The organism is Enterococcus sp. DIV1420a (assembly GCF_051712165.1).
GTDB lineage: Bacteria > Bacillota > Bacilli > Lactobacillales > Enterococcaceae > Enterococcus > Enterococcus faecalis.
This window is the reverse complement of sequence record NZ_JBIOOI010000001.1, coordinates 2,160,685-2,218,355: the sequence shown is the minus strand read 5'-3', so window position 1 is coordinate 2,218,355 and position 57,671 is coordinate 2,160,685. Positions and strand designations below refer to the sequence as shown.

The 57,671-nt window shown below is 37.3% G+C and carries 50 protein-coding genes, 3 tRNA genes and 1 riboswitch (2 of these 54 only partly in view); of the genes, 6 read left to right on the top strand and 47 right to left on the bottom strand.

Translation table 11 applies throughout. From position 1 onward, the window contains the following. From IGI80_RS11070 to IGI80_RS11010, 13 genes are all read right to left on the bottom strand, one after another. Window positions 1–1,089: the 5' portion of a T7SS effector LXG polymorphic toxin gene (locus IGI80_RS11070; RefSeq protein WP_438723388.1), read on the bottom strand. 456 nt of this gene lie to the left of the window's left edge; the window shows 1,089 of its 1,545 coding nt (coding positions 1–1,089); its start codon is at window positions 1,087–1,089; the stop codon falls past the left edge of the window. 15 nt (window positions 1,090–1,104) lie between these two features. Further along, entirely contained in the window at window positions 1,105–1,749 is a 645-nt protein-coding gene (locus IGI80_RS11065) for a DUF4176 domain-containing protein (protein ID WP_002357788.1), read from the bottom strand. A gap of 13 nt (window positions 1,750–1,762) precedes the next feature. Next, window positions 1,763–2,047 carry a hypothetical protein gene (locus IGI80_RS11060; protein ID WP_002365572.1) on the bottom strand — a complete coding sequence of 95 codons (285 nt, stop codon included), beginning with the start codon at window positions 2,045–2,047 and terminating at the stop codon, window positions 1,763–1,765. A gap of 7 nt (window positions 2,048–2,054) precedes the next feature. After that, window positions 2,055–2,501: a YwqH-like family protein gene (locus IGI80_RS11055; protein ID WP_002361714.1), complete on the bottom strand. Its 447-nt coding sequence runs from the start codon at window positions 2,499–2,501 to the stop codon at window positions 2,055–2,057. 12 nt (window positions 2,502–2,513) lie between these two features. Beyond that, window positions 2,514–3,386, bottom strand: coding sequence for a DUF6232 family protein (locus IGI80_RS11050; protein WP_002391335.1), 873 nt, complete (start codon window positions 3,384–3,386; stop codon window positions 2,514–2,516). 14 nt (window positions 3,387–3,400) lie between these two features. Continuing rightward, window positions 3,401–7,849 (bottom strand): type VII secretion protein EssC, encoded by a 4,449-nt coding sequence (gene essC / locus IGI80_RS11045; protein ID WP_002365570.1) that lies wholly within the window; start codon window positions 7,847–7,849, stop codon window positions 3,401–3,403. Further along, window positions 7,830–9,002 (bottom strand): type VII secretion protein EssB, encoded by a 1,173-nt coding sequence (gene essB / locus IGI80_RS11040; protein ID WP_002385952.1) that lies wholly within the window; start codon window positions 9,000–9,002, stop codon window positions 7,830–7,832. The genes essC and essB overlap by 20 nt, the downstream gene beginning before the upstream one ends. Then, entirely contained in the window at window positions 8,999–9,268 is a 270-nt protein-coding gene (locus IGI80_RS11035) for an EsaB/YukD family protein (protein ID WP_002357795.1), read from the bottom strand. Before IGI80_RS11035 ends, essB begins: the two co-directional genes overlap by 4 nt. 14 nt (window positions 9,269–9,282) lie before the next feature. Beyond that, complete coding sequence (locus IGI80_RS11030; RefSeq protein ID WP_002357796.1) at window positions 9,283–9,780, bottom strand: hypothetical protein; 498 nt, start codon at window positions 9,778–9,780, stop codon at window positions 9,283–9,285. Window positions 9,781–9,782: 2 nt separating this feature from the next. Further along, entirely contained in the window at window positions 9,783–13,259 is a 3,477-nt protein-coding gene (gene esaA, locus IGI80_RS11025) for a type VII secretion protein EsaA (RefSeq protein ID WP_438723387.1), read from the bottom strand. A gap of 27 nt (window positions 13,260–13,286) precedes the next feature. Beyond that, window positions 13,287–13,580, bottom strand: a complete 294-nt coding sequence (locus IGI80_RS11020; RefSeq protein ID WP_002357798.1) for a WXG100 family type VII secretion target — start codon at window positions 13,578–13,580, stop codon at window positions 13,287–13,289. 403 nt (window positions 13,581–13,983) lie between these two features. Next, window positions 13,984–14,691 (bottom strand): GntR family transcriptional regulator, encoded by a 708-nt coding sequence (locus tag IGI80_RS11015; RefSeq protein ID WP_002357800.1) that lies wholly within the window; start codon window positions 14,689–14,691, stop codon window positions 13,984–13,986. A 206-nt stretch (window positions 14,692–14,897) separates the two neighbouring features. Beyond that, the gene (locus IGI80_RS11010) at window positions 14,898–19,145 is read right to left on the bottom strand and encodes an acyl-CoA dehydratase activase-related protein (RefSeq protein WP_438723453.1); all 4,248 of its coding nucleotides are present in this window, start codon (window positions 19,143–19,145) and stop codon (window positions 14,898–14,900) included. 175 nt (window positions 19,146–19,320) lie between these two features. Between IGI80_RS11010 and IGI80_RS11005 the strand changes: the two genes are divergently transcribed. Continuing rightward, window positions 19,321–19,932, top strand: a complete 612-nt coding sequence (locus IGI80_RS11005; protein ID WP_002357803.1) for a TetR/AcrR family transcriptional regulator — start codon at window positions 19,321–19,323, stop codon at window positions 19,930–19,932. 55 nt (window positions 19,933–19,987) lie between these two features. Here the strand turns inward: IGI80_RS11005 and IGI80_RS11000 are convergent, their stop codons facing one another. The 8 genes from IGI80_RS11000 to IGI80_RS10965 all read right to left on the bottom strand — a co-directional run bounded on the left by IGI80_RS11000 (window position 19,988) and on the right by IGI80_RS10965 (window position 26,510). Then, the gene (locus IGI80_RS11000) at window positions 19,988–20,167 is read right to left on the bottom strand and encodes a hypothetical protein (RefSeq protein ID WP_002357804.1); all 180 of its coding nucleotides are present in this window, start codon (window positions 20,165–20,167) and stop codon (window positions 19,988–19,990) included. 154 nt (window positions 20,168–20,321) lie between these two features. Continuing rightward, a tRNA-Gln gene (locus IGI80_RS10995) sits at window positions 20,322–20,393 on the bottom strand. A 9-nt stretch (window positions 20,394–20,402) separates the two neighbouring features. After that, window positions 20,403–20,483, bottom strand: a tRNA-Tyr gene (locus tag IGI80_RS10990). Between the two features lie 96 nt (window positions 20,484–20,579). Continuing rightward, window positions 20,580–20,813, bottom strand: a complete 234-nt coding sequence (locus IGI80_RS10985; RefSeq protein WP_002357806.1) for a DUF2969 domain-containing protein — start codon at window positions 20,811–20,813, stop codon at window positions 20,580–20,582. 146 nt (window positions 20,814–20,959) lie between these two features. Then, a complete protein-coding gene (locus IGI80_RS10980) occupies window positions 20,960–22,429 on the bottom strand; it encodes a flotillin family protein (protein WP_002357808.1) in 1,470 nt (489 codons plus the stop codon). Between the two features lie 16 nt (window positions 22,430–22,445). Beyond that, window positions 22,446–22,979: a hypothetical protein gene (locus IGI80_RS10975; protein WP_002380225.1), complete on the bottom strand. Its 534-nt coding sequence runs from the start codon at window positions 22,977–22,979 to the stop codon at window positions 22,446–22,448. A 183-nt stretch (window positions 22,980–23,162) separates the two neighbouring features. After that, window positions 23,163–25,799 (bottom strand): FtsX-like permease family protein, encoded by a 2,637-nt coding sequence (locus IGI80_RS10970; RefSeq protein WP_438723385.1) that lies wholly within the window; start codon window positions 25,797–25,799, stop codon window positions 23,163–23,165. Window positions 25,800–25,808: 9 nt separating this feature from the next. Beyond that, a complete protein-coding gene (locus IGI80_RS10965) occupies window positions 25,809–26,510 on the bottom strand; it encodes an ABC transporter ATP-binding protein (protein ID WP_002363831.1) in 702 nt (233 codons plus the stop codon). Between the two features lie 160 nt (window positions 26,511–26,670). Here IGI80_RS10965 and IGI80_RS10960 point away from each other — a divergent pair, with 160 nt between their 5' ends. Next, window positions 26,671–27,330 carry a DNA/RNA non-specific endonuclease gene (locus tag IGI80_RS10960; RefSeq protein WP_002357812.1) on the top strand — a complete coding sequence of 220 codons (660 nt, stop codon included), beginning with the start codon at window positions 26,671–26,673 and terminating at the stop codon, window positions 27,328–27,330. 13 nt (window positions 27,331–27,343) lie between these two features. Then, window positions 27,344–27,730: a hypothetical protein gene (locus IGI80_RS10955; protein WP_002357813.1), complete on the top strand. Its 387-nt coding sequence runs from the start codon at window positions 27,344–27,346 to the stop codon at window positions 27,728–27,730. 42 nt (window positions 27,731–27,772) lie between these two features. Here the strand turns inward: IGI80_RS10955 and nagA are convergent, their stop codons facing one another. Beyond that, entirely contained in the window at window positions 27,773–28,921 is a 1,149-nt protein-coding gene (gene nagA / locus IGI80_RS10950; RefSeq protein ID WP_002357814.1) for an N-acetylglucosamine-6-phosphate deacetylase, read from the bottom strand. Between the two features lie 100 nt (window positions 28,922–29,021). Next, complete coding sequence (locus IGI80_RS10945; RefSeq protein WP_002381942.1) at window positions 29,022–29,849, bottom strand: helix-turn-helix domain-containing protein; 828 nt, start codon at window positions 29,847–29,849, stop codon at window positions 29,022–29,024. A 177-nt stretch (window positions 29,850–30,026) separates the two neighbouring features. Between IGI80_RS10945 and IGI80_RS10940 the strand changes: the two genes are divergently transcribed. Beyond that, the gene (locus IGI80_RS10940; protein ID WP_002357816.1) at window positions 30,027–30,203 is read left to right on the top strand and encodes a hypothetical protein; all 177 of its coding nucleotides are present in this window, start codon (window positions 30,027–30,029) and stop codon (window positions 30,201–30,203) included. Window positions 30,204–30,268: 65 nt separating this feature from the next. On the opposite strand, the gene IGI80_RS10935 is transcribed toward IGI80_RS10940, so the two are convergent. From IGI80_RS10935 to mgtA, 12 genes are all read right to left on the bottom strand, one after another. After that, window positions 30,269–31,486: a pyridoxal phosphate-dependent aminotransferase gene (locus IGI80_RS10935; protein WP_002357817.1), complete on the bottom strand. Its 1,218-nt coding sequence runs from the start codon at window positions 31,484–31,486 to the stop codon at window positions 30,269–30,271. 246 nt (window positions 31,487–31,732) lie between these two features. Continuing rightward, window positions 31,733–31,816: transfer RNA gene (locus IGI80_RS10930), tRNA-Leu, on the bottom strand. 68 nt (window positions 31,817–31,884) lie between these two features. After that, window positions 31,885–32,346 carry a SprT family protein gene (locus IGI80_RS10925; protein WP_048941529.1) on the bottom strand — a complete coding sequence of 154 codons (462 nt, stop codon included), beginning with the start codon at window positions 32,344–32,346 and terminating at the stop codon, window positions 31,885–31,887. 26 nt (window positions 32,347–32,372) lie between these two features. Next, window positions 32,373–34,565, bottom strand: coding sequence for a Tex family protein (locus IGI80_RS10920; RefSeq protein ID WP_010828742.1), 2,193 nt, complete (start codon window positions 34,563–34,565; stop codon window positions 32,373–32,375). Window positions 34,566–34,662: 97 nt separating this feature from the next. After that, the gene (locus IGI80_RS10915; RefSeq protein WP_192177248.1) at window positions 34,663–35,397 is read right to left on the bottom strand and encodes a metallophosphoesterase family protein; all 735 of its coding nucleotides are present in this window, start codon (window positions 35,395–35,397) and stop codon (window positions 34,663–34,665) included. Window positions 35,398–35,635: 238 nt separating this feature from the next. After that, the gene (gene dnaJ, locus IGI80_RS10910) at window positions 35,636–36,805 is read right to left on the bottom strand and encodes a molecular chaperone DnaJ (RefSeq protein WP_002357822.1); all 1,170 of its coding nucleotides are present in this window, start codon (window positions 36,803–36,805) and stop codon (window positions 35,636–35,638) included. 54 nt (window positions 36,806–36,859) lie between these two features. Further along, on the bottom strand, window positions 36,860–36,982 hold the full coding sequence (locus tag IGI80_RS10905; protein WP_002357824.1) for a hypothetical protein: 123 nt from the start codon (window positions 36,980–36,982) through the stop codon (window positions 36,860–36,862). A gap of 114 nt (window positions 36,983–37,096) precedes the next feature. Then, complete coding sequence (dnaK, locus tag IGI80_RS10900; protein WP_002357825.1) at window positions 37,097–38,926, bottom strand: molecular chaperone DnaK; 1,830 nt, start codon at window positions 38,924–38,926, stop codon at window positions 37,097–37,099. A 59-nt stretch (window positions 38,927–38,985) separates the two neighbouring features. Beyond that, a complete protein-coding gene (grpE, locus tag IGI80_RS10895; RefSeq protein ID WP_002357827.1) occupies window positions 38,986–39,525 on the bottom strand; it encodes a nucleotide exchange factor GrpE in 540 nt (179 codons plus the stop codon). 54 nt (window positions 39,526–39,579) lie between these two features. Next, window positions 39,580–40,623, bottom strand: a complete 1,044-nt coding sequence (hrcA, locus tag IGI80_RS10890; RefSeq protein WP_002357828.1) for a heat-inducible transcriptional repressor HrcA — start codon at window positions 40,621–40,623, stop codon at window positions 39,580–39,582. 225 nt (window positions 40,624–40,848) lie between these two features. Continuing rightward, window positions 40,849–41,997 carry a radical SAM family heme chaperone HemW gene (gene hemW, locus IGI80_RS10885; RefSeq protein WP_438723452.1) on the bottom strand — a complete coding sequence of 383 codons (1,149 nt, stop codon included), beginning with the start codon at window positions 41,995–41,997 and terminating at the stop codon, window positions 40,849–40,851. A 244-nt stretch (window positions 41,998–42,241) separates the two neighbouring features. Next, entirely contained in the window at window positions 42,242–44,899 is a 2,658-nt protein-coding gene (gene mgtA / locus IGI80_RS10880; RefSeq protein WP_033598252.1) for a magnesium-translocating P-type ATPase, read from the bottom strand. Window positions 44,900–45,012: 113 nt separating this feature from the next. Beyond that, window positions 45,013–45,183, bottom strand: a riboswitch (M-box (ykoK) riboswitch). A gap of 252 nt (window positions 45,184–45,435) precedes the next feature. On the opposite strand from mgtA, the gene IGI80_RS10875 reads away from it, so the two are divergent. Both IGI80_RS10875 and IGI80_RS10870 read left to right on the top strand, forming a co-directional pair. Continuing rightward, window positions 45,436–46,311: a LysR family transcriptional regulator gene (locus IGI80_RS10875; RefSeq protein WP_002382245.1), complete on the top strand. Its 876-nt coding sequence runs from the start codon at window positions 45,436–45,438 to the stop codon at window positions 46,309–46,311. A 23-nt stretch (window positions 46,312–46,334) separates the two neighbouring features. After that, window positions 46,335–47,222: a LysR family transcriptional regulator gene (locus IGI80_RS10870; protein ID WP_002357832.1), complete on the top strand. Its 888-nt coding sequence runs from the start codon at window positions 46,335–46,337 to the stop codon at window positions 47,220–47,222. Window positions 47,223–47,283: 61 nt separating this feature from the next. Here the strand turns inward: IGI80_RS10870 and IGI80_RS10865 are convergent, their stop codons facing one another. From IGI80_RS10865 to IGI80_RS10810, 12 genes are all read right to left on the bottom strand, one after another. Then, complete coding sequence (locus tag IGI80_RS10865) at window positions 47,284–48,432, bottom strand: FtsW/RodA/SpoVE family cell cycle protein (protein WP_002357833.1); 1,149 nt, start codon at window positions 48,430–48,432, stop codon at window positions 47,284–47,286. Next, window positions 48,398–49,573 carry an FtsW/RodA/SpoVE family cell cycle protein gene (locus tag IGI80_RS10860; RefSeq protein WP_002357834.1) on the bottom strand — a complete coding sequence of 392 codons (1,176 nt, stop codon included), beginning with the start codon at window positions 49,571–49,573 and terminating at the stop codon, window positions 48,398–48,400. Before IGI80_RS10860 ends, IGI80_RS10865 begins: the two co-directional genes overlap by 35 nt. A gap of 158 nt (window positions 49,574–49,731) precedes the next feature. Next, window positions 49,732–49,992 (bottom strand): DUF2087 domain-containing protein, encoded by a 261-nt coding sequence (locus IGI80_RS10855; protein WP_002360471.1) that lies wholly within the window; start codon window positions 49,990–49,992, stop codon window positions 49,732–49,734. A gap of 24 nt (window positions 49,993–50,016) precedes the next feature. Continuing rightward, window positions 50,017–50,358: a DUF1048 domain-containing protein gene (locus IGI80_RS10850; protein WP_002361700.1), complete on the bottom strand. Its 342-nt coding sequence runs from the start codon at window positions 50,356–50,358 to the stop codon at window positions 50,017–50,019. A 3-nt stretch (window positions 50,359–50,361) separates the two neighbouring features. Next, on the bottom strand, window positions 50,362–50,685 hold the full coding sequence (locus IGI80_RS10845; RefSeq protein ID WP_002357837.1) for a PadR family transcriptional regulator: 324 nt from the start codon (window positions 50,683–50,685) through the stop codon (window positions 50,362–50,364). Between the two features lie 391 nt (window positions 50,686–51,076). Continuing rightward, a complete protein-coding gene (locus tag IGI80_RS10840) occupies window positions 51,077–51,673 on the bottom strand; it encodes a GNAT family N-acetyltransferase (protein ID WP_438723382.1) in 597 nt (198 codons plus the stop codon). Then, window positions 51,673–52,623: a riboflavin biosynthesis protein RibF gene (gene ribF, locus IGI80_RS10835; protein ID WP_002363808.1), complete on the bottom strand. Its 951-nt coding sequence runs from the start codon at window positions 52,621–52,623 to the stop codon at window positions 51,673–51,675. The genes IGI80_RS10840 and ribF overlap by 1 nt, the downstream gene beginning before the upstream one ends. Before the next feature lie 25 nt (window positions 52,624–52,648). Beyond that, the gene (gene truB, locus IGI80_RS10830; protein ID WP_002360476.1) at window positions 52,649–53,569 is read right to left on the bottom strand and encodes a tRNA pseudouridine(55) synthase TruB; all 921 of its coding nucleotides are present in this window, start codon (window positions 53,567–53,569) and stop codon (window positions 52,649–52,651) included. 153 nt (window positions 53,570–53,722) lie between these two features. Then, window positions 53,723–54,847: an SH3 domain-containing protein gene (locus tag IGI80_RS10825; protein ID WP_438723381.1), complete on the bottom strand. Its 1,125-nt coding sequence runs from the start codon at window positions 54,845–54,847 to the stop codon at window positions 53,723–53,725. Between the two features lie 118 nt (window positions 54,848–54,965). After that, window positions 54,966–55,361, bottom strand: a complete 396-nt coding sequence (locus IGI80_RS10820; RefSeq protein WP_002357842.1) for a phage holin family protein — start codon at window positions 55,359–55,361, stop codon at window positions 54,966–54,968. A gap of 23 nt (window positions 55,362–55,384) precedes the next feature. After that, entirely contained in the window at window positions 55,385–57,154 is a 1,770-nt protein-coding gene (locus IGI80_RS10815) for a hypothetical protein (protein ID WP_438723380.1), read from the bottom strand. Window positions 57,155–57,186: 32 nt separating this feature from the next. Further along, window positions 57,187–57,671, bottom strand: partial view of a phage tail protein gene (locus IGI80_RS10810; protein WP_425134609.1) — the 3' end only. Its footprint extends 973 nt past the window's final position; only the last 485 of its 1,458 coding nucleotides appear in the window; the start codon falls outside the window, past its right edge — the gene reads right to left on this strand; the stop codon is at window positions 57,187–57,189.

The window sequence follows — 57,671 nt, the reverse complement described above, 5'->3', positions numbered from 1 at the left end:
TGCGACCCCTTTAATACTTGCTTTACTAAAAGCTTCACCAGATTCTCTTAGAATAGACTTCTTATCTACTAAATCTAATTTGCCTAATAATTTATCTCCTAGTTTAGTAAATTCCTTTGCGGTCCCCGATGCAGTGATACTTAATGACCGATGACCTTTTGGCACATAATCATCAATATCTGCTAATTGATCTAATTTTTTTAGCCAGCCTTTTGCTCGTCTCATTACCAATTTTCCATTTGGCAGACGTTTGATACGACTAGAAATGTATAATTTTTTCATATGGTTTATATATTTTTTTCCTGAAACAACGCCTTTTGCTATCGCATGATTAATTAATTTATCTAGTTCGTCTAACTTTTCTTCTGTTAAATTACCATCCATAGCCATTAAAATTGGATGGTCTTTTTCAAAAGCAAGTCTATCTTTTTCTTCTTCCTGGACTTTTTTATGCGCTTCTTTTATTTCATTTTTAAATGTCTTATCCGTAAATATTGCCAATGATTTGGGATTGGTATAGCTTAATCCTCCGACGTTCGTGATTTGGCTGGATTGTTGGGCTAGTTTGTCTTTGACAGCACTGCCTGCTTTGCGTCCGTTAAAAGTGTCCATGCCTTTCAGCGTTTCCGTCAAAATTTTCTTAGCCTCTTCCATTTTTTTATTAAATTGATTGGATGGCGCGGAAATAGGGACGATATGTGCTACAGAACTGTAGATGTTGCTAATTTTCTTATCTAATTTCGCAAAATTTGATAACGGTGTTGAAAATTTTCCTTTTGCTTCATTTAAGGCGTCTGTATCAATGATGGCTGAGTCACTATTTTCCTTCACACTAGCTTTAAAATCACTAATTGTTTTTTCCATTTCTTGTGCTATTGTATGTAAAAGATCATAATAATTGGTTAGCATCGGTAGTTGGTAATTACCAATTTCACCATTAATAGCTGTTTTGACTTTTCCAGATAAAGCATCGCTTCCTTGGACTGTTTTCCAATCGCTTTTGGCACGATTGATTTCTGCTTGTAGTTTATTTCTGGAAGAAGTAATTTTGTTTTTAGCTTCCATCACTTCACGCATATTAATTTTCATTTGCCCACCTCCTCATTAGACATACGTACACGAATATTTTTCATCTTGCGCCAATTGTTTTCTCAAAACTTCAAAAGTAAACTTTTCCTCGTACGCATTAGTAGGCCCTTCTGAAATAACTCGTTTTACCATGACCGAGTTAAAATAAATTGGCTCCACCTCTGCTTGTAATCCAAATGGCCATAAAGTTCCTACGTAATCAATCATCATTTGCGTTTCTGGAATGGTTAATTTTCTCCCTTGAACAGAAACAAATAAACCTAATTCATCTGTAGTAAAAAGCGCTTTAACATCTTCGGTTAATAATTCTTCATCTAATTCGACAATGGTTCCAATTGGATAGATTTCTGTAAAAATTGTATCAACGAAACCCATAAATCGTTTAAATTGTGGCACGGTCAATACAACTTGTTTTTTTAACCAAGCAAAAGTGACTCTTTCCTTTTCGTAATCAAAACTAATATGAATAATCGCGCCAATTCTTGGTTTATGTTCATAACTTGTGGTTTGATTGAGGAAACTTTGATAAATATTTTGAGCTAATTGGGGTTGACCGCCCAAAATTAAACCGAGTTCGTTTATGGTGTCCTTTGTTATTTCTCCAGTCAGGTTACTACTTTCTATAGTAGCCACCCACAACTCCTTTTGTTGTTGATTCATTTTTCTTCACTCCTTATTGACTAATTTTCATAGTAGCAGCTCCCGCTTTATCATCATTGGCTTTATTTTTTCCGGCAGCAATCATTTTATTGGTGCTTCCTTTTGCAAATTCTTTGTAACTTTCTAGAGAAGAATTGATTTGCTCTATCATTGTTTTGAATTCTGTAAAAGGTCGAGCATTTGTTTGAGAAAAAGATACAGTTTTCATTTTGCCCATTCTTGAAATTGTGCTGTTTGCTTTATTGACAGATTGCATCCATTCCGATAAATTTACACCGCTTTTCATTATTTTTTTCACTCCTTTATTAAGAATCCAAACTCATTGCTATTGATAATAGTGCCGAAATTTGTGAATTTAATGAACTGATTGTCATGGCTTCACGTTGCGCTTCTTCTTGTAAGTTAGACAATTTCCGTTGAAACGTTTGTAAATTTTCTTGATTTTTTGTGGCATATTTTGATAAATCACTATCTACTTTTCTAACTTTTTCATTATACTTATTCCGTCGTGTGCCTTTAAAATTACTTCCAGAAATACTCTTTAACTGACTAGAAACGGTTGATTTCAATTGATGAATACTAAGAATCTCTCGACTTAATTCACGAATTGCTTTTTCTAATTCTCGAATTTTCTGATCAATTTGATTTTTGTTGGCTTGTGCCGTGTTGACCTGACTACTTAAATGACTGGCTTCAGCACGCTTTCCGGCTGCCAGTGCTCTTTTTTGCGCTTTTATTGCTTCATCACTCATGAGGTTCCTCCTTTACCGAATCCCTAAAATCGTTGAAATCACTTGAGCCAATACACCACTAGCGGTATTTAAAAATAGATTAGACGTAAAAATTTTCCGATTCATTTTAATGATTGTCTCAAATTGTTTTGCGTCTTTTTCTTCAACAGCTTTTAGCACTTGCCTGTTGACTTGTTTTGTTTCGTCTTCATTTTTCAATGAAGTGATGACTGCTTTAAAATTAGCTTCAAGTACCGGCCAATCATAAACAGGTTGTTCATTTTTTTGATGATTCTGGTTGCCAAATGTCGAATGATGAATAGTACTATCTGTGATATCCCCAACAGTAGTTGACGAATGTTCTTCATGATTATTCGAATGCATTGTATTGCCTTGTTGAATCCCTGTGTTTAGGTTGGCCTGGTTGCCATGAATCACATGGTGATTTCCTTGAATAATTTTTTGTTCCGCAATATTGATTTCTGAATACATATTTTTGTGATTGAATGCTGCTTCAACTGCATTACGGACTTTGTTTAAAAATTCAGCATCTTGAAAATAAAGGGAGTAATTATCTCCAGAATTTAGTTGAAAGATTAAATATTCTTTATTACTTTGATGTCTTTGATAAACCATATAGATATACAATCCTGTCAATCCCATAATAATTAAACTAATCCAACGTAATCCTTCAAACCGAATAGTTCCAAAAGCTAAAACAAAAATGCTTATCGCCATCACAGGAATTCTCATCCGCTTAGTTCCAGCATATATTCTGGAAATGTTACTTAATTGTAAAGTTAGATGATCAAACCTTAAAATGTTATCTTTGATAATAAAATGATTTGTTTCAATTTCTTCTTCGCTCTTTTTCATATCAATTAATTTTGACAATTCATTATTCATAATTCCACTCCTTTTTATTCACTTACTAACTTCACCCGCATTGCTGTTCGACCTTCAAAGAAATGAGATTCATCCAATTCCACGGCAGGTTCATTATAATCACTTTTCGTTTTAACAAAGCTTTGGTCTGCGAGTCTGGTACCAACCATACCCGCTGGGATATTAGCACGTAATAATTTATCGGCATCATTAAAACTGTTTTCCAATAATTTTTGATTGGTTTGGAAAATAAAATACATCGCGACTTGGCTACCTTTTTTCAGTAGGATATTTAGGTTTTCAGCACTAATAAAGGATTTTTCGACAAATTGTTGCGCTTCGGGAATATAAATCAACATCGGTTCATACTCACTAATCATTTGTCGTTGTTCAATTTCCTGTAATAATTCATTGACAAAGCTTCCATATTCAGTTCCTGCGATCACTGTATCAAAGCTATCTGCATAACCGCCAAAACGGTCACTATGGTTAAAGATAATCCGTTCGGCACGCCCTCTAAAATGCTTCATGTCTTCGATAATCACTTTTTCAACAGATTCATTTTGTTGTGGTGTATCATCACCAATCACAAAATAACCATGTTCCGTTGGTTTGAAGCCCACTATGTTAGTCGTTTCTTTATCAAAGGCAATAGGGAACTCCATATTTTCCAGCATTTGTTGAGCGTGTGGATGATTGTATAGATTCGCCATAGCGATTGTTTTCGGTAACATTGGAATTGGTAGTGGTCGTTCACCGCCCCATTTTTGGTTCATCTTTTCAATTTCTTGTTCTAAACGGTTTAAACGAGCGATATCATTTTCCCCTTCTGTTGGTAGATAGATTTGAATTTCTTGCGGCTGTTCCAATTTCACTTGTGCACGTCCCATAATTTCTTGTGGAATCAAAGCTTCTCGTCCAACAACATCACGAATCGCATCTTCTTCTACTAAATACAAACCGATATGTGTTGGGATATTACTTGTCATACTCATTTTAAAGCTATTTGTTCTTAAGACCGTAATAATGGTATACAAGCCAACACTTGCTCCTTCTCGTAGCAATTGATTTAAAACAGATTCAATTGGATCTTCTAATGGGCTTTCTTTGACTGCATCAAACCCATCTACAATCGTAACAATCACTGGTAATTTCTGTCCTGATTTTTCTTCGTATTGATTTAAACTAGCAACACCGTATTCAGTAAAGGCATCTTTACGCTCTTGAATTTCTTTACGAATTCGTTTTAAGAATTTAACCAATTTTTCCTCTTCTTCCAAACGGACTAAATCAGCAACGTGTGGTAATTTTTTCAATGGTAACAACCCATTTGTACCAAAATCAAACAAATTAAATTGAACTTGTTCTGGTGTATTTTTACGAGCAAGGTTCATTACTAGGGTTTGCAAAGCTGTTGATTTACCGAACCCCGGTGAACCATATAAGGCAGTATGATTTAATTCGTGCAAATCGAAATTGAAATTGACTTGTTCTTGTTTTGCTGGAATATCCATAAAACCAAAAGGAACAGAAAGTTCTCGTTGTTCTTGCCATTGCGTTTTAAAAAGTGGTGAAACAATTTCTGTTGCTAATGGAGGTAACCAAGGTTTCTCTGGTAAAGTTGCTTGACTTTCTTCCGCATGCTTGGCAATTTCTTCAACAATTGCGTCTAATTGTGTTAACTCTTCCTCCGTTTTAATAGAAACCTCTTCTTCTTCGGAAAGGTCGGCAGTTAATAATTCGTATTGTCCTAATTGATTAATTGACCAAATCCTTTCATCCACTTTTTCTTCCTTGGTAGCGAATGGATCATAGTTAGCACCACTCCAAGCAGATTGGAATAATTCGTAAATTTCATTATTCCCTACTTGCAAATAAGCACGACCCGGTTGAGTAATACTAGCAGCATCTGGGGTTTTAATAATCTCATTGGAATCATTGGCGTCAGCAACTTTTAATGCCAGCTTAAACCGTGAGTTTGACCAGATTTGGTCATCCACTACGCCGCTTGGTTTTTGTGTCGCTAAAATTAAATGTACACCTAACGAACGACCAATCCGTGCAGTAGAGACAAGTTCTGCCATAAAATCTGGTTCATTGGCTTTTAATTCAGCAAATTCATCACTGATTAAAAATAAATGGGGTAAGGGCTCACTTGGATAGTTTTTCTTTTCTTCTGGGTCAGTAATTTCTTTTCCTTGTTTATATAATTTCGTATAACCATTGATGTGGTTAACCCCGTATTCTCCAAATTTTCGTTGTCGTTTTTGTAATTCTGCACGAATACTTTGTAATGCTCTAGCTGAACTAGCTCCATCTAAGTTAGTGATCGAACCCAACAAATGAGGTAATTTTGCAAATAAGTTAGCCATTCCGCCTCCTTTAAAATCAATAGGTAAAAAACCTACATCTTCTGGAGCAAAATTAACAGCTAATGACAACATATAACTTTGAACGATTTCAGACTTACCAGAGCCAGTCGTTCCTGCGACAAGTCCATGCGGTCCATGGGCACGTTCATGTAAGTTCAAGTAAACAATGTCATCTTTGCCACGAACGCCAAGAGGAACTGCTAAAGACTTAGAAGTATCGGCTTTTTGCCAACGGTCTGTTACATTTAAATCCTTTATTTCCTTTACATCATATAATTCTAAAAAGTCAATTGCTTCAGGAATAGCATTCTTCTCCACTTCCACATGCTGCAAATTCGCCAAGCGCTGAATCGCATAAGCAAGCGGATAAGCAGTCGGTAAATGATTAGGAACGAAGTTTTGGTTCACATATTTATTATTTTGATTAATTAAAGTCGCCGCTTCACTACTTTGATACTCAATCAGTGTAGTTGTCGTTTCTGGTAACATATTTAAAGCATCTTTTCCCCAAATAACTGTCACACCATATTGACTCATATCTTCAGCTAAAAATTCATTTAAGCCATGCCCTGACAACCAGCTTTCTTCTAAAATCGACAGAATGTACTGTGGTTGAAAGTGAACTTTTTCATTGCCGGCTTCGCGCACTTGTTGACGACGTTTCGTAATCATTTGATAGAAAGAATTTAAAACCATATCCCTTGTTTGAGGATCATGAACAATCCCACGCAAATTCAGACTGCGGATTTTGACGTGTGGCAACCAACGCCAAGAATGCCAATCTTTCTGATAATCTTCCTCTGGTACTAAAGTAACAAACTCTACGTCACGATAGGAATGTAAAACAGACACTTGAAATAACAACGTTTGAATGGCTGTCCTTAAAACAGCAGGTGTTCCCGCCAATCCTAAGGTTTGTCCCATTAGTGGTACAACAATCGGCGCCTTTTCTAATTGTTTATATGGCCATACTAATTGTTCTTCAGCTTCTTGACTTAGTGAATCATCTTCCGTTGACTGATAATTTGTCGTAAAACTTGAAGAAATTTCACCAACCCCTAAGCGAACTGTCAAAAAATCTTCATTAGTCATCATGCGTTCATATATCCGCGCATGATACTCTTTTGTCATTAAGGCTAATTCGTTCATGGCAGGATTCATATATTCCAGGGCCTCTTTTTGTTCTTGTTGCAGTATACTTAAACGAGCTTTCTCTTGTATTAAATATTGTTCGTAGCTATTTGTCCGTTCGATATTCTTTTGCTTTGTTTCTTTTTTATTGGTGAAATAACTAGAGACTGAAAAACCAGCCGTCAATAAACTCGCTCCGCCCATACTAAGCATCATAATTGGATTTCCCCCACTTAAAAAGCTTGTTGCGCCACTCAAAACGACCATTCCTAAAGGTGGGACAATCGTCCGTAACAGTTCATTTTTCCCTTCTGTTTGCTTGGCTTTTGGGGCAGCAATTTCTATTTGTTTTTTTGGCTCCTTCAAGTGAATCCGTGGACTTCGTCGAAATGACGGGAAATCGACAGGATATTCTGGAATAACCTCCTCTTCTACAATTTGCCAAGGATTCAGGGAATATGTAGCTCCTAGACTTGTTAACTTTAATTGTTTTTCCCGAACTTCAATGATTAAGCCATTGACAACTAATTGATCACCGACTGCAAAAGCATAGCTTCCTTTTTCAACTAAATAATGATTGTAGTAAATCGTATCTTCTCCGGGATAAATCGTTGCTGTATATTCCCCAGTTTCTGGTGTTAGTGTAATATTGATGATGGCATCTGTTTCTAATGAAATCGCAGCATTTTTGGCAGAGGCAATTAAAAAATCTTTCTGTGGTTTATTGGTGGTGACAGTAATCAATTCTTCGTGGGGAAAAACAGAAAAATTTTCAGCAGAATCAAAGGTTTCACCATTACAGAATAATTCTTCATTTTCGTAAAAAAATAATTGTTGATTGATTGAAACACTTGGGTTTTTAGCCGTAATTTGACGGTGAAGAAGTTGGGGACCAAAATAAAAAATGTCAAAATAAATCATGCTAGATGTATGAATTTGATCATTCACAGAGACCAATTTTTTACTGATTTTCGTTGTCATCCGTTTTTCCTCCCAAGATTTTCATGTATTTATCAATTGCTTCTTCATATTTTGTTAACAATGCTTGTTTTTTCTCGCCGTTCATTTTGTTATTGGCTTTGGTTGCATCATATAATTTTGTATAGGCATGTAATATATATTGGTTATCGCCTAAATTTTGGGCAATATCTAATGATTTTTCAAAGTCTCCTTTGCCAATATAAATCCAATAAAGTAAGGTATTTTCACTAGATTTTTGAGATAAATTATTTAAAATTGCTGTTTTTTGTTCATTTGATAAATTATCTAGTTGGACAGAACTAACAGCAGCAACATACTTAGCTCCTATCGGCAATTCTTCTGGTGTATCTTCTTTTAATGTTTTCGTAACACTTGCATAGTCATTAGAAATATACTGCGCTTCTGCCAAACTCACTCGCTCTTGGGCTGGTAATTTTTTTAAGACATAAATCCCTGTTGTAGTTGCAAAAAGTAGCGTTAAAGCCAATAACACTAAGCTGGCCCATTTAAAGGTTAAATAACTTTTTTTACTCACTAATTTGGTTTCTGCTTCGCGCTTGGCTTTTTGACGAATGATTTGTTCACCAATGATTTGCTCAATTTCATTGATTGTTTTCGCCTCTTGTAATTGTTTAGATAGCGTATCTTTCAGGGTGCCATTCCCTTGAATCAATTGTTCATACTCATACTTTGGATGTAAGATTGCTAAAATCAGCGCTCGATATTGTTTAAAAAATTCTCTTTCATCTGCTGAATAAGGCACAATGACCTGCATAAAACCACGATGAGCAATTAATAATTCTTCTCCCAAGATATAGATGTTTTCTGGATGAATAAAGGGTTGGACCGGCGTACCTAAGAAATCAACCAAATAATGAACTCTTTGCGCTAACAATAATCGCTCATATTGATCCATTTTTTTTATCGCTTGTAAAATGGATTGCATATATTGATCCTTATGGTATTGAATCACTAACGCTTCTTCCGTTGCTTGTATTATTTTTCCCGATAAAAATCCACGACTTGATTTTAAAAATTGTTGAAACTGTTCTAGTCTTTCTAACTGATATTGATTTGCTTGTAATGTCACTTGAACATATTCTTTTGTTGCTTCTAACGTGATTGTCTCTGAAATATCCTTTAACTCGCTCATCCATGTGTCTCCTTTACAATTTCTTTTACTACTAGTTGGTCGCCATTCCCTAATGGATAATCTGCAATTAATTGATTGTCAGCTAAATGAATTGGTTTATTCAAAACAACCAATTCAAATGATGCTGGCAAACGGTTTGGCAACATCTCAAACGATTCGAGTAACAATTCTTTTAAACGTGCAACTGATACCTGATTAGGGATTTGCAAATCAATAATTTGATTCGACACATGTAAGCCGATACCAATCGATGTTCTTTTGTTCATGTTTCTTTCACTCCTTAATTTCCGCTTTGCGCACGATGATATGAAAAACGGTTTCCTAGAAAAACACCAACGAATAAAATAACTATACTTCCTAAAAAAATACCACTGTACAACCAAAAGTTTATGGATATTTCTCGTTGAACCTCAAGAGATTCAACGCTTTCAGGAGAAGTGACCGTTGCCGTCTCTTTGAACAGAAAAGGCCTTACCTTTTTATCAACTGCTAATGTTTTTGCATTCTGTTCTGTCCTAAATACATCATTTTTTGCTTCGTTGACAACCCTCGCTTTACTTTGATTGACTTCTTTTTCTCTCTCTGCTTTTATCGGCAAAAACAAATCTGGAATAATGAAATTCACTTCTACGTTTTTTTTCTGCTGATTATCTTGGTAGATCACTTGATTATTTATTTTTAAAGCGCCTACTTCTTCTGCTTTTGTTTTTGTTGATGACAATGACAAATAGAGCATATTAACACTTAAAACAATCACTATTTTTATTAATTTTCTCATGGCTATTCCTCCGGTCGTACAAATAAATTAAGGACAACACCTAAAACAAGTAAAACGATTAAAATAAGGTAACTAACCCAACTAATTTGTACGCCATTTACTAAAGCAGTAAAGCCATTTTGGATATTTTGAAGCGGCGATAAACGATAGAGCCAATTGCTTAATGAGCCTACCTTTGTTGCAATGCCTAATAAAGGTGTCAACATGAAAAATAACCCCAGCATAGCTCCATAAACATATAAAGTAAGTTTTTTAAATTGGCGTAAACAAGCACAAACCAAAAGTGCACCGCTAGCAAATACTAAGAAACTATAGTTAAACCAAGCGAATCGATTTATTTGAGATACATTGAACACCAGTAGAAGTGAAAAGACACTCCCAAACAAAATAACCGTAATCAAGAGTAATAACAGATTTGGTATATTTTGCCAAACTCTGGTTGGTTCAACCAACGCATCCGCTACAGTAACTGTTCTTTTCTTCATAAAGCCTTGGAAAGTTAGCGCAATAACGAATGTTAAAATACTAACAATCAAGGTAGCGTAATAGGGAATTAAAGAGACTTGTCGGGTTTCGCCAAAGATCCCTTCTCCTTGAATTGGGCTCGCAAGGAAACTAAATACCCGTGGATTATCAGCACCGCCGTCTCTTGTATTAGCCAATACTTTTTCAAATGTTTTGGCATACTCTTCATTTTCTTTGGTTGTTTTCTTTGACTCATCAATTGAATCATTTAAGTTTGCTAAGATATTTTGCGCATGATCTTGAACTTTGGTTGTTGAGGCTTTCAATTCTTTGATAGTCTGGGCAACATCTTTGACTTTGGCTGCTGAATCAGCTGTTGTTAGACTAGTTTCTTTCGTTGTTTGCATTAACGTTTGCATCATTTTAACTAAATTTTCTGTTTCTACATCTAAAGTGCTGGTTTGACTTTCTTCTGGATGTGGATTTCTTTCATCAATTACAGAAGTAGCTCCCACTTTTCCAGCTTCTTGCCAAGTAGCATATGTCGCATTGACTTGTTTTGTTGCTTCATCAAACCATGTATTTAATTTCTCCGCTTCTCGTAATAATTTTTCAGGGACCGTCATTAAATTTAATGTTCCGTAAAGTGTTGTAGGTCGTCCGTCTGTATTTTGATCTGTCTCAGTACCAATTAATTGTTTTAATTGATTAATTTGTTCATCTGTTTCTCGATATAATTGATTTCCTGTTTTTTTATATTCGTCTAATAATTTATCTGTAATCATCATGGTTTGCTCGTTTTCAGTGATATTGTCGTACATCCAGTAAATGGATGTCTCACCTGCTAACTCTTCAATTGTTTTATCCTGATTTTCAGGAGCGGTTAACATTGCTGCATACTCTTGAATAGATAGACTTTGATTAGGCGTACCATATAAAGTCACAATTTGTTGTGATACAGTATCTAAAAGTTGAAATTGCTTCATGATTTCAGGAATATCGGTTACTAATGGTTGGTCCATTGCAATATACACAGCGAACGAACGTGCATTTTGAAGCTCATTATTTACCCACCAAGAATAATCAATCTGATTAAATGCTGTTTTTTGTTGTTCTGGTGTCAGTTGCCAAGACATTGGTAAGTCAATCGTTAAGGAAAGTTTTTCTGGAAGCGAGAGCAAATCATTTACTGGCTCAGTTACTTTTTCAGATTCATCTTCGGATTCTTCTGCCAACTCTTCTTGCGTATTTTCTTCGTCCACTTCATCATTCTCAGGAATCTCAGCTTGTATTTTGACTGGTTTGGTAATTGTTAGCTGTGTTGGGGTAATTGCTGAAATATCAATGCTGTAACCTGTACCTGCTAACTGCTGATTCAAAGATGTTTTAATTGTTTGAACTTTTGAATCATCTAAAAGAAATGACAATTCGCCATTTTGTGTATTGGTTTGTCGTAATGAAATAACCGACTCTTGATTTGTCGCTAGTGAAAAAGTTACTTTTTCTTGTGGAATCGCTATAGTATCTTCATGAAGTTGTTTAGGTTCCAAATACATAAAGCGGCTTGAATTGGTGAAATCAAGTTCATGTTGTTCTGCATATCGCTGAATAATTTGTAACTCATCACGGAAAAGATTGCCTTGTTCAACTGAAATCCTATTATTCATTTCTAATTCACTAACGAGTCTTTCTAAACTTACAAAAGAAATTTCACTTAGTGATTCTTCCAATCTTTCCTGATAATTTTTATCTAAGTTAGGTATATTTTCTTTTTCGTTCGTAATTAACTGAATAATCGCTTGCTTAATTTGAGTGTCTGTTGCTATCTCAGGTGTTGCTTCAAGATCATTATAATATGTAGCCGCAATTTGCTTTTTTAACGCAGTTAATTGTTCTACTTGCATATGTAGTTCTGCGATTTCTTTTTGTAGTTCGCCAATGCGATTACTTTGTGTTTCTTGAAATAATTTAGATTCTGATAAAAAGTCAGCATAAATCCCTGAGCTTCCTTGTTCACTTGGTGTGTAGAAGGAGCTAAACTGATTGATTACCATTCCATTTAGTTGATCGAATTGTTGTTTGTATACTGTCGTGTCACTTTCCCATTGATTAGTCAATTCTTGTTTTTGTCTCTCAAACTGTTCATTAAATTGTGCAATTGATTTTTTTATTTTTTCATTTGCTTCTTTCGAATACTCGTCCACTGATTTTTTCGTATCTTCCGTTGTCTTACTAGTTGATTCTAAGCTCCGACTGTTGCTTTCTAATAAGGTTTGTACTGATTTTACAAACGCTTCTTGCTCGTTTGTAAATAATTTATTGTCCTCATCTAAAATACTAGCCGTACTTAATACTGTCGTATAATTCATGGGAATTTCTTTAAATGGTTGCTGAATTGTTTCTTCTAATTGATTTTGATACAGCAACTGCGTATCAGTAATTTGGTTAACGTTTTGTTGTGCGATAACTAAATTTCCAACAATACTGGAAAAATACATCTGAATTACGCGTTGGTTAAAATCTTTCAAAATAGTATTTACTTTGTCTTGAATTGCTTGATTGGTCAATTCATTTTGTCCGTCTCGCACTTGGTATTCAACAGAAGCCTGCTCTGGACTAACAGCTTGTAGTGACAATAATTTCTCCGAAAAATCTTGCGGAATAATAATTTGAGCATCGAATTGTCCATTTTCAACCCCAGATGTTGCGATATTCCGAGTCGTTGTTTCCCATCGATTAGCTGTATCTTTGTTAATTAATGTGACAAAATCAGAACCTAATGCATAACGTTTTCCTTCAAAACTTGCGCCTTTATCTTCATTAACTAATGCGTACTGCATCTTTGTTGTCTGATCTTTGCTACTTCGAGTCACGTTCTCATCTTTAAACCCTAAATGAATGAAAAAAAGTAATAACAAGAAAGTTGCTCCAATTGCTAAGGCAAAAGGGATACCTTTTTTTATTTTCCCTTCCATTATCTTCTCTCCTTTAGAAAAAGCGCTAGTGCAATTCATTGCGCTAGCGCTTCAATCTTTGATCAATTAAAAGCCAAATGATCCTGCATCTTGACGGTCACGTTCTGCGACAGTGTCTGCATATTTGTTTAATTGTTGATTAATACTAATCAATAATTCTTCCATCTGTTTGACATTACCTTCCAATTGATTGTACTGTTCCAGATACGCTTGAAATGCTTGCCCTTTCCATTGTTGTGAAATTTGTTGGTTCATTGAATTCACTTTACGAATTGCATCTTGAATTTGAGACGATGCTTGCGAATATACTTTCGCTTGTGATTTCAGTTGTTCTGGTGTTACAGCAATTGATCCTGCCATAAGTAATCCCTCCACATTTTTTATAGTTTTATTACCTGTTACAAATATTATAACTATATATAAAAAATATAGTCAACAACTATTTAAAAATATACGTATTCGCATAAAAATAATTATAACAATAAAATAAACAAATAAAAACTCTTAAAAACAACATTACAAAACCATCCAAATCAATATTTATCAAAATAAAAACAAAAATAACTGATAAATAAAAATTATTTAAAAAATATTTAAAAAATAAATAAATTCCATTAAATCGTTATTTTTTAACGTCAGATAAATTAATAAGTAAATATACATTTTATTAAAAAAACAATTTATTTCTTTAGCAAAAAAAATTAAAAGATAGGAAAACTTATCAATGTGATAAGTTTTCCTATCTTTTATTCATTCTTTTTCTCTACTTCTCTAAATAAAACTCAAATCGACTTCCTGCATACTGCGTACGAACATATTCAAAAGGTAGTCCGTTTTCAAAATAGGATACTTGGCGCACACGCAGAATCGCATCGCCTCGTTTAATCTCTAAATATTCTGCGATCTGTTCCGATGCTTGAACAGCAGAGATTGTTTGGTTAGAATGGCCAATTTTGTGGCCAGATTTGGCTTCAAGTGTTTTATAAAAGGAGTTCGTGATTTCAGATTTGCCATATTGCGAGACCAATGAATAAGGAATGCTCGCCACCTCAAAACAAATCGGAATGTCATCCGCAAACCGAATTCTTTCCATTCGTAAAATTGAATCTTCTGGACCTAGTTGTAATTTTTCCATCTCACTAGAACTAGGTTTCGCTACAAAATAAGACACCGTCCGACTAGAAGGAACGCGATTTTGAGACAAGGTAATTTCTGTAAAACTAGTGGTACCTGTCATTGTTTCTTGAACTTTCTTACGTGCTACATATGTTCCTGAACCAATTTTTCGTTCTAAAATCCCTTCGTCTGCTAAAGTCTGAATGGCTTGGCGTAAGGTCATTCGACTAACATCAAATTTCAAGGCTAATTCTCGCTCAGAGGGCAAACGATCCCCGATACTCCAGACACCTTTTTCAATATCTTCTTTGATTTTATCGTGAATTTGAATATAAATTGGTATATTTTGAACCATTTACGCTTCCTCCTCTTCATTCATCTCCTCTTCTATTATAACTGGTATAGACCGTGTAAACAACCAAAAAATGATAAATAAAAGAGGAATTGGAATTTTTATCAAAGTTGGTCTAGTTGCATGCTTTCTTTTTATAACAAAAACATTTGGCTTAGTCAGTAAAAAGTGACCAAGTCAAATGTTTTTAAACGAATTGCTATTAGTTATTATCTTTTTACATTTTCTTCTTTCAACAACTTGTTCGCTGTGGCCATCATCAAACGGATTCGGTTCAACTGATTGACCAAAGATACCCCTGGATCATAATCCACCGCCGCAATATTTGCTTGCGGATATTGACGTCGTAGCTCTTTCACGACCCCTTTTCCAACAATATGGTTTGGTAAACATCCAAACGGCTGCATACAAACGATGTTATTCACCTCGTGTTTTAAGAGCTCAATCATTTCAGCTGTTAAAAACCAACCTTCACCCGTATGATTGCCAATTGATAAAATTTTACTTGCATCTGCTGCCATATCATAAATGGAATGAATGCCATCAAAACGGACCGACTTTCTCAATGCCTTATCCATTGGTTTTTCTACCAATTCAATGATTTTTATCGCAAATTCTGCTAAACGTTTGCTTTGTTTTGACATGCCCATATTTTCGTATTTCCAAATTTGATTGTACAAAGAATAGTTCATAAAGCCAACAATATCTGGCACAACTGCTTCAGCACCTTCTTCTTCTAGCAAACGCACAATATCATTATTCGCTGTCGGCGAATATTTCACTAAAATTTCCCCGACCACACCGACTTTTGGTTTTTTTATCTCTTGTAAAGGAATTTCATCAAACGTCCGAATAATTTTTTTCATGAAGTGATTAAATTGTGTCAGCGAACCATTCCGGACATTGGCTTCCACTCTTTTTAGCCAATCTTGGTGCAGTTGATCCACCATTCCTTTTTCTGTTTCATAAGGTCTTGTTCGATAAACTACTCGTTCGAATAAGTCACCATATAAAAAGGCAACTACTAAGCGCTTGATCATTGGCAACGTAAATTTAAATCCTGGATTGGATTCGACTCCTTTATTGGCCATCGAAACTGAAACTACAGGAACTTGAGAAAAACCAGCATCATTTAAGGCTTTTCGTAATAATGGAATGTAATTCGTTGCGCGACAACCGCCCCCTGTTTGCGTCATTAAGACACTGACATTATCCAAATCATATTGACCACTTTCCAAAGCTTCAACTAGTTGTCCGATGGAAATAATTGCTGGGTAACACGCATCATTATTGACATATTTTAACCCGACATTCACAGCTTCTTTGTCTTGCGCAGGCAAACAGACGACATGATAGCCAGAAGCTTGTAATGCTACATCGACTAATCCAGATTGATGAATCGGGCTAAGCATTGGTAACAGTAAAGTATGTGTTTTTTTCATTTGTTTTGTAAACACAATTTTCTCCGGCTCTTCCATTTGCATATGCGGAACAAACTGTTGCTTCTCCCGCTCATTGACAGCCGCTTTCAAGGAGCGCAACCGAATACGAATTGCGCCCAAATTCGCACCTTCATCGATTTTGAGGACTGTATAAATTTTGCCAGACCGATCCATGATTTCTTCTACTTGATCGGTTGTCACAGCATCTAAGCCGCAACCAAAGGAATTCAGTTGGACAAGTTCTAAATTTTTCGTCTTAGCCACTACTTTAGCCGCCGCATATAAGCGAGAATGATAGACCCATTGATTCACCACACGTAAATTCTGCACGTCTCCAAGATGCGAGATACTGTCTTCTGTCAAGACATGGAATCCTTCCTGTGTAATGACTTCGGCAATGCCGTGATTAATCTCTGGATCCAAGTGATACGGTCGCCCCGATAAGACAATCCCTCTCTGGCCTTTTTCAGTTAACATGGCTAACGTTTCTTCGCCTTTTTCTTGAATTTCTTTTTTAAAAGCTGCTAATTCTTGATAAGCATGATGCAGCGCTGTTTGAATTTCTTCTAAGGAAATCCCTAAATCAGCAAAATTTTCAGCTAAAACTTTGGCAACTGCTGCTTCATTCGCTAAATTAAGATAGGGATTTCGATAATCTACTTGGCCCTCTCTGATGGCATCCACATTATTTCGAATGACATCTGGGTAGCTTTGCACAATTGGACAATTAAAATGATTATCTACTTCCACTGTTTCTTGCTGTTCAAAAACGACACCAGGATAAAAGATAATTGGCACTTGCGCATCAATTAATGCTTGAATATGTCCATGTGCCATTTTCGCTGGGTAACAAACCGTATCACTGGGAATCGTTTCAAGGCCTTGTTCATAGATTTGTTTATTAGAACGTGGCGATAATTCGACCCGAAAGCCCAAGTCAGTAAAAAATGTATGCCACAAAGGATAATTTTCATACATGTTTAGGACTCTAGGGATACCCACGCGCCCACGAAACGCTTTATTTTCCCGCAAAGGTCGGTACTTAAATAACTTGCGGTACTTATAATCAACCAAATTCACTTTGCGTTCTTCTCGTTTAATTTTAATTCGTGCACCACGTTCACAGCGATTTCCCGTAATAAATTGGCGCCCATCTGAAAACACTGTGACCGTTAACTGACAATTGTTTTCACACAAGCCGCAATGAGTAAATTCCTTTTCAGAGGTAAATGCCGCTAACTCTTCTAAAGAAAGAAGCGTGGTTTCTTCCCCAATTTCATAAGCGTCCAAAGCAATCAGCGCTGCCCCATAAGCCCCCATCAAACCAGCAATAGAAGGACGAACCACTTCACGACCGCTAATTTTTTCAAAAGCTCTCAAGACCGCTTCATTGTAAAATGTTCCTCCCTGGCAGACAATCTTTTCTCCCAACTCTTCAGGTCGGCGAACCTTAATGACTTTATAAATGGCATTTTTGATGACTGAATAAGATAGTCCAGCAGAAATATCGCCGACAGAGGCCCCTTCTTTTTGAACTTGTTTCACTTTTGAGTTCATAAAAACAGTACACCGAGAACCTAAATCAACAGGCGCTTGCGATTCTAAAGCCGCCAAAGCAAAATCCTTCACATTATATTTTAAAGATTGCGCAAAGGTTTCGATAAAGGAACCGCACCCAGAAGAACAAGCTTCATTTAATTGTATCGAGGAAAGCACGCCATTTTTAATGGTCATCGCTTTCATATCTTGTCCTCCGATATCCAAAATAAAATCCACACCTGGCTGAAAATGGTTGGCTGCTTTGTAATGGGCCATCGTTTCAACTTCACCAATATCGACTTTTAACGCATTTTTTATTAGCTGTTCTCCATATCCTGTAACAGCCGCTTTTCCGATAAAAACTTCTTCAGGCAGTTGTTGATAAAGTGATTTCAGTACTGTCATGGTGGTTTCTAAAGGTTGCCCTTGGTTATTACCATAAAAAGAAAACAACAAATGGCCATCTTCATCAATCAATGTGACTTTTGTCGTTGTAGAGCCTGCATCAATCCCTAAAAAGGTCACGCCAGTATGTTGAGATAAAGGTTTCTCCTTTGCTTGGGCTTGCGCGTGTCTTTCTCGAAAATCTGCTAAATCTTCTGCGCTGTTAAATAACGGTGGTAACGTGTCGCTCGGCTGTAAATCAGTAGCCTGGCTGTTCACTAAGCGCTGAATTAATTCTTCCAATGTACATTCGGCTGCATCTTCTGAATAAAGTGCTGCTCCCATTGCTACAAACAGTTGCGGTTGTTCTGGAAAAATAACATCTTCTGGCTGAATTGCTAAGGTTTCAACAAACCGTTTTCTCAATTCTGACATGAAAAATAAAGGTCCCCCTAAAAACGCTACTTTACCTTTAATTTTGCGACCAGCAGCTAACCCGGCGATTGTTTGATTAACTACCGCTTGAAAAATACTCGCCGCAATATCTTCTTTCGCTGCTCCTTCATTGATTAAAGGTTGAACATCCGTTTTGGCAAAAACCCCACAGCGGGAAGCAATCGGATAAATAGTTTGATAATTCTTCGCCAATTCATTCACTCCATTGGCATCTGTTTTAAGTAAAACAGCCATTTGATCGATGAAGGCGCCTGTCCCACCTGCACAACTACCATTCATTCGTTGCTCTAAAGCACCATCAAAAAAAGTGATTTTTGCATCTTCTCCGCCAAGTTCAATAGCAACATCCGTTTCTGGGATTATTGTTTCAACAGTTCGTGTACACGCGATAACTTCTTGAACAAAGGGAATCCCTAATACCTCAGCCAGCCCCATACCACCAGAGCCAGTTATGCTCATTGTCACAGGTTGGTCTGCACCGATCCTTGATAGTCCTTCTTTTAAAATGCGTTCCGTTGCTGCTTTGACATCTGAAAAATGGCGTTCATATTTTGTAAAAATAGGCTGATTTTGTTTATTTAAAAATACTAATTTTACTGTCGTTGACCCAACATCAATCCCTGCTCTCATAACCATCAATTAAAATACCCCTTCATTTCCCAACAGTTTGTTGATTATTATACAAACTGTTTGTTATAATAGATATACCTATTTTAGAAAGGTTCTAAATGATTTGCAACAAGCAATTTACCCTATTTTGTGAGATAAACAACAAAGTTTCCGCGAATGTTGACTATCTCGAAAGGAATTTATGATGGCAAAGAAAACAGACCTTAGAGTACAACGAACCAGAAAAATGATTATTGAAGCTTTTTTTAAACTTGTAGAAACGAAAGGCTACGAAGCGGTGACGATTCAGGATATTGCTGATGAAGCTATGATTAATCGTGCGACTTTTTATGCTCATTTTAAAGACAAACAGCATTTATATGATGCAATCTTCACCTTTACGCTTAGTGCTTTTACCGCTATTCTTGATTCGCAACAACTGGTTAATGGCAACCGTGTCCGCGTGAAGCACATTGAAGAACTTCTGACGCAACTCTATATTAATATTCAAGAGAACAAATCTTTCTTCTTAACTATCATGGACAATAATTTCAACGAACACTTTCGAAAACGCTTAGCTGAAATTATCGAAGAAAAATATGCGACGATTTTTTCGCAGTTGCGTATTACCGAAAATGATATTGACGTACCGATAGATTTTGTTATTGAATACATGACCTCTATCTTCATCGGTACCCTTCATTGGTGGATTACTAGCGAGACGGATATGACACCCAACCACTTAGCCCAATTAGTTATCAAATTAGTTGGTAATGGTCATTTAACTGTCTTAGGCATCGAATTAGAAAAATAAAAACACCGGAGTAGACAATAATGTTGTCTGCTCCGGTGTTTCTGTTAAAGACGAGTTAGTTTTTTGAACGCCATTTGATATTGTGGGCTGTATTTCTTGAAGAAGTGACTTTAACACCACTTTTGATGTTGCCTTTTTTACGAGGAATTAAGTCAACTTTGACATCATACTTACCATCGCGTGCTAAATCGTAAACATTTTCAACCATTTCTGTAATTTTTTCTTTAAAGTTCATTCTTATCAACTCCAGACTATTCTTTCTTAATACTTTAGCATATTCTTATATAAATGAAAACTTTTCTAGCCTGTACATGAGGAAAATCTTACCTCATTTTTGTTATATAATTATACAAAAAAAGAACATCTCTCTACCAGAAATGTTCTGAAAACTGGGGTAGCTGGATTCGAACCAACGCATGACGGAGTCAAAGTCCGTTGCCTTACCGCTTGGCTATACCCCAAAAAGAAAATGGAGGAAAGTGGATTCGAACCACTGAACCCTAAGGAACGGATTTACAGTCCGTCGCGTTTAGCCACTTCGCTATTCCTCCAAAAAGTCATTGTCGCTGTAACGACCTGACTTAGTTATAATACAATCTTTTCCAGAAAAAAGCAACCCTTTTTTTAAAAAAATTGTTATTTATTTTTTATTCACTTAAATTCCATTGACGAATAATTGTTTCAAAGGCTTCGTCCAGATTTTTTGCTGTACCTTCTTGCTTACCATCAATTTCAATGATGAATTTTTTATCATTTTGCGGAATGACACGACCGATTTCTTTTTTACCAATAAATAATTTGTTCATTAAAACATTTGCTCCATTGTATTGGGCTTTTTCTTCTTCAACACGTACTTCAATATCTTTATTCTTTTTTGACATCTCTATCCCTCCAAGAACTCTATGTTATCAGAATCTTTGAAACAAAACAAGCACTCGCTATTTCTCTGTCAGCTTGTTCGTTTATCGTTTCAATGCAGCATTAAGGAGTAACGAAATGCGATTCGCTACTCCTTAAAGGCTGATTTCTATTCTTTTTCTGAACCTTCTGTTGCATGATAGTTCACGCTATTTGAGGTACCTTTTTTAGAAAAGTTTTCAATTAGCTCTTTCACGTCGAGGCCCGTTGTTTCTTTTAGTGTTTCTTGTGTACCAGCCAACAAGTTTGTTGCATAATTGGTAATACGGTTGGCGCCAGAATTTTCGCCACCTGCGCCTGTATCTACCACTGAAATCTTGTCGATGTTGCCCAGTGGTTGTGCTGCTTCTTTCATTAATTGTGGCAACATTTCCATCACCATACTTAACACAGCTGCTTCACCATATTCTTTGAAGGCATCAGCAATCTTTTGTTTGGCTTCGGCTTCCGCTGCACCACGAGCTAAAATAGCTTCGGCTTGCGCTTGACCTGTTAAACGCGTTTTATTGGCTTCCGCTTCGGCTAATGCTTCAACTTTGAAGCGTTCTGCTTCAGCTTCTGCTACTTCGCGTGCTTTTTGAGCAAGAGCTTCTTGTTCGCGTGCGTAACGATCTGCATCGGCTTTTTTCTTCACTTCTGAGTCGTATTGTTTTTCACGACGCGTAATTTCTTTTTCTTCTAACTCAATTTGTTTTTGACGTTCAACGACTTTGACTTCCATTTCTTGTTCCACCACATGTTGTTGTGCACGCGCACTTTCCAAGTTATAGGCTTGGTCTGCTTTGGCTTTGGCAATATCTTGTTCTTGTTTGTATAACGCTAATTTCAATTCTTTTTCTTTTGAAGCTTCTGCAATTTCTGTTTGACGTTGCAATTCCGCTTGTTGTGATTCTTTTTCAGCTTCCGCTTTTTTGATACGAGTTTCTTTCAAGGCTTCTGCTTCAGCAATATCTGCATCACGTTTAACTTGAGCGATTCTTGGTTTCCCTAATGAATCCAAGTATCCATTTTTATCACGAACTTCTTTAATTGTGAACGACACAATAACTAAGCCCATTTTAGCTAAGTCAACACTGGCAACTTCTTGTACACTTTGGCTAAATTTATCACGATTTTGGTAAATTTCTTCCACTGTCATTGAACCTAAAATCGAACGTAAATGTCCTTCTAATACTTCACGTGCTTCATTTTCTAATTCTTCCGTTGTTTTTCCTAAAAATTGTTCCGCTGCTGTCGCAATTTCTTCAACTGACGAACCAATTTTAATGATTGATGTCCCATCACACATCACAGGAACCCCTTGTTCTGTGTACACTTCTGGTGTGGAAACATCTAATTTACTTGAAAGCAAACTAATTCGATTTGAACGTTGGAACACTGGTAAGACAAACGCACCACCGCCACGAACGATTTTAATTTTGTTGCCACCTTCGTCTACATGAACATTTTTAGAGCCTAGATAGCTCCCGCTGATAATTAACGCTTCATCAGGTTTGGCTGTCTGATATTTAGAAACAAACACAATTAATAACATTAATAATACTAAAACTGCAATAATAATCGGTAACAAAATCCCCATTTTCTTCTCTCCTACTCTATATTTTTAGACTGCCTTCGTAAGGAATGACATAACAAACCCGTTCTTTCAATTCAATAATCAATACCTCACTACCTCTTGGCGCAGCCACTTCTTGTGGCACATAAAATGCTGCTGGTCGACTTAACGAACCTGTGACACTCTTCAATTGAATCTCGCCCATTCCCCGGACAGGAATTGGGGTAATCACAGTAGCAACACGACCCTCCATGTCTTTTTCCGAAATAGAAATTGTGGCCTCCGAATTTTTCAAAGGGACCAACACATAAAAATTTAGGAAGAAAACAATAATGGTTGAAAGAATACCACTGACAATTAAAATAAGCCAACTATTCACCGCTGTTAATTCTTCCCCAAGGTACCCAAACAGCGAGGTAAAAGCAATCCATGGAATAATCAGCATTGGGTCCACCGGTCCATCAAAATTAAAAATATCCCCAAAAATAATTAGTAAAAAAGCGAGGACCGCGCTCCCCACTAATGCATAAAAATAAACCGTTTCCAATGGTAGACCTTCTAACACTTTTCCCACACTCCTTTCTGTGCTATAACCTAGTAATAGTGTACCAATTTTTAAATAAAAAGAGTAGCAATTTCCAAATAAATCTCAAAAGATACATCTTAAGACCTATTTTTTCTTAATAAAAGAAGCAACAATAAACGAGCAGCCCTAGAATTATCGAACTTCTACGGACTCCTCGTTTTTTAAAATGTGCTATTCATTTGATTTTAACGCTTCAATCATATTGATTTTCTTCAATTTCCGATGCATAATGACCATCACAAACAACGTGAAACACATGGTGATGACTGCGGAATATAGATAACTTGGCCAATGAATAATTGGCGAAAACATAATTAAATCAACTTCAACGGTTGCTAAAATATACTGATGCAAAATTTTCCCAAAGAAGCAGCCAACAATAATACCAATGAACGTTAAAATAATGTTTTCACGGTAAACATAGGTGGTGACTTCACGATCGTAAAACCCTAAAACCTTAATCGTGGAAAGTTCTCGAATCCGTTCAGAAACATTAATGTTGGTTAAATTATATAACACAATTAACGCTAAAGAACCAGAAACAGCAATTAGTACCCAAATGACAATATCAAGGCTTTTCAGCATATCATCAAACGAACCTTTCATCGCAGTTAAAAACGTAATGTTCAACACTTTCGGCTGTTTTGTCAACGCCTCTCCGATTGAGGTTTCTTGTTTTGAGGATAACTTTTTGTCAAAAAGTAGGAATTCTGTATTATACTCCGGCTTCTGTTTCGTCATCGTCTGGTAGAGTTTCGGCGTCATATAGACAAAATGACCCGTGTAGTTCTCTGCAATCGCGGCAATTTTCACGTGATAGGTTTGATTATCACTATTTTCTAAATTTAATTGATCTCCGACTTTATAGCCAAATAATTTAGCTAATTTTTCATTAATGATTACACCGTCATCGTTGAGGGAATATTTTTCTCCAGTGACTCGATCATTAAATAACTGAAAATCAGCCATTTTCGAAGGATCTTGTGGCACATAAAGAGTAATATTTTGAGTTGGTGCACCTTGGCCCTTCGTTTTAAAGATTTCTGAATATAACGGAATTGTTTTATTCAAACCATCCAGTTTGCGCAACGTTTCTTGATACTCTTTTGTCTCTTCAGGTGTTGTTTGCTCTTTAAAAGTCACGACTGCTTGGTAATGCCAGATTTTATTAAATTGAATTGTAGCGACATCCACAATTGAATCGCGTAAACCAAAACCAACAATTAACAGCCCCATACAACCAGCTATTCCGATAACGGTCATCAGCATCCGTCGTTTATAGCGGAACAGATTTCTAGCGGTCACTTTTTGAATAAAGCTCATGCGTTGCCATAAAGGGCGGATTCGTTCTAGTAAAATCCGTTGTCCTGCTTTCGGCGCTTTGGGTCTTAGCAAGGTAGCTGGGGTACTTAATAAATCGATTCTTAATGTCACTAAGGCCGCTCCCACAGTACAAGCTAAGGCTACAATGATGCCCCATAAACTGTAATTTAAGTACCACGGTGTAACTAAATCAGGAATATTGTACATTTGACCGTAGGCATCAAAAATTATTTTAGGGAATAGATAATAGCCAACTGCCAATCCTAATAATGCACCTGTTAGGCTGGCAACCGTTGCATAGGTAATAAAAATCGAAGCAATTTCACGATTACGATAACCTAAAGCTTTCAAACTACCAATTTCCATTCTTTTTTCTTCCACCATACGTGTCATGGTAGTTAAGCTGACTAATGCCGCAATTAGGAAAAAGAACAACGGGAATAGCGTGGCTAAAGAAGAAATCCGATCAGCGTTATCTTGATATTCAGAAAATCCTGGATTGTCTTCCCTGGTAAAATAATAATACGTTGGGGCTTTCAAATTGGCTAGCTCTGTTTCTTTTTCAGCCAACAGTTGTTCCTGTTTAGCCAATTCGTCTTTTTGCTTTTCAAGCATCTCAGCTGGAATTTCTGGTTGTTGCTCCAACTGCGCAAGCGCTTGTTTTCCCGTTTCCAGCGCTTGCCGACCTTGATTAATGTCCGGCTGAGCCGAATCACGCAGAGCCGCAATCTGTTCTTCTGGCCGATTTTTCAGTGCCTCTTTTACTTGATTTAAGGCCTGCTCTCTTTTCTTTTCATAATCAGAGGAATACGTATTTTGATGTTTTAATGAACGAAATGAGATTAGCAATTCTGGATACCGTTGACTGTCAAAGGCTTTTTCCGAAACCACGCCAAAAAAGTTTAACGTTCCAGACCCGACCGTTGTGGTTCCCCTGGATGTATTATCAATATATTCTGGTGAATTGATAAATCCAACAACAGTAAAATGAGTTTGTGTCAGCCCTTTTTCTTTAATCGCTGCATCGTTTAAAGTGATTTTATCACCCATTTTATAGTCATATCTAGTTTTCGCTAATGTATCTAATGCAATTTCATTTGTTTGTTTAGGTAACCGACCGTCAACTACTTGATAGTTAACCGATCCTGCTTGATTTTTTCGATAGCCAAACAATTTTACTGCATTATTTTGCGGCCCAATCGTGGCATCTATTGTATACCGCGGCACAACTGTTTCGACATCTTTTAAAGACTGTAGTGTTGTTAAATCTTTCTTTTCCAGTCCCATTGTAGAAATTATTCGCGCATCTGGAAGCTGCTCTTTCTGGTAATAATTATTCGCGGTTTTAATCATATCTGGTCCAGTAGCTTTCAAACCAACAAAGACCATTACACCAAGGAAAATAATCCCCATAATCGATAAAAATCGTGTAGTAGATTGTCTAATTTCACGTAAGCTTGTTTTAATTAGCGCTGTTTTCTTCATTTTAGGCACCTACCATTCAATTTCAGCAACCAATTTAGGCTGATCATTCACAGTCATTTCGCGAACTTTCGCATCATTAATTCGAATTACCCGATCGGCCATTTCTGCAATGGCTGAATTGTGGGTAATAATTAAGACGGTCGTTCCAGTTTCACGAGCAGTGTTTTGCAAAATGGTTAAAATTTGTTTCCCTGTTTCATAATCCAGCGCTCCTGTCGGTTCATCACATAAAAGTAACTTTGGCTTTTTAGCAATCGCACGGGCGATGGTTACTCGTTGTTGTTCACCACCAGAAAGTTGCGCTGGAAAATTATCTAAACGTTCCCCTAAACCCACCGATTGTAAAACATTGGTCGAATCCAACGCATCCGCAACGATTTGCGAAGCCAATTCGACATTTTCTTTTGCCGTTAAATTTGGGACTAAATTGTAAAATTGGAAAACAAACCCGACATCATTGCGTCGATAAGTGGTTAATTGTTTCTCTGAAAACTGAGCGATATCTGTGCCATCAATAATAATTTCCCCTTCATCACAGCTGTCCATTCCACCAAGAATATTTAAAACAGTTGATTTTCCAGCACCGCTGGGGCCTAAAATAACCGCTACTTCTCCTTTTTCCACTTCAAAAGAAATGCCGTCATTCGCAGTAATAGTTGTCTCTCCCATTTGGTAACGCTTGTATTCATTTTTGACTTCAATATAGGCCATCCACTATCCCTTCCCTTCTACATTAAAATAGTAACATATCTGAGAAAACAAGTCTTTCAAAGAAAAGCCTTTTTTGATTTTTTAGCAAATTTACGTATAATAGAAAAGATGGTCCACTTAAATTTGGACTATTGCAAGTATAAAATTAGAGGAGCACGTTATGGCAAACAGAAAGAAGAAACCACCATTTAATTCAACCATCATGCTGATTGGCGCATTAATCATTTTAATTTTAGGCGCGGTTGGCGTTAAAGTTCCTGATGCTTTACAAGATTTATTTAATGTTCAACCACAAACAACCACCCCCTCAAGCACACCAGCACCAAAAGGAGATAATCCTGGACCCATTGAAAATGGTAAAGCCACATTTTCAGCAGAGGAGTTAAAGGATAACTCAAACGGCTGGATTACTTATCATTCTCTAGATCGTCTAAAACGAGCGACAGGCGCTGATGCGCTATTAAAACCCGCAATGGTCAATACAGGAACTTCCGCTAATAAAGATATTCGACCAGCTGGTTTCATTTCAGGAAAAGCTAATCATTCGCGTGGCCACCTAATCGGCCGTCAAATGGGAGGCAGTGGTGATGATCCACGTAACTTAACCACCTTGTATCAGAATCCTGTCAACACTCCTTATATGACGAAATATGAAAATCAGATTCGGGCAGCTCTTGATCGCGGCGAAACCGTTCGCTATCGCGTGACACCTGTATATAACGGAAACGATTTGTTGGCTGAAAAAATCATCTTAGAAGCCAAAAGCCTTAAAACAAATTCACCCATTGATTTTTCAGTAACTATTTTAAACAAACAATAAGGAGGAACTTTCATTGGATTTTGAACAGCTAAAAGAAACATTACCCGATGCAAAACCACAAACATTTTTGCAAGCAATCCTCTCTCAACCTCAAGAAGAGGATGCTGAATTAACTTTCAGTGAAGAAATTGATGAACAGTTTGTCGAAAATTGTAAATTTTTAGCCTCTCCGGAAACCATTTCTGAAACAGATGTGGAACATTGGCGCGAACAAGAATTTTTAGTTGTCGCCCAAAGTTTAGATGGCGATTATCTAGCAGGCACCCTAGAGCAAACCTTTGTGATTCCTAGCTCCCTTTACAAAGAGGATATTGAGCAATTTGACAAGCAATTAATCGATTTTTTTATTGCCTATGAAAACAAAGAAATCACTTCTGCGATTTTACCAAAAGAATTATAAAAAAAGCTTGCGGATAAATTTCCGCAAGCTTTTTCTTGTGTCTTATGCTCGATAACGTTCTACGCCATCTAAATAAGTGGCTGCTAATTCCATGGTTGGTTCTAATACGATAAAGTCAGCATCACGACCATTTGCAATCATGCCGCATTGATCATCAATTTTACAGCTGATCGCAGGAACTAATGAAGCCATCATAATTGCTTGTGCAGGTGTTGCAATACCCCAATCAACTACATTTTTAATTGCTTCTTTTAGTTTTAAAATACTACCTGCTAAGTTCCCAGTATCCAAACGAGCCGTTCCTTCTGCTACCACAACAGGAAATTCACCTAAATTGTAGTTGCCATCTGGCATACCGCCAGCCATCATGCAGTCTGTAATTAACGCAACGTGATCATGGCCCGCTTTTTCCATCAATACTTCAGCCGCTTGCGGATGTACATGGTGTCCATCACAAATTAATTCAGAGAAAACGTGTTGTAACGTTAACAATGCACCAACCATCCCTGGTTCACGGTGATTTAAGCCACGCATCCCATTATATGCATGAACAAAAACGCTAGCGCCTGCTTCAACTGCCACATCAGCTTCTTCTAAGGTCGCATTACTATGGCCTAAAGCAACAACGACACCTTCATCTGTAACGGTTTCAACAAATTCTTTCACACCATTACGTTCTGGTGCCAACGCAATTTTCTTAATAATTCCGCCTGAAGCTTCTTGCCATTCGTGGAATGTATCAAGGTCTGGATCTCCAAAATAACTTGGATTTTGTGCGCCTTTATGTTCTTCAGTAAAGAAAGGTCCTTCAAAGTAAATCCCTTGAATTTTTGCACCAGGTACTTCTTGGTAGACTTGACCAATCGTACGTGCAACGTCTGTTAAACGTTCTTTACTTGAAGTTAATGTTGTTGGTAAAAATGAAGTTACACCACAAGATAATAAGCCTTCAGACATCACTTTAATGCCTTCTGCATCGTTATCCATTACGTCATGATTCATGTAACCATGAATATGAGTATCCACTAAACCTGGGGCAATCCATTTGCCTTCCTCACGAATAATTTTTACGTCCCCTTGCGGTTCATCTTTTGTATAATTACCAAAGATACCATCCGTGATTTCTAAATAACCAGGTCCTTTAACATCGCTTTTTAAAAAGAACTTGTCTGCAAAGATAAATGTTTTCATCTTCATCCTTCTTTCTTTATTTTACTTACTTCAAAAGTACTCTTAATCAGTACAAAAGTCAAGAAATGGTGTAGACCTTTTAAGCAATTCTGAGGATTTTTTAAAGATTGCCACTTTCCACATTTTTCATTTGTTGTGCTAAGTTTAAATAACGTTCTGCTTCTTCGTGTTTATTCTTTCTCATTAAAACTAAATATTTTAGATTTAATAATTCACTTAAATAATAATAACTATTTTTTTTGCGGGCCCAAGTAATTCCTTGATCCACATAAATTTCGGCATCTTTTTCTGTATAATTTTTAAATAAGAAATCAGCATAATTAAAAAATATTTTCGTTAACTCTGCATTACTGCGTTCATTTGGCAATTGATTAAAATAATGAATACTCAAACTTAAAAATCGCTCTGCTTCTACTCGATTGCCCATGTAACCATAAGTGGCACCTAGACAACTAATTAATTGAATCTCTAAATCAGAAACATTTAACTTATCGGCTTTATAGGTGAAAGATAACCCTTTACGCAAGCTAGCAATAGCTTTTTCATAATCATTTAGAACAAACAATTCACAACTACCTAAATAATAATAATATTTTTGCCAGTCCGTATCTAAATACAATTGTTCTTCAATACGATTTTCCTTTAAATAATTTAATAATAATTGATATTTTTTATGGCGAAAATATTCAGCCATTTTTTCAAATGAATACGTAACAACGTGCACATCACCAGATTTATAACGCATAATCTGGTCAACAGTCACACCTAAACGATCACAAAGTTGTTGCATTACGAGGACGTTTGGCAACTCTTCATTGTTTTCAATGCGACTTAAAACACTTTGCGAACAGATGTCTTCTGATAACATTTTCTGTGTCAATTTTCTATTTTTTCTAATTTCTTTAATAACTGCACCTAAAGAATTCATCACAATAGCTCCTATTTATATCGGCCATTTTCCTTGCAAAATGGGGATTTTGTCAAAATATGCGAATTCGCATTATGCTTTTATTGTACTTTATTGCATAATATACTGCAAGAACATTATCTAAGGTTTTCTTAGAAAATAAATAGGTTCATTTTTATTAAAAAGGAGTGTTATTGTATGGCCGAAGAGAAAAAGGTTCACTTCATTTGGGAAAAAACAAATTATTCAGGCTTTGTGGAGAAGGAGTATGAAAATTCTTATCTCATCGTAGTAGCAAATCCTAGTCCTGATATGGAAGAAAAATATACCAACCGAATGATTATTAGTAAAAAAGCATGTGAAACCGCAGAATAGTATTGTTGATAAAACAAGAACTACCAAAAAATAGCTTCGTTAGAGGCTATTTTTTGGTAGTTCTTTTATTTTTGTTTGTAGGTACTTAAAAATTCACGCATTTTATCTGCTGTAGTTTTTAAGTCTTCCATCTTCGGTAAATAAACAATACGGAAGTGATCTGGTTGTTGCCAATTGAACCCACCACCATGGACTAATAAAATATGATGTTTGTGTAAGAAATCTAAAACAAATTTTTCATCATCATAAATGTCAAATTTGGCCGTATCAATTTTCGGAAAAATATAGAAAGCTGCTTTAGGCTTCACGGCTGATAAACCAGGAATATCATTTATCGCATTGTAAATAAATTCTCGTTGTTCGTAAATTCTGCCACCTGGCAAAAGTAAATCATCGACACTTTGATAGCCACCTAATGCAGTTTGAATGATTTGTTGTGACAACACATTTGAGCATAACCGCATGGAAGCAAGCATATTTAGCCCTTCGATATACCCTTTTACTCGTGATTTATCTCCACTTAACACCATCCAACCGCATCGGAAGCCTGCCACTCGATGTGATTTTGACAAACCATTCAATGTTACGACAAATAAATCAGGTGCTAATGTAGCAATCGGTACATGAACCAAACCGTCCATGACCAAACGATCATAAATTTCATCGGAGTAAATAATTAAATCATTTTGACGTGCCACTTCGACAATTTCTAGTAATAACTCTTTCGGATATAAAGCACCAGTCGGATTATTTGGATTTATAATAACGATTGCTTTTGTATTCGAAGTTATTTTTGATTTTATATCATCAATGTCTGGATACCATTCTGCTTGCTCATCACAAATATAATGAACAGGTGTACCGCCCGCCAAAGAAACAGAAGCAGTCCATAAAGGATAGTCTGGCATTGGCACAAGTACTTCATCGCCGTTATTTAACAAGCCTTGCATACACATGGTAATTAGTTCACTCACGCCATTACCAGTGTAAATATCATTAATCGTTACATTAGGAAATTTTTTTAATTGGCAATATTGTTCAATCGCTTTTCTTGCAGAAAAAATACCTTTTGAATCGGAATAACCTTCTGAATCGCGAACATTCACAATCATGTCGCGCACAATTTCATTTGGGGCATCAAAACCAAATGGCGCTGGATTCCCTGTATTTAATTTCAAAATACGTATGCCCTCTTCTTGCATGCGTTCTGCTTCTTCTAAAACAGGACCACGGACATCGTAACTTACGTTATTTAATTTATCGGATTTTTTAAAATTTCTCACACGGACTCCCTCGCTTCACAAATTTATACTCTAAAGTTACGCCAACTATAATGAAAAAGCAATAATAAATATCAGAATTTAATAAAAAATTGATGGTTTTTCCGTAATAAACAAGAGCGTGGGACAAAAATCACTTTGGATTTTTGCTCCACGCTCAAAAACTGATAAACGGCGGGAACAGAAGCAACTCCTTCTTATTTCTCGGAGTTAAACACTTCTGTCCCGACCTCTTGTTATACTAGTTGATGCAGATGATGGGACTCGAACCCACACGGACATCTGTCCACATGACCCTCAATCATGCTTGTCTGCCAATTCCAACACATCTGCATTTTAAGAGCACTTATTTATCCTAAAATAATTACTGGTCTTTGTCAAGATAACAAAGACCAGAATCGTTAGATTTGTTCTTTTTTCGTTTGCCAGGACAAACGCCCATGACATTTTCCGCAGACATATCGTGTCGTATCAATTCGTCGTTTTCTGAGGATCACTTCTCCACAAGACTGACATTGGTACTGATGGAAAACTGCTTTTTTCCGTTCTACCAGAGGCGGTGCGTAACGGGCACCGCCAGTCTTAGCCAATAACTCTTTAAAGTCCTTATCTTTATGCTGATAGCCTTTGCCAGCTAAATGTAAATGATAGTGACATAACTCATGCTTAATGACTTTTTCCAGTTCCTCTTGTCCATACTTTAAAAAGACAGTTGGATTAAAATCCAGGTGATGCGAAGCTAAATGATAGCGACCGCCCGTAGTTTTTAACCGCCGATTAAATGTAGCTTGATGCAGAAAAGGTTTCTGAAAAAATACGATTGAAATTTTTTCCACTAGCGTTTGAAGCGTTTGATCTGTCATCAAGACTGGTTGAGACTCTTTCATTGTTACTCTTTTCTATCAGCACGAGGCAACATGGTTAAACTAATACGCCCCTTTTTCAAGTCAACATCTTCTACCCAAACTGTGACTACATCACCCACCGCAACAACATCCGTTGGGTGCTTAACAAATTTAGGACTTAACTTAGAAATGTGGACTAAGCCATCTTGCTTCACACCAATATCGACAAACGCACCAAAGTCAATTACGTTTCGAACAGTCCCTTGCATTTCCATTCCTGGTTTCAAATCTTCCATCGTCAACACGTCTTTACGTAAAAGTGGCGCTGACATCTCATCGCGCATATCACGACCTGGTTGGATTAAACTAGCAATAATATCTGTGAGTGTTTCTGAACCTACTTCTAACTCAGTAGCTAATTGATTCACTGGTAACTGTTTCAATTTTTCGATAGCTTCTGCTGTCCCTAATTCTTTAGAAGCAATCTCTGCTTTTTCTAAAATTGCTTGTGCTACTGGATAACTTTCTGGGTGAATGCCAGTGTTATCTAACACATTTTTGCCATTAGGAATTCGTAAAAAGCCAATTGCTTGTTCAAATGCTTTTGGTCCTAAACGAGGTACTTTTTTGACTTGATTTCGTGCTGTGAAGACACCATTTTCATCACGATAAGTGACTAAGTTTTGCGCCGTTGTTTTATTTAAGCCAGAAATATGTTGTAAAAGTTGAGCACTCGCTGTATTCACATCAACACCAACTTGGTTTACCGCAGTTTCTACAACAAAATCCAATTGCTCGGCAAGACGTTTTTGCGATACGTCATGCTGATATTGACCGACCCCGACTGCTTTGGGATCAATTTTTACTAATTCTGCCAACGGATCTTGTAAACGACGTGCAATGCTGACCGCACTTCGTTCTTCGACTTGTAAATCAGGAAACTCTTTACGAGCCACTTCACTCGCAGAGTAAACGGAAGCCCCTGCTTCATTAACAATCACGTAAAAGACGTCCCGTTTCACCGCTTTTAATTGCTCTGCCACAAACAATTCAGATTCACGACTTGCCGTTCCGTTTCCAATAGCTACCATGTCCACTTGATAGTCTTCAATGATCTTTTTAAAGGCTGGACCAGCGGCTTCACGTTTCGCAGCAGTCGCTGGTTTATGTGGATAAATCACTTGAATTGCTAAAACTTTACCAGTTTCATCGACAACTGCTAATTTACAGCCTGTCCGATAAGCCGGGTCAAATCCTAGAACAACTTTTCCTTTAAGTGGTGACTGTAATAATAAATTACGTAAATTTTCACCGAAAATTGCAATCGCTTGTTCATCAGCTTTTTCTGTTAATTCATTGCGAATCTCCCGTTCAATCGCTGGTCCAATAAATCGTTTATAGCTATCTAAATAAGCAGCTTCAATGTATGGAGCAGCTAAACTTGTTGCTTGTTTGCCGATTAGTTGACGTTGGAAATAATCATTAATTTTTGTTTCATCAGCGACAAGGGAAACCTTTAAAATGTCTTCTTTTTCACCACGATTCGTTGCTAAGACACGGTGCGGCACCATTTTGCTAACTGGTTCTGCAAAATCGTAATACATTTCATAGGTCCGCTTTTCGTCTTTTTCTTCGTCCTTAACTACGCTAACGTATTGCGCATGTTTAACCATATAATCACGTAACCATGTTCGGTATTTTGGTTCATCGCTAATACGTTCTGCTAAAATTTCATGAGCACCTTGCAAGGCTATCTCGGCGGTTGCAACTTCTTTTTCTTCATTAATAAAAGTAGCCGCTTTAGCTAAGATATCCGCGTTTTCAGGTAAAGAGAGCAACCAATCTGCTAATGGTTCCAACCCTTTTTCTTTCGCGATAGTCGCTTTGGTCCGACGTTTTTGTTTATATGGTCGATATAAATCTTCCACTTGTTGCATTTTTACTGCTTTTTGAATATCTGTTTTGAGTTCTTTTGTTAGTTTTCCTTGCTCTTCAATTAAACGGAGAACTTCTTCTTTCCGCTTTTTCAAGTTTTGTAAATAATGATAACGTTCTTCTATTTCACGGATTTGGACTTCATCTAAACTTCCAGTCATTTCTTTCCGGTAACGGGCAATAAAAGGAACTGTATTTCCTTCATTTAATAAAGTTAAAACCGTTGTTATTTGTTTTGAACGATACGTTGTCAATTCTTTTTGAAGTAGCGCTACTACTTCTTCGTTATAAGCTTCTGCCATTAACTAGATACCTCTTTTCTTATGCATACTTATCTATTTTAGCATATTTTTGCTTCTAAATATAGAAGTGAGGTAACTGATTCATACGATTAAGGAATCAAAATTCTGGTTGCCACGCAGGGGTGCGTTTTTGATATTCGATATCTTGGACAATGCCTTTTTCATTAAAAATCACACCATGCACAGAGCCACCAAAAATAGCACCACCATCTATCCCAATTTTTCCATCACTTTGCCAAAGGTCCGTGGTCTGCATATCACCATGTAACATCGGAGTAATGGTATGACCAAAAACAATGGTCTTGCCTGTATTATTTTTCCCTTGATGAAAGGGTTCGCGAATCCACAAAAAATCCTTAGGTGCTGTTTGCCGCCAATCTTCCATCGTTAAATCAACCCCAGCATGCACAAATAAGTAATGCTCCCATTCAAAATAAAGTGGTCGTTTTGTTAAAAAATCAATTAACTCTGGATAGCGACTACGGATCATTAAGGCCATTTCTGTTGGTGAGTATTCTGCAGTAGCTCCTGGATGCAAGAGACTTTCAATTGTTTCCTTGCCACCATTGCGAACATATCCTGCAAACCAGTCCTCTGGATTTTGAAGAAACTGCAAAAAATATTCTTCATGATTGCCTCGTAAATAAACAGCGCCGTGTTGCTCGACAAGTTCTTTTCCTTTGAGAAAACAGGCTTTAGAATCCGGACCACGGTCGTTTAAATCACCAATTAAAACTAGCTGATGCTCAACTGGGTCATAGTCTGTGAGTAAGGCATCAAACAAATCTGCTTGTCCATGAATATCACTGATTACATAAACATATGGTTTCATAAATAAGCCCTCCTAACTTGCTTATATTAAGTATACGCTAAATTTTAAAATATTCTCGTAAAATGTTTGGAAATAAGAAACGAAAATAGGACATAAGTCAAAACGACTTATGTCCCACTCTCTAAATCTTAAAATAATCAGTTGAACAAAAGCAGCACCTGCAATTACTCGTTGCAATTTAGCTTTCAAGAGTGATGAACACTTGGAGCTAACTGCTTTTGTCTCTGACTCGTTTGGTTTATTTTTTCTTCTTACCGCCAAACGCATCTTTCATTTTATCAAAGAAGCCTTCTTCTTGTTGTTCAGTTACATTTTGTCCGCCAGCTTTTGCAAAAGCTCGTAGGGCATCCTTTTGTTCTTCATTAAGATTTTTTGGTGTTATTAATTTCACTTTCACGTGTTGATCACCATTGCCCCCACCACGTAAACGTGGCGCACCTTTGCCTCTTAAGCGGAAGTTTGTGCCAGTTTGTGTTCCAGCCGGAATTTTTAATTTCACGTCACCATGAACAGTTGGTACAGTTACTTCGTCCCCTAGAGCCGCTTGGACAAAACTTACTGGTAAATCGTAGTAGATTTCTGCGCCATCTCGATCGAAAATATCACTATCTTCAACACGAAAGACTACATATAAATCACCATATGGTCCACCATTGGTACCCGCTTCTCCTTGGTTAGCTAAGCGCATTTGTTGACCGTCTTCTACTCCAGCAGGCACATTTACTTTGACAGTATGTGCTTTTTTCTCATGACCTGTGCCATGACAAGTTGGACATGGTTCTTTAATTTCTTTCCCTGTGCCATGACACACATCACAAGTTTGACGACTCATCATACGACCTAATGGCGTTTGACGTTCAACATTGATTGTTCCAGAGCCATGACATTTATGACAAGTTTCTGGGTGTGTGCCTGGTTTGGCGCCATTACCGCCACAGGTTGCACAAGTATCTTCTCGATTGTACTTAATCTCTTTTTCGACACCGAAAATAGCTTCTTCAAATTTCAATTGAATTGTATATTGTAAATCGGCGCCTTGTCTTGGTGCATTTGGATCAACAGAACGGCCACCGCCGCCACCAAAGAATGAATCGAAAATATCTTCGAATCCACCAAAACCACTACTGCTAAATCCGCCGCCACCGAAACCGCCAAAGCCACCAGCGCCGCCACCGTAATTAGGATCAGTTCCTGCATGGCCATATTGGTCATAGGCCGCTTTTTTCTGTGGATCACTTAATACTTCATACGCTTCAGAAACTTCTTTAAATTTTTCTTCCGCATCGGCTTCTTTGTTAATATCTGGATGGTACTTTTTGGAAAGTTTGCGGTATGCTTTTTTAATTTCATCATCTGAAGCACCTTTTGCTAATCCTAGCACTTCATAATAATCTCGTTTCGTCGCCATTGACTTCCCTCCAACTTTCTTCAAACTTTACAATGTGTTTAGAACCAGCCAAATTCATCGATTGCTTTCGGTCTCTCTGGTTGGATTATCTGTCACACCTTGAATCAGTGTTACTAGCTGTGAATAGGTATTTTCAGCTTGTTTAACATCGTTGTAATCATACCACAGTTCTTTCAAAACCTAAATAGTTTCTTGCTAACTTGATTGTGGTTGATTTTCTCACAAAAGACAAGGGACTGGGACATTAGTCATTGTACTAATGATCCAGTCCCTAAAATCAATTGTTATTGATTATTTGTCATCACCATTTACTTCTTCAAAATCAGCATCAACAACATCATCAGCGCCACCTTGAGCAGCTTCAGGATTTTCTTGTGCTTGTTGTTGCGCAGCTTGTTCGTAAAGTTTTACTGTTAAGTTTTGGACGATTTCATTCAATGAATCACGTTTTGCTTTCATTTGTTCGATATCGTTTGCTTCGATGGCTGCTTTTAATTCATCACGCGCATCTTCTGCTTTTTTCACTTCTTCAGCGTCTACTTTTCCTTCTAATTCTTTCAATGTTTTATCAACAGTGAATAATAAAGCATCTGCATCGTTACGTAAGTCAACTTCTTCTTTACGTTGTTTATCTGCTTCAGCGTTTGCTTCAGCATCTTTTACCATACGTTCGATTTCATCATCAGATAAACCTGAAGAAGATTTAATCGTGATTGTTTGTTCTTTTTGAGTGCCTAAGTCTTTCGCACGAACATTTACAATCCCGTTTTTATCAATGTCAAAGCTTACTTCAATTTGTGGCACACCACGAGGAGCCGCAGGAATATCTGTTAATTGGAAACGACCTAATGTTTTATTATCAGCGGCCATTGGACGTTCACCTTGTAAAACGTGAATATCAACAGCTGGTTGATTGTCAGCAGCAGTTGAGAAGACTTGTGATTTACTTGTTGGAATCGTAGTGTTACGATCAATTAATTTTGTAAATACGCCACCCATTGTTTCAATCCCTAATGACAACGGTGTTACGTCTAATAAGACAACGTCTTTAACATCACCAGTGATTACGCCACCTTGGATTGCAGCACCCATTGCTACTACTTCGTCAGGGTTAACTGATTTGTTTGGTTCTTTGTTTGTTTCTTTGCGAACAGCTTCAACTACAGCTGGAATACGTGTTGAACCACCAACTAGGATAACTTCGTCGATTTCAGAAGGATTTAAACCAGCATCTTTCAAGGCTTGACGTACTGGTACTTTTGTACGTTCAACTAAATCACTTGTTAATTCATCAAATTTTGCACGAGTTAAGTTCATTTCTAAGTGCAATGGTCCTGCTTCGCCAGCAGTAATAAATGGCAAGCTGATTTGTGTGCTTGTTACACCTGATAAGTCTTTTTTCGCTTTTTCAGCAGCATCTTTCAAACGTTGTAATGCCATTTTATCGTTAGCTAAGTCAATGCCATTTTCTTTTTTAAATTCTGCAACCATGTAGTCAATGATTTTATTATCAAAGTCATCCCCACCTAGGTTGTTATCACCGGCTGTTGATAATACATCGAAAACGCCATCGCCTAATTCAAGGATTGACACGTCGAATGTACCACCACCAAGGTCAAAGACAAGAATTTTTTCATCTTTGTCTGTTTTATCTAAGCCATAAGCTAAAGCTGCTGCTGTTGGTTCGTTAACGATCCGTTCTACTTCTAAACCAGCAATTTTACCAGCATCTTTTGTTGCTTGACGTTGCGCATCGTTGAAATATGCAGGAACTGTAATAACTGCTTTTTCAACTTTTTCACCTAAATAGTCTTCAGCAAAACCTTTTAAATATTGTAAGATCATTGCAGAAACTTCTTGTGGTGTATATGATTTTCCTTCAACATCAACTTTGTAGCCAGCTTCACCCATGTGACGTTTAATAGATGAAATCGTGTTAGGATTTGTAACAGCTTGACGTTTTGCTACTTCGCCCACTTGAATTTCACCGTTTTTGAATGAAACGACCGAAGGAGTTGTGCGGTTACCTTCTGGGTTTGCAATAATTTTCGCTTCGCCGCCTTCTAGCACTGCGACAGCTGAGTTTGTTGTTCCTAAGTCAATACCAATAATTTTACTCATAGTGAATATCTCCAATCTGTATTAGTTTTCTATAATAATATATTTTTAATTAACGTTTGTTATTGTGCAACAATGACCATTGATGGTCGCAACACACGATCTTGTAATTTGTACCCTTTTTGTAGAACTTCAACAATGGTATCTGCTGGGGTTTCTTCAGAAGCAGGGACTGTTTGAACGGCTTGATGTAAATTTGGATCAAAGGTTTCACCCATTGCTGGGATTTCTTCAATTCCTTCTTCTTTTAAAGCCACAGTAATACTTTCTAGCACCATCGAAATACCTTTTTTCAAGCTTTCGCCTTGTTCATCTGATACTTCAATAGCCATTGCTCGTTCTAAATTATCAATGGATGGTAAAATCTTTTTACCTAAATCTTGTGAGCGGTAACGAACTAATAATTCTCGTTCGTTTTTATTTCGATTGCTCATATTAGCAATTTCGGCTCTTGCCCGCAAGAACTTGTCTTCCATTTCGGAAAGCTCTGCTTTAAGATTTTCAATCTCTGTTGCTTCAACTTCTACTTCAGAAACGCCAGCAGCATCAACAGCTTCCATTTCTTCTTGTAATTCTTCTTGCTTCTCTTCTTTTTTACTCACTTCAGCAACTTCCTTTCTCTTTATGCATCTACTTCTTATCCTAACAAGGTTTGCTTAATTACCTAAAAAACGGTAATAGTCACCTAGTTGTGAAGCTAGCTCATGTCGAAACGTGTCTACCAAACCGAATATTTTTGAATACGGCATACTGGTTGGTCCTAGCAGGGCAATTGTTCCTTTGCCATGTCCTGATACTTCATACGTAGCAGTGATCATGCTCATATCTTCTAAGAGATTGTTGCCAATTTCTGAGCCGATACGAAAAACAATTGGATTTTCTGTTGTTGCAGAACCATTTAATAAATGCGTCAGCTCATCAGAATTTTGCATAAAGGAATAGACAGATTTCAATTGTTCAATATCTTGTTTGATGCCAAAATCTAACAAATTCATGCGACCACCGACAAAGACTTTTTCTTCAAAGGCATGTCCTAACATCTCATCGAATAAGTTCATCATTCCTTCTGGCGTTTGGAAATAGCGATGTAAAATCATCGGAATCTCCGTCCGCAAACGATGATAAACGGTCAACAAAGGTTGTCCAACCAACTTATCATTGATGATTTGTGTCATTTTTTCAAGATCTTGGCTAGAAACAGCGGCAGGAATGGCAAATACTTGGTTTTCAACATTGCCTTTATCTGTCACTATAATAGCAAGGACTTGCCGATCATTCAAAGGAACCATTCGAAAGCCGGTTAATTTCCGTTCTTTCACTTCAGGTCCTAATGAAAAAGCAGTATAACTTGTCAATTCTGATAGAATTTCAGCTGATTGTCGAATAATATCATTAATCTCATGAAATTCTTTTCCAAAAGATTGACGAATCCTTCTAAGTTCGTTCTCTTCTACTTGTGTTGGTTGTAAAAGATGATCCACGTAGTAACGATATCCAGCCATTGAGGGGATTCGCCCTGAAGAAGAATGGGTCTTAGCTAATAAGCCGTATTCCTCTAATGCTTTCATATCATTACGAATTGTGGCAGAACTAGAGGCAATGCCATCCTCCATCAATTTCTTAGAACCGACAGGTAAGCCCGTGTTCGTGTAATTTTGGATGATAAGTCTCAAGATATTTTGTTGTCTTTCTGTAATCATCGTTATTACCACCCTTCATTAGCACTCTTAACATCTAAGTGCTAACTACATATACTAATATAACAAGTCCTTACCTTTTTGTCAAGGGAAATACGCAACTTTTTAGCACTCTTAACGCAAGAGTGCTAATCACTGCAAACCACCTTCAAAAACCATCAATACCAACTTTTGTAATAAAAAAATCATCGAAATGCTTTGTCACACTTCGATGATTTTTTTATTTTTTTACTCTTTTTCACTTAACAAAAATGCTTCAAAAACATTATTCCCCACAAATAGTCCTTTTTTCGTTAAACGTAAGTTATCTGCTTCTTCAATTAATAATTCTTCTTTGATTAAGCGTTGAATGACCTCTCCATAAATTGCTTCAATTGGTTCATGAAATTTTTGTTGGAATTTTTGTTTAGAAATGCCTACTTTTTTACGTAAGCCTAAAAATAGCTCTTCTTCTATTTGATTTAGACGAGTTAATTCTTCAGTCTCCACAATTGGCAATTGATTTTCTCGCAAGGGTTTCAAATAATGTTGGATTGGACCGTGATTTTTGTAACGAGTTTGCCCAAGATAGCCGCTGGCACCTGCGCCAAATCCATAGTAGTGGTCATTATTCCAATAAGCCAGATTATGCTGGCTTTCTTTTCCTGTTAAAGCAAAATTACTGACTTCATATTGGTGACGTCCTTTTTTCTCCATTGCTTCAATCGTTTCGTCAAACATCTGTGCTTCGATTTCTTCTTCAGGCAGCTGTAACCGTCCTTGACGAACCCAGTTCATGAACATTGTTTTATTTTCAAGAATTAATGAATAAAGCGAATAGTGCGGCAAGTCCAATGCTAAGGCTCTTGTCAAAGTATCGCGAAAACTTTCCAATGTTTGTCCAGGTAAAGCATAGATTAAGTCAATACTGACATTGGTAAAATTTTCTTTCTCTAAAAATTTCATTGTTTCATAAACATCTGCGGCGGTGTGTTTGCGACCGATTTTTTTGAGCAAACGATCATCAAATGTCTGAACGCCCATCGAAAGACGATTGACGCCATAGTTTTTCATGACTTGTAATTTTTCTTGGGTTAAATCACCAGGGTTTGCTTCCACCGTAAATTCATTTCGGTCATCAAACGTTAGCTGTTCGCGAACCCCTTTTAGTAGCACATCTAACTGTTTCGCTGATAATGAAGTTGGCGTGCCTCCGCCAATATAGATGGTTTTCATTTCTTGTTCTGGATACAATGCTTGCGTAAGTTGAATTTCTTTTAATAAACTCTGAATATATTCATCAACTGGTTGTCCTTCTAAAAAGACCTTGTTAAAATCGCAATAATAACAAATATGCTCACAAAATGGAATATGAATATAGGCCGACCGATCGAACATCGGCGTTGAAGTTGAAAGTTGGTTTGTTTTGGTCATTAGCTCGTTTTATCTCCTTATTACCAAAAAGCTCGTTCTTTTTGGAAAGTCTCTACTAGCCATACTAACTGTAAATGACAAATAAATCCATAAAAAAATTCGCACAGTCACTTTAAACAACAACGAGGAGCTGTCATGAAAACCCGACACCTCCTCAACCTTGAAAGAAAAGTAAAAAAATTTTTCTATATATAATAGTACAAATCAGTTACAGTAATTGACCGTAACGTTTGACGTATAAAACTTTAATGAACGCAACCAGTGCTAAATAAGCAACAATTGTCGGGATTAAATACAAGAAATAGCTTGGTGATAAACCGACAAATCCTAGTTCTGCACCGAAAGCGGTAAAGGGTAAAACAGTTCCGAGAACAATCCCTGCTGTAGTGACTAACGTCATAATTCCAGAAGCACTACTTTGAAGGAAAGGCATTTTTTCTGTTCGTAGGAAATGCAAGACGAGCATTTGGGACCATAAGGACTCAATGAACCACCCTGCATGGAAAATACCGATAAAGAGCAATTGATCTGCTCCATTTAATTCAAAGAATGAGCCACCTAGGATAGCCGGACACACAATGAAATACATAAATAAATAGGTAACAATATCAAAAATAGAACTCGTTGGACCAAACCAACGCATAAAATTACCAATTGATTTTGGTTCCCATTTTTTTGGTTTTTCTACGTATTCTTCATCTACTTTGTCCCAAGGAACTGACATACACGAAGTATCGTAAATTAGATTTAATAATAGCGATTGAATCGGAGCAATCGGTAAAAATGGTAAAAAGATACTTGCTGGGATCACGGAAAAAACATTGCCAAAATTAGAACTTGCTGTTAATTTGACGTACTTCATCGTGTTCGTAAACACGCGCCGTCCAGATAAAATCCCTTTTTCCAAAACCATTAAATCTTTTCTCAATAAAATTACATCCGCCGATTCTTTCGCCACATCGACAGCTGTATCAACAGAGATTCCTACATCAGCAGCACGCATTGCTCCAGCATCATTTATTCCATCACCTAAAAAGCCAACAGTTTGACCATTTTCAGTTAACGCATTTACAATACGAACTTTTTGGTCAGGCGTAATTTTGGCGAAAATATTATACGCTTGAACGGTTTTTCTTAATTCTTCTTGGTTTAATTGTTGAAGTTCATTTCCTGTAATAATTTTTTCGCCAGCCAGACCAACTTCTTTACAAACAGAATGCGTCACATACTGATTGTCCCCCGTTAATACTTTCACAGCTACATTATGTTGATGCAAGGCGTGAATAGCTGCCGCCGCTGTTTCTTTTGGTGGATCTAAGAAAGCAAGATAGCCTTGTAAAATCAACTCTGATTCATCTTTAGTTGTATACTCCCATTCAGCCGCTTCGACTTTTTTATCGGCAATTGCTAGAACGCGCAAACCATCTCGATTTAAAGCTTCAACGTCTTTGGTAATTTTTTGACGCAGCGTCTCTGTTAAGGGCACAATTTCGCCATTTAAAAGTACCTGTGTGCAGACCAAGAGCATTTCTTCAACCGCCCCTTTGGTAATTAAGCGTGTTTCTCGCGTTTTAAACTCTTTGATAATCACACTCATTCGACGTCGATTGAAATCGAAAGGAATTTCATCTACTTTATAAAAATCATCTGATTGTATATCACTTTCTTGCGTCGCCGCTTGAATAACGGCGTTATCCATTAAATTACGCAAGCCCGTTTGAAAATAACTGTTTAGAAATGCTAAATCCAAGACTTTTTGATCTTCTTGGCACCCAATATTATAGTGGTATTCTAAAATTACTTTATCTTGTGTTAAGGTACCTGTTTTATCCGTACAAAGTACATCCATCCCGCCAAAATTTTGAATGGCATTGACATTTTTCATAATCGTGCCTTCTTTAGCCATTTCTCGAGAACCTTTGACTAAATTGGTTGTTACAATCATAGGTAACATTTCTGGTGTCAAGCCGACAGCTGTGGCAATCGCAAACATTAACGCTTCCACCCAATCGCCTTTTGTTAACCCATTAATTAGAAAAACAGTTGGCGTAATAACCAACATAAAGCGAATCAGCACCCACGTTGTTTTATTAATTCCTGTTTCAAAACTCGTCTGCTGCTCTTCTCCGTTATCAGAAGCCATCCGTCCGAATAAAGTTTGATTACCAACTTTAATGACAATGCCCAAACCAGTGCCACTAATTACATTTGTTCCTAAAAACAAAAGATTGTCATATTCTGTATCAATTTGATCACTATCTTTTTGATGAGTCGCGTGTTTTTCAATGGGAAAACTCTCTCCAGTCAAGGATGATTGGGAAACAAATAAGTCCTTAGATTGGATTAAACGTAAATCGGCTGGAATCATATCGCCAGCGGATAGTTGGACTAAGTCGCCACACACAACTTCCTCAATAGGAATTTCCATTTGCTTCTTGTCACGAATGACTGTCGCTGTAACTTTAATCATATTTTGTAATTTTTCAACTGCATTGCTTGATTTGACTGATTGGACAAAACTCATCGTGCCGCTTAAGATGACCATTGCTAACATAATTAACACGCCAGTAACATCTTTTTCCTCTGGCGCAGCATAGACATATTCTGTAAAAAATGAAATCGTGGCTAGTGCTAATAACACCAAAGTAAACGGCGTGATATACGATTTTATAAAAAGTCGCAGCCGTGAAGCTTTTTTTTCATTCATAATTTTGTTGCGGCCATAACGTTCTTGTAATTCTTCAATATCTTGGTGTTTAATGCCATCCCAAGTTGAGCCGAAACGTTGTAAAACTTTTTCTACTTCTGAATGGGCAAACTTTTTGTAACTATAGTCATGGCCCAAGTGACGCATTTTCTTTTCCATTTTCTTTCACCTCATTTATCTGTTGTTGACTTGAATTGACGATCGGTTCATCTTCCATTTTCCTCACCCTTTCCACAAAAAAAGACACGCTGAAAACTCAACGTGTCAAAGAATAATCGTTCTTATCGTTGAGCTTTAGCACTATACAACGTAAAAAGCGATTGCTTTTAGCTACCTTAAGAAAAGCCTTCATTCGACAGTTCCTGTTCTACCCATTGGCGTCTCTCGACATTTTTGGGCAGTAGCCTATGTTTGTATAGGAGCCTCACCTAACAAATCTTATTTAATTACAACAGCAAGTATAATTCTTCCTTGAAAAAATAACGATATAGAAAAAGTTTTTAGCAGATAACTTTTTGTCCATTCAGTAACAAAAAGAAAAATAATCCGCTTATTTACTATGGTTTTCTGGTATGATTCGTATTTATTCATAGAATCATAACTGGTTAAATTAATCTAAAGACCGTCAGATAGCCTTGTCGAGAAGCTTTTCTTCTGCTATTTTTTGTATAGTTAAAGAAACGGCGGTGAGGAAAATGAAATTACAACAACTAGAATATTTTATGGCAGTTTCAAAGTATGCGAGTTTTACTTTAGCTTCTCAAAAGCTCCATACGAGTCAACCTTATTTAAGTACCCAGCTCAAGGAGTTGGAACGTGAATTAGGTGCTTCATTAATTTTAAGAGACAAGAAACATTGTCGGCTTTCTCCAGCAGGCGAAGTCGTCGCCAAGCGAACAGAAATGATTTTTGCACTCATTAAGGAAGCGCAAGAAGAGATTAATGAATTAGTGACCCAAGGATCGACAACGACCATTCGGATTGGAACAAACTTAATTGATATAGATAAAGCATTTGGAGAAGTCTTGTTGTTATTTAATCAATCCTATCCGTATGTAAGTATTGATTTTAAGTATTATTACGATCTTGAAACAGCCTTGGAAACAGATTTAATTGACATTGGGATTGGGATATTTTTGGATACCTCGATTCCATTAGAGAAAGAATTAATTTATACAGAAAGCTATCTCCTTTGTGTCAATAAAAATCATCCTTTAGCCCATGCCGATAGCGTGACGATTGACGAAATTCGTTCTTTACCTTTTGCTGCATATTCCGATCAAGTATATGAAAAAAAAGTGTTTAAACGTTGGGAACGTAAAATCAATTGGGAAAATCGGCAAATCGTCATCGAACTTCCTTCTCTTCATTTAGTCTTAGACATGGTCCAACGAGAAAAAGCCTGTAGCATCCTTCCCTATTCACTCACTGATGAACTAAACAGACGTAACTTAGTTGGTATTCCTCTGGAAGATAGTCCAGAACGAGCCATCTATTTAGTTCAGAATAATCATCACGGACATTGTGAAGCACACCGTTATTTATTTGAACAATTACGTTATTTATTCTAGGAATAGAAAAAGGAGGAATTCCCATGGAACTATTTCGTTTACATTATTTTTTAGAGTTATGCAAAGTGAAACAATTTACTAAAGCAGCCGAAAATTTAGCAATTTCTCAAGCTGCATTAAGTAAGCAAATAAAAATTCTTGAAGCAACGTTAGGCGCTGAACTTTTTAATCGCCAAGGCCAAACTACCACCTTAACGCCAGCTGGATTAATTTTAGAAAAATATTGTTGGCGCATCACCAATGAGTTGGTCTCAATTGAAGAAGAGCTAAAAGAAATTAATCATTCTTCCAACCATATTTATGTGGCCACTTATCTCTGTGATTTAGAATATAAATTGAATGACTTACTAATGACAACATTAACGGATCGTTCATCCAACTTACAAGTCCACACTATTATTACAGAAAATATTCTTCAATCCTTGGAAACAATGGATGCAGATTTTGGTATTTCCTTTGCTGACTTACCATTACCTGAACATATTGGTAAAATTGATTTATTTACAGCAAATTATCAATTCATTTTAAGAAACGATCATCCAGCTTTGGCAAAAGCCACGACGGAAGAAATTTTAAAAGAACTAACAATGTACCCCTTCGTCCGTTTAAATACCGAATTTTCCGAGCAAAACAAATTAACCAATTGGCTAGATACTACGTTCTCTAATTTTTCTCCAGAGAAAGTCATTCAAGTGGATACTCTTTCACTTATTACTCATTTGGTGTCTCATTCCGATAGTTTCGCTATTGTCCCCGAATACACAAATATTCAACTTTTAGACAATTCGATCCATACACTAACTTACCAAGAACTACCTAAACGAAACATGGCAGTTTATTATTTAAAAGAACGTTACATGAGTCGACAACTTCAACAACTTTTGGCTGAATGCCAAAAACAATTTCAATAGTAAAAACCAAGACTAGAGCTTGTCGGCAAGCGAGTTCCAGTCTTGGTTTTTATTTGTGTTTTCAGGTAGCGGCTTCTCTTCCTTTGACAAATCCTAAAGAAGTGATAGCCATCACTAACGAAGTGCCTCCTTGACTTAAAAACGGAAGCGGAATACCTTTTAACGGCAACAGTCCAATCACCGCACCGATATTCTCCACCGTTTGAAAGACCAGCGAAAAAATAAGGGCGACACAGATGTACATACAGAAACGCGAATTGCTCCGCAAGCCAGCTACTAAAACTTGATAAAACAAGTAAAAATAGAGAAAAACAACGGTGGCACTGCCCACAAAGCCCCAGGCTTCCCCGATAAAAGTAAAAACCATATCAGACTCACGAACAGGAACATACACCTCAATCCCATGTACACCTTTGCCAAATAAACCACCCGAACCAATTGCCAATAAGCCTTGCACTTGTTGATAGGAGATTTTATCGACATAATCATAGGGATGAATCCATGCTAAAATTCGATCCAATTGATATTGTTTAAAATGTAAAAAGAAGAGTACTTTGTGCCCCCACTCTGTAAAGACTAACAGAATCAAGACCACGCCTAACGTTGCTAAAGCACTGAAAATAATGATTAAAATTTTGCGATCAATTCCTGAAATAACTAAAAGAGATAAAATAATCGTTACGAAAACAAGGGATGTCCCAAAATCTTTTTGTACCGCCATCAAGAAAAAAACAGGGACACTAACCGCAACGATTTTTTTTAGAAGTTGCTTGTCTGAACGCCATTTATCAGACCAGTCTTGTTGCTCATGTTGGACAATAATTTTTGCCAACATTAAAATAAACGCAATTTTCGCAATTTCTGATGGCTGAAATTTAATAAACCCTAAATCTAACCAGCGCTTTGTGCCCGTCAATAAATACATTCCTTTGTCATAGGAAAAATACAAAGCACTCATTAAGATTAATGAAAACCCATAGAAAAAAGGAGCTACTTTCCAAATAAATTTCTGTGACAGCCGACTAGCTAAAAACATGCCTGCATAGCCAACAAAAATAAAGAAAAGTTGTTTTAATGCTGGCACAGTTCCATCTTTTCCTTCATTAACGGCAATCCAATATTGCACACCAGAAGATAAAAGTGTGAGTAAAAAAATGGGCAATAATAAATCATAATTAAGATGTAAGTTGAATTTTTTTGTATTGACCATTTAACTGCCGCCTTTCGTTTGCAATAATTTTAATGACGATTCCTAATGCCACTGAAAAGATTAAATAACTTGTCCCACCGTAACTAACAAACGGTAAAGGAATTCCCGTCATTGGAATCAAACCCAAAACGCCACCAATGTTAATCGCCGTTTGAGCTAAAATCAAGGTCCCGACCCCTAACAAAAACAAGCCGTAACAATGATTCTTTATTACACAACTACTCCGCAAAATCGAGGCCGCTAAAAATAACAAAAGAAATAGCAATAGTAAGCCGCCAATCAAACCAAGTTCTTCCACAATCACCGCAAAGATAAAATCGGTTTGACCTTCTGGCAAGCCACCTTTTTTTACCATACCATTGGCTAGTCCAGTGCCCCAAAACCCACCGTTATACATCGCTAAATAGGCCATTGAAGGCTGAAATCCGCGATCATGAAAGGATAAAAACGGATTTTTCAAAACAACTAAGCGGTCATACACATGCGCAAAAAAATGTGGTAAGTAGCGGTGATCGCCTAGAAAAATAATTATTTTAGAAAGAAGCGCCGCGCTAGCAACGACAATCCCCGCAGCAATTACACTAAATTTTGCATGAATACTTGCTGAGAAAATTAAGACACTGCCAATAACTAAAATAAGAATGGCCCCGCCAACTTTGGGTTGAATCAAAACTAAAAATGCAACGACCAAAACAAACAGCCATTGTTTCCTTAACTGCTTCGTTGTCAAGCCATTTTCTTTTTCACCTAAATAACAGCTCAAGTAATAAATAATCGCAAAATTACAAAGTTCTGATGGCTGAAATTGGATTCCAAAGAGAGAAATCCAACGTTGTGCGCCATTCGCTGCTACACCAAAAAAAGGTAGTCGAACCATTAGCAGTAATAGTACCGAAACTAAAAGCAGTCCAATCGCAATTTTCTTATTAAATAACACTTCTAATCGAACTTTGTAGATCACGAACATTAGCACCCAGCTGAGACACATAATAATGCCTTGTTTAATAAACACAGCAGTGGGCTTCACACCTTGCATCAGCAAGTCATAGCTACTGGCGCTATAAATCATTAACGCGCCAATAATACTTAATATAATAAAGGTCAAAAGAATTTTTGTTAGACCTAAAGTACGTAGATTCATTCTCTCACCTCTATCTTTTTCTAATTAAATCAATCTTACCAGTCTGAGTTAGAAAACAAATAGAGAGTTTTTTATAGAACTATTACTAAGCTTACATAACAAAAAGTAGCTAGACTTGGTTCATTTCACCTAGTTTCGCTACTTTTAAAAAAAGACATTTATATAATTTTTGTGTGTTGCTCACATTTCTGATAAATTTTTCCAAACTTATCTCTTTCTAAATACTGATAATCTACTAAATACCGTCTCAAAAGTGCATAATCTTCATAGATTTCTCTAAGTCGCTGATTGACTTCTTTTTCCGTATATTCTTTCCCAAATTCAAATTGGTTGGCCACACGTTGAAACACTTGGACTTTTTTCGCATTCTTCTTGGGAATAACCAGCAACTTTCCTTCTTTAAAAAAATTTTCAACCATGTTCATTCTCCTTTTTTGTTTTGACTATTGTTTAGAAAATTGATGATTCAGTTTTTCTTTCTGTTTATCAGTCCATTTGCCAGCGACTTCATTGACAATTGTTTCAGCAAAATCGCCTACTTTTTCTCCCGTAATATTTTTGATAGGTGTTCCGTTAGCAGCTCCTTCTTCAAACAAATCAAGTAAATCAGTCAACGCATTGAACATATTGGCTCCGCTATGATCTGAAAAATGCCATGCATATTTTTCAATTTCTTGAAATACTTGTCGATACTCTGCTGGTAATGCTGCAATCCGTCGTTTATATTCTTTGTACTCTTTTTTATCCCCCACAACTTTTTTGATCAACGCTTTAAAATCTGACATGCTCTATCCCTCCATTTTTTTCATCTTGTTTACTTGTTTTGAAAGCAACGTCCACCGCTGCCAAAAATCAGCGAGTTCTGCTTCTCCTGATGAGGTTAAGCGATAGAACTTCCGCATTGGCCCTTTTTCTGAAGGCTTTTTTTCAGCTATAACCCATTGATTTTTTTCTAAACGCAGTAAAATCGTATAAACGGTTCCTTCAACAATTTCAGTAAACCCTTGGTCATTTAAAATTTTTGTAATTTCATAACCATATGTTTCTTTCCTTTGGATGATGGCTAAAACTAAACCTTCTAAAATGCCTTTTAGCAACTCTGTCTGCTTCACTGCTTTTCCTCCCTAAACTACCCTTTAGTACTATGTACCACTACATAATAATACTGAGTACCGGTTCTGTCAACTAATTTGTAATAAAAAGTAGTAAAGGAGCGTGGGACAAAAATCACTTTGGATTTTTGCTCCACGCTCAAAAACTAATAAACGGCGGGAACAGAAGCAACACTACGCGTTGCTCCGATCTCAACAACTTCTAAGAGCTAAAGCTCTAAGAGTTGAAGGTCCTTCGGAAATAAGCCGAAATTGTTGAGAATCACGAAGAACGTAGTGATTCGATGATGAACAATACCTACTTGGTCTCCAAAAATTATAGAACAATTTTCGGAAATTCCTTCTTATTTCTCGGAGTTAAACACTTCTGTCCCGACCTCCTTATTATTCTTTATTCATTTATTCCGAGGTCTGCTTCAAAGGCTTCTAATTCTGCAGGGTGTGTTTCTGGATAAGCAAAGCATGTTGAAAAATGCCACTCCCCACCACTTGTGCCAAAATAACCTGGCAGTAATTCCAAAGCCAATAATGCTTCTGATGTTTCTTTTTCCGGTAACGTAATCTGAAAAGTAGTCGCTGGAACAAAACCAAACTTCGTATAGTAAGTTGGATGGCCCAGGATAATCAATCCGCCGACGCCTAATTCTTTGGCCTTCTGCACAGAATGCTTAATTAACGCTGAGCCTACGCCCGTGTTCTGTGCTTCTGGATGGACACTTAGCGGCCCAACGGTCAAAACAGCCTTTTCTGTATGATCAGGTAATCGTAGTTTGGCTTTTGAAGACATAATATGACCCGTTAATTTTCCTTGATCAGTTTCTGAAACTAAGGACAACTCCGGAATAAAGTCGGCACTTTCTCTTAATAAATGCACGATAAAATGCTCTGTGGGACGCCAGTTTTCGGTCAAATTTAATTCCTTGAACGCTTGATACGTTAAACGTTCTACAGCTTGATACTCTGCAGTTTTTTCTTGACGAATCTTCATTATTTATCCTCAGATTGTTGGAAATAGTCAGCCGTATCTCGTTCATCTTGTTTTAATTGGTCGATCAAGGCTTCAGCCCCATTGAATTTCACTTGGTCACGTAAATAATGATTCCAACGAACCACCACTTGCTCACCATAGATGTCTTGATGGAAGTCCAAAATATAGACTTCCACGGTTAAATCGCGTCCTTCTCCAAAGGTGTCATTATGACCAATTGAGCCCATGCCGACATACCATTTGCCACCAACTTCGATTTGCACAGCATAGACGCCAATTCTTGGTAAGCGCACGGTGCTTTTCACTTTGACGTTAGCAGTCGGGAAACCCAATAAACGGCCACGAGCATCGCCATGGACAACTGTTCCTTCTGTTTCATAAATATATCCTAACAACTCCGTGACCTCCTCCATTTCGCCTGCTTCCATTTTTTCGCGAATTCTTGTTGAGCTAATTTTGGCACCAGTCATTTCTTCTTTTGGTACTGTCACCACTTCAAAACGGCCTTGCGCATAAGTTGGTAACTGTTTGACTCCAGCGATTTCTTTAGGACCATACGTATAATCAAACCCAGAGACTGCCACTGCACTATTTAAATTAACGATATACTGATCGACAAAATCTTGCGGTTTTAATTGAGCAAACGCTGAAGTAAATTCGACAATATATAAAATATCAACGCCCAAGTTGGCCATTAGGCGTTCTTTTTGTTCCAAGCTAGTTAAATATTTCATATTTTCTGGTAAAACTTTTTGAAAAACGATTGATGGGTGTTGGTTGAAGGTCATCACAGCTAACTTCAAGCCTTTTTCCTCAGCAATCTTTTTACCTGTTTCAATTACTTTTTGGTGGCCTTTGTGAACACCGTCAAAGAAGCCTAGGACCATCACGACTTCTTCATTAGGAATTTGATTGGGTTCATAGGGATGATGTAGTTGAATAACTTGCATGTGCAAAAACTTCCTTCTTTTTTATTTAATTATTCCGTAGAACTTTACTTGGTTTCAATAATTTATCATGCGTTGGGTGTGGCATGTATAAACTAACCACTTGATTTTGGTAAAATAAGGCAACTAAGGATTCTGGCATTGCCTTTATTCCTAATTCTTTTTTGTGCAAACGCATGCCATTTTTTACTTTTTGATACAATTCATCTGATAAATCAATTCGTGGGAATTGTTCTACTGCTGTCTCAATGGGCAACAGGCATTGATCGATTGTTTCAGCAGCCATTTGTTTGGCTACTTCTTCTAACGTTAAGCATTGCGCAGCTTGCAAACCGCCACTTGCCGTTCTCGTTAAATCCGACATATGGGCAGGATAGCCTAATTTTTTGCCAGTATCCACGGATAGTGTCCGCACATAGGTTCCTTTGCCACAGACCACTTTAAACCGCCAACTTTGTGTTTGAGCGGATTCGTTAAAAATTGGTTCACTAGTACGTTCAAATGAATAAATCGTAGCTTTTCGTTGGGGCCGTTCAACTTCTTCCCCGTTCCGGGCATATTCATATAAACGTTTACCATTGACTTTCACCGCAGAAAACATCGGTGGGATTTGTGTGATTTCACCTGTCATTTCGGCCATTGCTTGATCAATTTGTTCAGTTGATAGAGGTGTTGTAACTGGTTTTTTTTCAACAATTTCGCCACTAACATCTTCGGTTGTCGTAGCAAATCCAAGTGTAATTTCACCTTCATAGGTTTTGCCAGAATCTACCATGTATTCGATCACTTTCGTTCCTTTGCCAACGCAGATGGGTAAGACCCCTTCGACATCTGGATCTAGCGTACCACCATGACCAATTTTTTTGGTATGTAAAATTTTTCTCAATTTAAATACGCAGTCATGACTTGTCATGCCACGTTCTTTCCATAACGGTAAAATGCCGTCCATTATAGTTCCTCCAGTTCCGATAATACTAACTTTGTCATTATAGCATAAAAGTACCTAGCTTCGCAGTCTCCGTTGCTTATTCCCTTTGGCAAAATCTCTGCTAAATGCAAAAAAAGCCACAAACTCTGATAAAAGCAGAGTTTGTGGCTTTTTTTAGCTAGTAAATGATCCCCATGTATTCTGTGCGTTGCCATCGTTTGGTCCGATTGGCAAATAAATTCTCGCGCCTGACGTATCTGTCCCACCAATAAAAACATACCCATCTGCAATATAAAACGCATCGTAATAAAAGCGAGTATTTTTGGGCCAGATACCATAAATGGGTGCTGACAGACTAGGTTGGCGCGCTCTTAAAACAATGCCTTCGTCCACACCAATTAGAAATGATTTCTTCGTTTGCGGGCGCCAAAGTTCAGCAATGTCGCCGTCGTTCACATAGCCTAACAAATGTCCGCTATTTTCAATACGGTAAAGGTTTTGTCGGTCGGGTAATTTCGCTGTAATTGTTCCTACTTGTGTCCAAAGTGCCTCTGCTGATAGATGTTCATTGATTAAAGCATCTGGTGTTGGATAGATTGAAGTGAAACGAATTGCTTGTCCTACTTGATATTTTGGCGCATTAGGTTTACCTGGCTGAATAATGACAGTCTCACCTGTTTCAGAAACGCCCGTTTGTAAATCTTGTGCCAACTGCGCTTTACTAATCCCCCAACGCGCTAAATAACCATAAGGATCTGTATGATCTCCCCACCAATTTTTTGTAATCCAATCATGAGTGACTATTCCATAACCTGTTCCATCGTCTAGCGAAAAATCAGCACCAATGTTCTGAGCCAAATCACGGGCCAAATTAACATAGGCAGCATAATCTTTTTTAAACGTCGCCGCATTATTCGTTCGAGCCAATTCGATTTGCGCATAGGCTTTTTGATTAGCTAAAGAACCTGCGCCATATTGAATTTGGCCAGCAGGAGCTAATTGTTTCACTCGTCCACCAGATCCGACAAAATATGAGACATAAGCATTTGACCAATTTCGTTTCATATAGGCCACTTCATTGTCTAAACTGTATGGTCCTAGGTTCCGCTCGTTTCCAGATTCATGTAAAACAATTAATTCATTGCTTGCAGAGCCTGGAAAATAAGTAAAGTTGATTGGATCCGCTTCGATAGTGTAAGCGCAAGCCGTCATCGGAATCGTTAAACTTAAGCCAATTACTAAAGCAAGTTGAATCATTAATTTTTTAAACATAGCATGCTCCTTTCTTAAAAAAGCCATGAAAGGAAAGTCAAAACAACTTCCCTTCCACGGCTTAAACCTGCAGATTAATGGCGGGACAGAAGTAATTTCTTCGGCAATCAGCCGAAAGTTATACGTTTGTCCCGACCACTTCTACTTAATCATCTTTATTTTTTAACTGAATAAATAACTCTTTTAACTTTTTCGGCATAGGAATAAAGGTCGCAATGTTTTCAAAAAAAGAAAGTCCTTCGTTCGCAATGTAAAAAATCAGAACCATTTCCCGAATTGGCAAATTGTTCCCCACAACTTTTTCAACACGAACCGCTACGGCAACCACAAATAACATCGTCACTTTTTTCGCAATTCCGAGCATACCAATCCGACTGGACAATTCTTTTGTGGCGATTGCCTTAATCCAACCTGTGATGAAATCGACAATAATTAAAAAGAGGAAGACATCCAACAATTGATCTAATCCGCCTAATAAACGTACGACAATCCCACCGAAAATGCTTAAAAGCATTGTTATTGTGTTGAGATAACGTTCCATAAAAAGTCTCCTAAACTAGCTTGTTATTTTGTCGGAAACGGATCGTCCGTGTACCAACTTCCTTGTAGGTAAATATTTCCAGCTCTGCTTGAGGCAAAAATTATCCCTTGATTCCCGATTTCATATAGTGCATTACAATTAGGATACGGAAAAGCGGCAGGTGCAACTGACAGCGGAATATTCCAGACACTAGCACTTATTTTTGAGGACATTTTGTACCCAGTTGGTATATTAAATATTTTAGGCATGTGGGTATTCAATTTCGTTGGATCACTCAAATTACATCTTACAAATGCATCGACACGATTTCCCACCCTAATTAATACAAATTTCATATTATCCTTATTAAAGGCCGCCTGATATTTTGCCTCGACTTCACCGACTCCACTAGCTTCATAAATGGCCATTTTAGAAGATTCAAAAGGCACACCATTGACGGTTGGCATAGTTACAAAATTCTTCACCCCAGCAATCTCTTGATCACCTGTTTGTGTCACAGCTTGACCTTTAATCGCTTCCGCAACGTTTTTCGGGTGCATATATTTACTCGTTAAAGTTCCCGCGACTGCTTCGCTGTCTGATGCGAAGCCATAATTTTCTACATTGCCTAGCCCCACTTGTTCAGCGGTTACTTGGTGCGGATTATCCTGATTTTCCACATGGGTATTGAGTTGCTCCGCTTGAACAAAACCACTCTTCGCTAAAACCGCTTGGGCATCAACAGACAGACCAATATGAAGCCCCACGTAATCAACTTCTAAGCTAGCTGGCGTTACCCCATTCGATGAATCTGTATAGCTCATTAAATAAATGAAACCTTCATCTGTGATAAAATTCTGATCATTGATTTGAATTGAAAAATCGCCGAACTCTTTTGCTGATTCTTGGATTTGAGTTACCCAATTATCCGTAGTTGGTAAATACGCAGCGATTTTAATCGTTTGATTATTGGGCGCAGCGGCTTTCACACGTTGATTAATCGTAAAAAATTGAACGTTCTGGCGAATAAATGCCACCGCCTCGTCAGTTGTGAATGTTTCAAACATTTGTGGAATTAATTTTTTTGCGGCTTCAACGAGATTGAAGGCCGCTAACTGTTGTGGAATTACACCACTTTGGGTGGAACCTGTTTTCACACCCTCATCATCACGGCTGGCCATTTTATTGTAGTCCGCTTGGGAAACTTCCTCCCAAACGTCTGTTGGCTTCTTAAGAATTTTAGCCGTAAAATCAGTGGAATAACTGTTTGCATTGGTGGCTGTATTGCCGGCCGTTTTACCGTTAAAGTCTAACTTCAATTTGACAGTGGTTGGCTTAGCCAATAAAGAAATACCGTCTGCTTTTGTCATACGGTCATTCAAATCAATTTGAAGACGATTCGCTAAGGTAGCTTGTTTGATGCCTTGTGTATCTGTGCGTGCTTGGACAATTTCTGGATTACTATCACCTGCTTCTGCTACTAATTGATCGAAATCATTTCGTAAAGTATCAAATTCTTGTTTATTATTATTTGCCGTTGAAACTGCATTTCCTGCAATCGTGATGGCTGTTTTGGCATTGTTCATCGCTTGGTTGGCTGTTTCATTTGCTTGATTGCCTGCATCGGTGGCAATTTGTACGGCTTCTTTGCCAGCTTCATCTGCGATGTTTTTCGCTTCAGAAATTCCATTCGTTAACTGGACTTGGTAAGCATCTACTTTCTCAGCTGATGCATTCGACTGATCCAAGATTGCATTGATTTTAAGGCGACCTTGATTCAGGGTATCTAATTCTTCAATATGTTCTACTGACATTTCGTCACACTCCTCTAGTTTTCATTATTTTATTAAAACTGGCCACCCAATTGGGATTGAATATACACACGACAGATGACCGAAGCATCCAACCATAGTGGCTGATGAGAGAAAAATTGAAGCGTGTGATTGCCGCGTTCGATTTTTCCATCTGTTGTTTTTCGTAAATAACTCAAAATGTTTAGCCGTTGTTGTTGCAATGATAGTTGGGGTAATTTTTTGCCATCCACTACCAAATCAATATTCGTTACAGAATGCGAAGGTCCTTTAGCAGTTGCCTTGAACGTTAATTCTGCGGTGTTTACATAAAGAATGTCCTCGTCAAAGTATAAATTTAGCTCCACTGGCTGTGTCTTGTTAAGTTCTCCTTGTATTGAACGATTTAAAAGTGTCGTCGCCCCTTGTGCGTAAGTTTCGCTAATCTCTTGTTTCCGACTGAAAGCTGTCATGGTACTATGAATTGTTTCTTGCAGGTTTCCTAACTCTAGCTGAATGTCTTGGGGGGCACCAAAAACAT

What these genes read in the sequence shown, in the direction of transcription:
- IGI80_RS11065 (WP_002357788.1), bottom strand. Translation starts at nt 1,749, where the DNA reads ATGAATCAACAACAAAAGGAGTTGTGGGTGGCTACTATAGAAAGTAGT.
- IGI80_RS11055 (WP_002361714.1), bottom strand. Translation starts at nt 2,501, where the DNA reads ATGAGTGATGAAGCAATAAAAGCGCAAAAAAGAGCACTGGCAGCCGGA.
- IGI80_RS11050 (WP_002391335.1), bottom strand. Translation starts at nt 3,386, where the DNA reads ATGAATAATGAATTGTCAAAATTAATTGATATGAAAAAGAGCGAAGAA.
- essC (WP_002365570.1), bottom strand. Translation starts at nt 7,849, where the DNA reads ATGACAACGAAAATCAGTAAAAAATTGGTCTCTGTGAATGATCAAATT.
- essB (WP_002385952.1), bottom strand. Translation starts at nt 9,002, where the DNA reads ATGAGCGAGTTAAAGGATATTTCAGAGACAATCACGTTAGAAGCAACA.
- IGI80_RS11035 (WP_002357795.1), bottom strand. Translation starts at nt 9,268, where the DNA reads ATGAACAAAAGAACATCGATTGGTATCGGCTTACATGTGTCGAATCAA.
- IGI80_RS11030 (WP_002357796.1), bottom strand. Translation starts at nt 9,780, where the DNA reads ATGAGAAAATTAATAAAAATAGTGATTGTTTTAAGTGTTAATATGCTC.
- esaA (WP_438723387.1), bottom strand. Translation starts at nt 13,259, where the DNA reads ATGAATTGCACTAGCGCTTTTTCTAAAGGAGAGAAGATAATGGAAGGG.
- IGI80_RS11020 (WP_002357798.1), bottom strand. Translation starts at nt 13,580, where the DNA reads ATGGCAGGATCAATTGCTGTAACACCAGAACAACTGAAATCACAAGCG.
- IGI80_RS11015 (WP_002357800.1), bottom strand. Translation starts at nt 14,691, where the DNA reads ATGGTTCAAAATATACCAATTTATATTCAAATTCACGATAAAATCAAA.
- IGI80_RS11010 (WP_438723453.1), bottom strand. Translation starts at nt 19,145, where the DNA reads ATGGTTATGAGAGCAGGGATTGATGTTGGGTCAACGACAGTAAAATTA.
- IGI80_RS11005 (WP_002357803.1), top strand. Translation starts at nt 19,321, where the DNA reads ATGATGGCAAAGAAAACAGACCTTAGAGTACAACGAACCAGAAAAATG.
- IGI80_RS11000 (WP_002357804.1), bottom strand. Translation starts at nt 20,167, where the DNA reads ATGAACTTTAAAGAAAAAATTACAGAAATGGTTGAAAATGTTTACGAT.
- IGI80_RS10985 (WP_002357806.1), bottom strand. Translation starts at nt 20,813, where the DNA reads ATGTCAAAAAAGAATAAAGATATTGAAGTACGTGTTGAAGAAGAAAAA.
- IGI80_RS10980 (WP_002357808.1), bottom strand. Translation starts at nt 22,429, where the DNA reads ATGGGGATTTTGTTACCGATTATTATTGCAGTTTTAGTATTATTAATG.
- IGI80_RS10970 (WP_438723385.1), bottom strand. Translation starts at nt 25,799, where the DNA reads ATGAAGAAAACAGCGCTAATTAAAACAAGCTTACGTGAAATTAGACAA.
- IGI80_RS10965 (WP_002363831.1), bottom strand. Translation starts at nt 26,510, where the DNA reads ATGGCCTATATTGAAGTCAAAAATGAATACAAGCGTTACCAAATGGGA.
- IGI80_RS10960 (WP_002357812.1), top strand. Translation starts at nt 26,671, where the DNA reads ATGGCAAACAGAAAGAAGAAACCACCATTTAATTCAACCATCATGCTG.
- nagA (WP_002357814.1), bottom strand. Translation starts at nt 28,921, where the DNA reads ATGAAAACATTTATCTTTGCAGACAAGTTCTTTTTAAAAAGCGATGTT.
- IGI80_RS10945 (WP_002381942.1), bottom strand. Translation starts at nt 29,849, where the DNA reads ATGAATTCTTTAGGTGCAGTTATTAAAGAAATTAGAAAAAATAGAAAA.
- IGI80_RS10940 (WP_002357816.1), top strand. Translation starts at nt 30,027, where the DNA reads ATGGCCGAAGAGAAAAAGGTTCACTTCATTTGGGAAAAAACAAATTAT.
- IGI80_RS10925 (WP_048941529.1), bottom strand. Translation starts at nt 32,346, where the DNA reads ATGACAGATCAAACGCTTCAAACGCTAGTGGAAAAAATTTCAATCGTA.
- IGI80_RS10920 (WP_010828742.1), bottom strand. Translation starts at nt 34,565, where the DNA reads ATGGCAGAAGCTTATAACGAAGAAGTAGTAGCGCTACTTCAAAAAGAA.
- IGI80_RS10915 (WP_192177248.1), bottom strand. Translation starts at nt 35,397, where the DNA reads ATGAAACCATATGTTTATGTAATCAGTGATATTCATGGACAAGCAGAT.
- dnaJ (WP_002357822.1), bottom strand. Translation starts at nt 36,805, where the DNA reads ATGGCGACGAAACGAGATTATTATGAAGTGCTAGGATTAGCAAAAGGT.
- dnaK (WP_002357825.1), bottom strand. Translation starts at nt 38,926, where the DNA reads ATGAGTAAAATTATTGGTATTGACTTAGGAACAACAAACTCAGCTGTC.
- hrcA (WP_002357828.1), bottom strand. Translation starts at nt 40,623, where the DNA reads ATGATTACAGAAAGACAACAAAATATCTTGAGACTTATCATCCAAAAT.
- hemW (WP_438723452.1), bottom strand. Translation starts at nt 41,997, where the DNA reads ATGTTCGATCGGTCGGCCTATATTCATATTCCATTTTGTGAGCATATT.
- mgtA (WP_033598252.1), bottom strand. Translation starts at nt 44,899, where the DNA reads ATGGAAAAGAAAATGCGTCACTTGGGCCATGACTATAGTTACAAAAAG.
- IGI80_RS10875 (WP_002382245.1), top strand. Translation starts at nt 45,436, where the DNA reads ATGAAATTACAACAACTAGAATATTTTATGGCAGTTTCAAAGTATGCG.
- IGI80_RS10870 (WP_002357832.1), top strand. Translation starts at nt 46,335, where the DNA reads ATGGAACTATTTCGTTTACATTATTTTTTAGAGTTATGCAAAGTGAAA.
- IGI80_RS10865 (WP_002357833.1), bottom strand. Translation starts at nt 48,432, where the DNA reads ATGGTCAATACAAAAAAATTCAACTTACATCTTAATTATGATTTATTA.
- IGI80_RS10860 (WP_002357834.1), bottom strand. Translation starts at nt 49,573, where the DNA reads ATGAATCTACGTACTTTAGGTCTAACAAAAATTCTTTTGACCTTTATT.
- IGI80_RS10855 (WP_002360471.1), bottom strand. Translation starts at nt 49,992, where the DNA reads ATGGTTGAAAATTTTTTTAAAGAAGGAAAGTTGCTGGTTATTCCCAAG.
- IGI80_RS10850 (WP_002361700.1), bottom strand. Translation starts at nt 50,358, where the DNA reads ATGTCAGATTTTAAAGCGTTGATCAAAAAAGTTGTGGGGGATAAAAAA.
- IGI80_RS10840 (WP_438723382.1), bottom strand. Translation starts at nt 51,673, where the DNA reads ATGAAGATTCGTCAAGAAAAAACTGCAGAGTATCAAGCTGTAGAACGT.
- ribF (WP_002363808.1), bottom strand. Translation starts at nt 52,623, where the DNA reads ATGCAAGTTATTCAACTACATCATCCCTATGAACCCAATCAAATTCCT.
- truB (WP_002360476.1), bottom strand. Translation starts at nt 53,569, where the DNA reads ATGGACGGCATTTTACCGTTATGGAAAGAACGTGGCATGACAAGTCAT.
- IGI80_RS10825 (WP_438723381.1), bottom strand. Translation starts at nt 54,847, where the DNA reads ATGGCTTTTTTAAGAAAGGAGCATGCTATGTTTAAAAAATTAATGATT.
- IGI80_RS10820 (WP_002357842.1), bottom strand. Translation starts at nt 55,361, where the DNA reads ATGGAACGTTATCTCAACACAATAACAATGCTTTTAAGCATTTTCGGT.
- IGI80_RS10815 (WP_438723380.1), bottom strand. Translation starts at nt 57,154, where the DNA reads ATGTCAGTAGAACATATTGAAGAATTAGATACCCTGAATCAAGGTCGC.